Consider the following 57,671-nt stretch of genomic DNA (forward strand, 5'->3'; position numbering starts at 1 on the left):
GAGTAGGACACCGCCGCAATACACTGTGAAAGATAGGGCCCCGGAGAGATCCGGGGCCCTTTCTGCATTTCCGGGGAAAGCACGGCACGGGTCGTCAAAAAGCGCCCCCGGGTGGTGGGTCGGGGGCGCTTTGGGGGTGGGGGTCAGTCGGTGGTGAGGGTTTTCTGCCAGGTGGGGTCGGTGGTGAGGACGGTGAGGCGCTGGGTGGCGCGGGAGACGGCGACGTAGAGGGTGCGCAGGCCGGTCGGGGTCTGCGCGGCCACCTCCTCGGGGGAGACGAGCACGGCGGCGTCGAACTCCAGGCCCTTGGCTTCGAGGACGTCGAGGGTCTGCACACGGTCGGGCACGTCCCAGGTCTCCTTCGGCCAGCCGAGCGGGAGGATGACGCCGATGGTGCCCTCGACCTGGCCGAGCAGGTCCACCACGGCGTCGCGGGCGGCGTGCAGCAGGGCGGGACGGTCGGCGTCCTGGTGCAGCGCGACCATCGCCTCGTAGCCGGTCCGCCGGACGGCGCGGGCCGGTGCCGCGTCGGGCACGGCACGGGCCAGCACCCGGGTGGCTACTGCGGCGATCTCGACCGAGTTGCGGTAGTTCGTCGTCAGCTCGAACGCGTGGTGCGGTCGGCGCGGTGTCCGGGCCCCGCCGCCGCGCCGGTCGCGTCCGCCCCGGTTCCGTGACTGCCCGCGTGACGGCCTGCGTGACGGCCCGGCGCCACCGCCGTCTCCGCCGATGCCGAGCGCCGCGTTCATGGCCTGCCGTGACGCGTCGAGGTCCTCCCAGGCGGACTGGGCGGGGTCCTCCACGACGGTCCAGGTGGCCTGGCGGCCGCGTCGGCCGAGCATCCGCCACTGCATGGGCGAGAGGTCCTGTGCCTCGTCCACGACGACGTGGCCGAAGTCGGTGGCCTCCTCTGCCTCGTCGTCCACCCTACGGGCGCGCTCGGACCGTTCGATGGAGGTGCTCAGCTCCCGGTACTCGGGCTCCCAGTCGGCGACCTCCTCGCCGGTGAGGATGTTGACGCCGTCCACGACGTACGGGTCGTCCTCGCGGACCTTCCCGGCGGCGCGCGGCGGCCGGCCCAGCACCGCGTCGATCTCGTCGAGGAGGGCGACGTCCTGGTAGGACCAGTCGTCTTCGTGGGTGAAGGAGGCGGCGAGCCTGCCGACCTGGTCGGGGGTGAGCTCGCGGCCAGCGGCGGCGCGCAGCCGTTCCGGGTCGCCGAGGGTGCGCAGCACCTGGGCGGGCGTGCGGATCGGCCACCAGGTGGTGAGGAAGTCGCCGAGCTGGTCGCGCGCGTTGGCGATGAACTCGGAGCGTTTGATGCCGGGCGCGTCCACGAGGCCGCCGATCTCCACGAACCTGTCCCAGAGCGTGTCCAGGAGGGTCTCGGCGACCTTGCGGCGGGCGGTGTTGACGCTGCCGGAGACCCGCTGGTGGAGCTGGCGGCGCAGCTTGTCGAGCCGGACCCGGTCCAGCCTGACGACAACGCCCGCGTGCACGACGGTCAGCAGCTCGGGGGCGCCCGGCGGGTGGTCGGCGACGGCCCTGCGCAGCACCGCCGCCATGGATCCGGCACCCTTGATCCGGCTGACCTCGGGGCTGTCGTGCCGGGTGGCGGTGACGCCGGGCACGAGGTCGCCGAGCGAGCGCAGCGCGGCCGAGCCCTCGCCGAGCGACGGCAGGACCCGTTCGATGTAGGCGGTGAACCGCTGGTTGGGCCCGACGATGAGGACACCACGGCCGCCGAAGCGGCGCCGGTGGTGGAAGAGCAGGTAGGCGACCCGGTGCAGGGCGACCGCCGTCTTGCCGGTGCCGGGGCCGCCGCGCACGATGACGGTGCCGTCGGCGGGCGCCCTGATGACGACGTCCTGTTCGCGCTGGATCGTCGCGACGATGTCCCGCATGGCGCCTTCGCGGGTGCGGGCGAGCGAGGCGAGGAACGCGCCGTCCCCGACGACGGTGAGGCCGTCGACGAGGGCGGGCTGGAGGAGGTCGTCCTCGATGTCGATGACGCGGTGGCCGCGCGAGTGCAGGACGCGGCGGCGGACGACGCCGCGCGGGTCCTCGGGCGTCGCCCGGTAGAACGCCTCGGCGGCGGGGGCGCGCCAGTCCACCACGAGGGACTCGTGGTCGCGGGTGCGGACGCCGATCCTGCCGACGTACAGGGGCCCCTTGCGCTCGGCGGCCGGGGCCTCGCCGTTCTGGGCGGCCTCGGTGACGGCCTGGCGGAGGTCGAGCCTGCCGAACACGAGGCCGTCGTCGGCGACGTTGAGCGCCTGGGTGCGCAGCGACGCCTGGTAGACCATGGCGTCGCGGTCGACGAGCGAGCTGCGGGTGCCGGCCTGGGACTGGCGGAAGCCCTCCCTGAGCAGGTGCTCGGCCTCGACCCGCATCTCGTCGAGACGGACGTACGCGGCGTCGACCGTCGTCTGTTCCGCGGCGATCTCCGCGTCCTTGACCTGCCCGGCGGCGGGTCCGGCGGCGGGGCGCCCCACGTTGGTCGGCGACATACCTCTCCCTCTCGACAGAGGAAGAAGCTTATGCGCTCCCGGTGTCGCCGGTGGAGGCCCGTCCCGCGCGTTCGTCCCGTTCCAGGACCGCCTTGACGCCTTCGAGGGTGGCGCGCATGCCGTCCCTGTTGATCCCGGCCCTGCGGGCGGGCGGGGTGCCGGTGAAGATCCGGCCGAGCAGGGAGACGACGCCGGCGGTGCGGTAGCCGCGGCGCAGGTCCTGCCAGTACTCGGTGAGGCGGGTGCCGCCGTCGACGGGTTCGATCCGGTAGCCCCACAGCGCGACCTCCATCCCGAAGGAGGAGACGCGGAAGGCGAACACCTGTCCTGGCAGGTGGGCGGTGACCTCGCAGGTGGTGAACCACACGTAGGGGCCGCGCCGGTTGAACCCGACGAACCTGCTGCCCTCCTCGACGGGTTCGTCGCGGACCCAGACTTTGAAGACCTCGGGCGACCATTCGGTGACCCGGCGCGGGTCGGCCACGGCGGCGAACACCTGGTCCGGCGGCGCGGCGATCAGCACGCTCTCCTCGACGACCCATTCCCGCGGCTCGGCGGCTTCGGCTCCCATGCGCCGATCCTCCCGCACTACGGTGATTCCGTGAACACCGACCACCCGGGAAAAGCGTCGGACGGCGCGGCGGATCCGTGTACCGGGATTACTGACATGCCCTCTGACGGGCTGAAACGGCCGCAGCCGCCCTCGTTCGCCGTGCCGGGGTCCTGGACCTCCTGGACGGACGCGGAGCCGGAGCTGGCCGTCCTGCTGGACGCGGGGGGCCTGGCCACGGTGCGGCGGGCGGCGGAGGCGGCGGCCCGCTGGCACGGGGCGCAGCGCAGGCCGACCGGCGAGCCCTACACCGTGCACCTGTTCGAGGCGCTCGAAGTGATCGTCAGGGGCGCGGGGGAGCGTGATCCGGAGGTGCTCGCCGCGACGCTGCTGCACGACGTCGCCGAGGACACCCCGACGACGGTCGCGGAGATCGAGGCGGAGTTCGGGCCCGTCGTCGCCGAGTACGTGGACTGGCTGACGAAGCCGCCGGTGGTGTCCAAGCGGGACAAGCGGGCGGCGAAGGTGGCTTACCTGCGGCGGCTGAGGGAGGCTCCGGCGCAGGTCGTCGCGGTGAAGCTGGCGGACCGGGCGAGCAACGTCTCGACGCTGGACCGGATGCCGCCCGACTTCCAGCGCCGGTACTACGCGGAGACCGTCACCTATGTGATGCCGCTCGCGGAGGGCGTGCCGTTCTTCGCCGGGTGGTTCGCCGACTGGGCGCGGCGGTTCGCGCATCTGCGGTGACGTCGCCGTCCAGGCCCGCCGCGACCGCCTCGATCCTGGCGAGGAAGGCGGGGACGGCGTCGGCCCAGTCGTAGCGGGCGGCGACGGCGGCGTGCCCGCGCCGGGCCAGGTCGGCGCGGAGCGCGGGGTCGCGGCGCAGCCGCAGCACGGCCCGGACGGCGGCGGCCGCGTCGGGGACGATCAGGCCCGCGCCCGTCTCCTCCAGCAGGTAGCCGGTGGCGGGCTCCGGCCCGGCGACGACGGGCACCCCGTGCGCGAGGTACTCGAGGACGGGCGTGGGGACGGCGGGCAGCGGCCGGGCGGCGCGCAGCGGGCCGAGCGCGGCGGACGCGCCGGAGATGATCCGCAACGCCCTGTCGTTCGGCACGAACCCGTACCAGCGCAGCACGCCTTCGCGCTGGGCGGTCCGCAGCATCGGCCTGACGTCCTCGGCGGCGGCGCCGATCACCTCGGTGGCGATGCCGTGCTCGGCCAGGCCGCGCGCCACGGTGATCAGTTCGGCGGCGCCGCCCGCCCTGGTCAGGTCGCCCAGGTGGACGACGCGGGGGTCGTCGGGCGGGCGCGGCGGGGCGGCCGGGACGGGCGTGAGGGTGGGGAAGGCGTCACCGAGGACCACGGGGACGCCGCGTGGGACGGCCCTGCGTAGGGCGGGGTCGTGCAGGAGGAAGAGGTCGGTGTGCGCCGCCCGTTCGGCCATGGCGCGGCGGGCGTGCCGGAGCGCGGCGAAGCGGTGGGCGCGGCGCGGGACGTCCACGGGGGTGATGCCGGGCCAGGGCGTGGCCCGGTACGCCCGGAACGGCGCGACGTAGGTGACGCGGTGGCCGCCGTCGAGGAGGGCGCGGATCTGCCGGTGCAGAATCCGGGCGTCCTCGGGGTGGTGGCCGACGGTGCAGACGCAGACCCGCATGGGGCCGCCTCCCGAGTGCTCACGATGCCGGAAAGGATGCTTCACCGGGCATCGTGACCAGCGCCGATGTACGCTGCGTGAACGCAGGGAGGCGGCTCGCCGTCGGATGCTCTAGTTTGTGCGGGTGCCGGGGCCCGTCAGTCCAGGTATCCCCAGGTCTTGACGGTGTCCAGGAGCCGGGGGTGGATCTGTTCGGCGGTGGGCAGCGGGCGGGCCGCCTGGACCTTGCCGGACTTGATGTTGGCGCTCCAGTCGCCGAACACGGGCTTGATCGGGCCGTGGTCCTGCGCGCCGTAGTCGAGCATCCCGGACTCCCAGGGCAGGTCGAGGTACTCGCAGATGCGCCTGGTCTCGTGCTCGGGGTCGGCGGTGAGGTCCTCGTACCTGACGGTGACGCCGTCGAGGTGCTGCCTGGCCTCCTCGACGCCGGCGACGTAGTTGTACGTCTCGTCGACGACGTCCTCCACCAGGGCGCCCTTGCGCCGGTTCATGACGGACTCGACGACGGACTGGGGGTGGCGGAGCAGGAAGATGTACCGGGCCTTGGGCCACGCGCTGTTGATGCGGCGCCAGATCAGGGCGTTGGCCGGGGTCTTGTCCACGATGACCGCGGCTTTGCTGCGTTCCATCTCGTGGTGCAGGATCCGGTCCCAGAGCAGGTGTTCGAGCTCCTTGCGGGTGAGGCCGAGCGCCCCCATGACGTCGTCGGTGAACTCACGGCTGGGCTCCACCTTGATCGTGCGCAGGTGCAGCTCGTGCGGCGCGCGGATCTGGGTGTGGCTGTTGAGGATCACCCGCAGCAGCGTCGAGCCGGAGCGCTGGGAGGACATGACGAACACCGGCGAGGGCACGAGGCGCTTGGCGCCGTGCCGCCGCGTGGGGATCTCCACCCGGCGCTTGGGCTTGACGCCCGGTGGGCGCAGGGCCTCGGCGAGGTGTTCGGTACGGCGGCGGATGGCCCGCTTGACTGCGGTGCTGCGCTGTGCTTCCTGCATCCCTCATGTCCCGGGTCGTTGGTGGCTCGCAGGAGACGATAGCGACGAACCGTACCAATCTGGACTAATGTTGCTGAATATTAACTGAGAAACAGGCAACCTCGGCACCATTATGGTGCTCGCCACGCCTGCCTGATGTAGCGAACACCACGGTTGACGATCGCCGGGCGGCTCTTGGCGAGGTCTTTGCGCTCTCCCGGGTCCTTGCTGAGGTCGTACAGCTCGTACGTCCAGCGGCCGTTCGGCGCCGAGTACTCGTGGCCGGGGGCCCAGCCGATCAGCTTCCAGTTGCCGAACCGCACGGCGGCCGAGCACTGCCGGCCCCGCCCCTTCTCCAGCGAGCGGTGGGTCTTGGTGGACCCGGCGTGCAGCCGCAGCCAGTAGAGGTACTCGTGCTTGGGGGCGCCGCCCGTCCCGTTGAGGACCCGGCGCAGCGACAGGCCGTCGTTCTTGGGGGTGCGGGCACCGGCGTAGTCGGCCATCGTGGCCATGAGGTCGTAGTGCGCCATCGGGTGTGTGGTGCGCTTGCGGACCGTCCGGCGCAGCAGCTTCGGCGACCAGACGATGAACGGGACACGGGTGCCGCCCTCGTACAGGTTCCGCTTGATCCCCTTGTAGGGGCCGCTCGCGTTGAAGAACGCGGGCTCCACGCCGTTCTCCTCGTGCGCGCCGTTGTCCCCGGTGAAGACCACGATGGTGTTCTCGTCCAGGTCGTTGCGCTTGAGCGTGTCGATCAGCACGCCGACGTAGGCGTCCAGGCGGGTGATCTGGGAGGCGTGCGTCTTGTTGGCGGGGCTCCAGTCGCGGTTGCGGTACGGCCCGAGATCGCCGATCACCGACGGGGCGTGCGGGAGCGGCAGGGTGAGCATGAGCAGGAACGGGTCGTCCTTGTTCGCCTCGACGAACTCCAGCGCCCTGTCCATGATCAGGTCCGGGCCGTAGAGCGCGCCGTAGTCGTCGAAGTTGCCCGGCAGCGGCACCCGGTTGCGGTTGTTCCACAGGAAGCGCGGGTAGTAGCTCTTGGCCTGGTGGTGGGTCATGTAGCCGAAGAACTCGCCGAAGCCCCGCGCGTTGGGGTGGCTTCCCTCGTCGGCGGAGTTGCGGCCGAACCCCCACTTGCCGAACAGCCCCGTCTTGTACCCGACGGACTGGAGCACGTCGCCGATCGTCCGGGTCCCCGCCGGCAGCGGCAGCTCGCCCTCCTTCGGCGGGTTGCGCCGGACGGGGTTGTGGCCCGCGTGCAGGCCGGTGAGCAGCGACGCCCGGGACGGCGCGCACACGGGCGCCGAGGCGTAGGCGTCGGTGAACAGCAGCCCTTCCTTGGCGAGCTGGTCGATCCGCGGCGTCCTGATCTTCGACTGCCCGTACGCCCCGATCTGGCCCCAGCCCAGGTCGTCGGCGAGGATCACGATGAAGTTCGGCCTGCCCGTGGCGCCGGGGCCGCGCTGGGCGACGTCGTCGGCCCGGACGACCTCGCCGAGCTGGCCGTGCGGTGAGCTGGGCGGCTGGTCGCCCGCCGCGAGCTTCTCCTTGGGGGCCGGTGCGCCTTCGCGCTGGGACGGCCAGGCCGCGCAGGCGGCCGACCCGGCGGCCAGCACGCCCGCGCCGAACAGGAAGCGACGCCTGTTACTCAAGAGATGGCTCCTGGGGAGTGAGGGGGACCGGAGCAGCTTAGCGAGATCAACGGACAGGCGAATTGTTAATCGGTTCCGACAGCTCAAGTTGGCCGCCCGTTCATGTGGTTATGCGAAGGTTCTGGTGACGGTCAGTCACATCGTGACGGAACCTACCCCGGATTGATAGGTGCCATGACGGAGCTAGCTTGGGTCGAGTCACCCCTGCAGTTGCTGTCTGTGCTGGAGGCGCGGTACGCCGGAGTGCTCGGTCCCGCGGCGGTCCGGGTGCGCGACGGCTCCGCGGCGCTCGCCGCGACGGCGGCCGAGGCGACGCGGCTGGGCCTCCCGCCTGGCGTGGAACTGGTCGCCGCCCGTCGCGCCGCGGTGGGCAGGACGGGCTGGGCGCTCGGCGACGCCTTCTCCGGGCAGGCGCAGACGGCGCTGCTCAGGTCGCCCGCACCGCGCAGACTCCTCCTGGTTGATGACGGTTTGGCCACACTGCACCTGCTCGGGCTGCTTTGCGGGCCGTGGCGGCAGCCGCTCGTCCGGGCGCGCGCCCAGGCGGGCCTTCCGCGCCGCGCGCTGGGCGCGGTCGCCGGAGCCCGGCTGCGCGCGCTGGCGGCCGACGGAAGGGTCACCGTGTTCACCGGGCTGCCGGTGCCGTCCGCCGTGATGGCGCGCGCGCACCGGGTGGGCATCAGTGTGGTGCGGCACGACTTCCCGTGGCTGCGCTCGCTGCCCGCCGACCCGCCGCCGGACGAGCGGCTCGTTGTGCTCGGCACCTCGCTCGTCGCGAACGGGCTCATCGACCGCGAGGCGTACGTGCGGTGGCTGCGGGCGCGGGCTTCGGAGGAGCCGTTCGTCTACCACCCGCACCGCAGGGAGAGCGCCGACGTGCTCGACCTGCTGCGCGCCGACCCGCGCGTCAGGGTCCGGGAGTCCGGGCTGCCCGTCGAACTCAGCCTGCGCGGGCTGACATCCTGGCACCGTGTGGTGTCACTGCCCTCGACGGCGCTGTCGTCGCTGCGCGTCCTGCTCGGCGGCGACGGGCCCGTGATCGAGGGCGTCACGGTGCCGTCCGGTTGGTGGACCGACCGTGCCGACGCCTCTCTCCGCACCCATCTCAGCCTTTTCACCGTAGGACCGGAGTTCGCTTGAGACTGCTCGCTGTCGCTGATTCCGACTCCTACCTGAAGTGGGCCGCCGCGCTGCTGCGCGGGCTGCCCGGCGAACACCGCCTCATCGTGGTGCGCACGCCCATCACGCCCTCGCCCGAGCAGCGGGCCGCCGCCGTCAGCGGGAGCGGCGAGGAGGTCCCGCCCGTCGTGTCGGCGCAGGCGTTCCGGACGCTGCTGCGCACGTTCGACCCGGACGCCGTGCTGCTGATGTGCACCGGTCCGGTGGTGCGGGCGCTCGCGCCGTGGGTGTCGCGGGGCCGCCGCCGCGTCCTGGTGTCGGGCCTGCCCGGCATCTCGGTCCCGGCGACGCGCCGGGCCTGGAAGTTCCGGGCCGCCGCCGACCTCTTCATCGTGCACAGCGCCCGCGAGGTCGCCGAGTTCACCGAGATCGGCGAGTCGCTCGGGATCCCCGGCCGGGTCGTGCGGACCACGCTGCCCTTCCTGGAGCCCGCGCGCACGCACCGGGCGGCGCAGGAGGACGTCCCGCGCGACCGTGTGGTGTTCGCGACCCAGGCGAAGGTGCCCGCAGGCAGGGAGCAGCGGGAAGAGGTGCTGCACGCGCTGGCCGCGCTCGCGCTCAGCCGGCCCGACCTGCGTGTTGTGGTGAAGCTGCGGGCGCGGCGCGGTGAGCAGCAGACGCACCGGGAGGCGCTGCACTACGAGGAGCTGTGGGAGGAGCTGCCCTACGACCGGGACCTCCTGGAGTTCGACGCGGGCCCGATGTACGTGCAACTGGCCAGGGCCGCCGGGTTCGTCACGGTCAGCTCGACGGCGGCGCTGGAGGCGATCGCCGCCGACGCGCCGGTGCTCGTGCTCGGCGACTTCGGCGTGTCGGCCAAGATGATCAACCTGGTGTTCGAGGACAGCGGGCTCATCGGGACGCTCGACGAGCTGGCGCGCGGCACGTTCCGGCGGCCGTCCGAGCGGTGGTGCGCGGAGAACTACTTCCACCCCGCCGAACAGAACGACTGGACCTCGGCGCTGGAGGAGCTCGTCGCCAAGGCCGAGACGCTGCCCGCGCCGTACCAGCCGACGCAGAGCAGGTGGGCGCGGACGCGCGGCAGGGCGAGGGTGGAGCTGCCGCCGCCCGCCTACCGGGCGCTGTTGCGCGCGCGGCGCGCGCTGCGCGGCGTCTGAGCGGGGTCGGGCGGCGCGAGGAGTTCGGCGAACAGCTCGCGCCGCTCGGTTGAGGCGCCGTACAGCACCGACGCGAGCAGCTCGGGAGGGAAGCCGCGCAGGGTGGCGGCGGCACGGGCGCGCTGCGCCTCGCGCAGGGCGGGCGTCAGCCTTGACTCGATCTTGATCTGGTTCGCCATGATCGCGCAGTAGTTGCGGATCGCCTTGTAGCGCAGCACGTCGGGTTCGCCGTCGGCGGCGAGGTCGGCGAGCACGGTGTCGAAGGCGTCGAAGTAGTGCAGTTGGCGGGCGTCGCCGATGCGGGTGAGCGCGGTGGGCGCGTCCCGCCGGTAGAAGACGCCGCCCAGCGGGACGACGGCGAACGACGCCGCGCGCCGGTACAGCCGCCAGAACCAGGGCCGGTCCTCGGCGGTGTGCAGCCGGGGGTCGAACTCCAGCAGCGGGCCCAGCGACCTGCGGTAGATCCCGGCCCAGGTGAAGGGGTAGTCCACCATCGACTTGTCGTGCTGCGGCAGGATCGCGGCGCGCGCCGGAAGCCGTTCGCGGGCGCGCGCCTCGGGCGTCGTGCGCAGCAGCCGTTCCGTGCCGCGCGCCTCGACGTGGTCGGTCATGACGAAGTCGCAGTCCAGCGTCTCGATCGCGGCGACGAGGTCGGCGAGGTGGCCGGGCCGGATCCAGTCGTCGCCGTCGAGGAAGGTCACGTAGCGGCCCGCCGCCTCGGCGAGGCCGGTGTTGCGCGCGGTGGACGGGCCGCCGGGCTCCGGCCGGGTGATGACGCGCAGGCCGGGCACGCGGGCACGGCGCAGCAGGTCGCCGGTCGCGTCGGTGGAGCCGTCGTCGACGACGAGGAACTCGTGGCCGGGCCGCGCGTTCGCGGTCAGGGAGGCGAGCAGGTCCGGGACGTAGGGTGCGACATCACGGACCGGGCTGATCAGCGACAGGACGACCATGGCGGGGGCGGCCTCCGGGAGACAGGACCCGGCGCAGGCGCGTACCCGCCGAGGGGACGGGCAGGTCGAGCGCGGCCAGGCCGGCGGCGGGGAAACGGGAGCGCGGGGCGGACGGTCCGGCGAGGTGGCGTAGCGCGTCCTCGCGCAGTTCGGGCAGGTGGCCGGGCCGCAGCGTGTAGGCGAGGGCGCGAAGGGACTCCTGGAGGTCGGCGGCGGGCGGCGGCGCGACGATCCGGCCGCCGCCGGTGAGCCGGGGCACGGTCCGGTCCACGAGCACCGCGGCGACCCGTTCGGCGCCCCCGGCCAGCGCGCCCGCCCCGAGCGCGGCGACGGCGGTGCCGGGGAGCGCGCCGGCGCGGGCGAGCGCGGCGTACGCGGCGAGTTCCGGCCCGGCGTGCCCGACGACGAGCGCGGGCCGCACCGACCACGGGTCGGCCACCACGTGCACGGGCACGCCGAGCCGGCGCGCCTCCCGGACCAGGCCGCGCGGCACCGTCTCGCCCGCGAACCACACACGCGGGCCGTGCCCGCGCCGGCGCGGGCCCCGGACGAGATCGCCGTCGCCGGGCGGCGGGTCGGGGTCCGGTGTGGCGGGGCGGGCGCGGAGCGCGGCGCGCAGCGCGGTGGCGGTGAGCCTGTCCTCGACGGCCTGGGGGAGCGCGGCGCGCCGGGTGAGGGACTCGCCCAGCAGGAGGACGCCGTGGGGCGGGTCTGCCGGAACCCCGAGGAGGGCGGGCAGGGCGGCGAGGGGGATCGGCACGGGCTGTCGGTCGTACTCGTGGAGGAGGACGGGCGAGGCGCCGGGCAGAAGGTCCAGGTGGAGGAGGGAGGTGATCCGGGAGCCGACGCCCACAGGGAGACGGACGGGGGTGGGGCCGTAGGAGGCGAGGTCGGAGACGCAGACGGTGATGCGCGCGCGCGACAGGATCGGGGCGAGCGACCGCAGCCCCGCGATGCCGTCCACGACCAGGTGGAGCGGGCCGGTCAGGGACCAGCGGTCGGTCAGCAGCCGTTCCAGCACGGGCAGGTCGCCGACGCGCGGGGTCCAGCCGTCCGGGCGCAGCGGCCCGAACTCGTCGTCCCAGCGCAGCACCGTGCCGAACCGGGCGGCGATCCCGGGGCCCGGCTCCTCCGCCGCGAGCAGCACCGTCCGCCAGCTCGGCCCGGCCGGGAGGAGGCCGGCGGTCAGGGCGGCGGTGTGCGCGGCGACGGCCAGCCGGGTCGTCGCCGCGCACACCAGGACGGGGCCGGGCACGGGCCGTCAGTCCCGGAACCGGTCGACCTGGCGGAAGGCGCGCAGCGCCATCCTGCGGCGGCGGCTCGCCCTCGGCACCGCGACCTCGACCGCGCGGTTCGGCGGCAGCCCGCCCGGCAGCCCCAGCGACGTCAGCCTGCGCCGTTTGAAGAACCGCTGGACCTCGGGCCAGTGCTCCTTCAGATAGGCGGCGGCCTCCGCGCGCAGTTCAGGCCGGGTGCCCGCCTGCATCGCGTAGGTGACCGCCGCGACGAGCGGCGCGAGCAGCGGCCCGTAGTTCGCGGGCTCGGTGAGGGAGCCGTCCTCGCCGAGCGCGGGCACGGTCGCCTCGACGATCGTCACCGGTATCCGGTTGCTGTTCTCGTAGGGAGCGAGCCTGTCGAGCAGCATCTCGGCCCCGACGGCGGCGGCCGGGACGCCGTAGTAGCGGGTCGCGGTGACGAGCGCCGTCGAGAAGCAGCCGACGATCAGTGCGGGCCGAACCGCCGCGCACCACGCCTCGGCCGGTACGGGTTGGTCGACGACCAGGAGCCGAACGCCGAGCCGCCGCGCCTCGGCCGCCAGGTGTTCGGTCGCCCTGACCGGGCTCGCCGGATGGGGCTTGAAGAGCACGGTCGTGAACCCACGGGCCACGACTCCACGCAGCATCGCCACATGAAGGTCATCTTCCTCCTGCGCGCTGAGGATTTCCAGAGCGGCCAGGTACTGACCGACCATCAAAGGGGTGCCTTCGGGCACTTCGGTACCGTCCGGGGCGGTCAGCGCCCCCCGGACGGCCCCCGTCACCTCGTCCAGGACCTTCCGGAAGGCCGCGTCGGGGATCGTCCGGGACGGCACCCCGTACTCGGCGAGGAGGTGCGGGACGAGTCCCGGCACCAGGTCGAGGTGAAGGAAGGCGTCGATCCGGCTTCCGACGCCGAGAGGCAGGGTGCTCCGGGTGGGGCCGTAGGACATGAGCCCGTCGGAGTAGACGGTGATGGGCGCGCCGAAGAACAGGGCGCACAGGGTGCGGGCGGGGGCGACGGCGATGGACTCGACGACGAGCTCGATGTCGTGTCCGGTCAGCCCCCACCTGTCCCTGAGCCACCGCTCGTACAGCGGCAGCTCGTCCTCGCGCGGCGTCCACCCGGACGGGTGCAGCGGCGCGATCTCCGCGTTCCAGTCGACGAGCGTGTGGAACCGGTGCGCGAGGGTCTCCCAGCCGGGTTGCGCGGTGAGGCCGGGGGTGAGTTCGGGAATCGCCGCGTTGTTGCTGACGACGAGGACGCGGCGGCGGCTCCCGTCGTCGCCCAGGAGACCGGCGTCCAGGGCGGCGGCGAGGGTGAGCGCGCCGAAGGGCGTGGAGGCGAGGAGGATCTGCGTGGTGGTCAAGCGTCGATGCCCAACAGGTCGGCGAACAGGTCGCGGCGGTCGGTACCGAGGCCGGGCAGGACCTCGGCGAGCGTGTCCGGGGGGAAACCCTGGACGGTGCGTCGGGCACGGCGGCGCAGTTCCCTGCGCAGCGCGGGGGTGAGCCGGTGACGTTCGTTCAGATGGTGGGCGATCATGGCGCAGTACGTGCGGACGGCCTTGCGGCGCAGCCGTACGGCGTCCGGGTCGGCGTCCAGCTCGGCGAGCACGAGGTCGAACGCGTCGAAGAAGTGCAGTTGCCGGGCGTCCCCGATCCTGGTGAGCGAGCCGGAGACGGAGCGCCGGTAGAACACCCCGGCCAGGGACACGACGGCGTAGCCGGGCACCTCGCGGTGCAGCCGCCAGATCCACGGCCGGTCCTCGGCGGTGTGCAGGTGCGGGTGGAAGTGGAGCAGGTCGCCGAGCGAGCGCCGGTAGACGCCCGCCCAGGCGTACGGGTAGTCGACCATCGACCTGTCGTGGACGGGCAGGATCGCGTCCCTCGGGTCGAGGACCTCGTCGCGCCTGCCCATCGGGGCCCGGTGCAGGCTGTGCTTGCGCCCGCTGACCTGGACGTGGTCGACCCTGACGAAGTCGCAGCCGAGCCCCTCGACGGCGTCGGCGAGGGCGGTGAAGTAGCCGGGCGCGACCCAGTCGTCGCCGTCCAGGAAGGTGACGTACTTTCCCCGGGCGGCGGCCAGGCCGGTGTTGCGGGCACCGGACAGGCCGAGCGCCTCCGGGTTGGTGAGGACCGTCAGGCCGGCGACCCCGGACTTGGCGAGCAGCCGCGGGGTGTCGTCCCGCGAGCCGTCGTCCACCGCGAGGAACTCGATGTCCGGGGCCGTGTTCCTCCTGAGGGTGAGCAGCATGTCGCCGACGTACGCCTGGACGTCGCGCATCGGGATGACGACCGACAGCCGCGGGGCGGGTGTGCCCATCAGGCGGTGGTCCTCCGCAGGCGTTCGCGCGGCTCGGCCTCGCCCGGGAAGACGCGCTTGACGCCGTCGCCGAGGGCCTGCTCGATCACCCGGATGTCCCGGACGAGGTGCTGGAGGCCGGTCGGCTCCAGCGACGCGGCGTGGTCGGAGCCCCACATCGTCCGGTCGAGGGTGATGTGCCGCTCGACGGCGCACGCGCCGAGCGTGACGGCGGCGAGGCTGATCTGGAGGCCGCGCTCGTGCCCTGAGTAGCCCACCGGCACACCGTAGCGCTCACGGAGCGTGGTGATCGTGCGGAGGTTGGCCTCTTCGGCGGGCAGCGGGTAGGTGGACGTGGCGTGCAGGATGACCAGGTTGTTGGTGCCGAGGATCTCGACGGCCTCGTCGATCTCGGCGATTTCCGACATACCGGTTGAGAGGATCACCGGCTTGCCCGTCGCGGCGAGCGCCCGCAGGAGTTCACGGTCCGTGATGGACGCGGAGGCGACCTTGTGCGTCACCACGTTGTACTCCTCAAGGAACTCCAGCGACGGCACGTCCCAGGGGGACGCGAACCACTGGAGGCCGCGCTTGGCGCAGTACTCGTCGATCTCGGCGTACTCCTCCTTGCCGAACTCGACGCGGTGCTTGTACTCCAGGTACGTCATCTCGCCCCAGGGAGTCGAACGTAGTTTCGACTGCTGGTCGACGGGTACACAGATCTCGGGGGTGCGCTTCTGGAACTTCACCGCGTCACAGCCGGCGTTGGCCGCGACGTCGATGAGCTGGCGGCAGATCTTCATGTCGCCGTTGTGGTTGATGCCGATCTCGCCGATCACGTAGACCGGGTTCCCGTGGCCGACCCGCAGGTCGCCGATGGTGACGGAAGCTGCCATGGCTATTCCTCGCTCTTGTTCTTGTGCCTGAGGACCAGGTCGCAGATCTCGCGGACCGCGCCCCCTCCGCCGGGGCGGGTGAGCACGAGCCTGGCCGCCGCGCGGACGTCCGGATGCGCGGCGGGCACCGCGACCGGCCAGCCCACGAGGGCCAGACAGCCGAGGTCGTTGACGTCGTTGCCCACGTAGGCGACGCGCGCGGGGTCCCATCCGGCGTCGCGCAGCCACTTGTCCAGCACGGCCGCCTTGTCGGCGATGCCGTGCAGGACGGGCACCCCGAGCTTGGCGGCGCGCGCCTTCACCACGGGGTTGGTCTCGGTGGAGAGGATGAGGAACGGCACGCCCGCCTTCTTCAGCAGGGCGACCCCCATCCCGTCCTCGCGGGAGACGGTGACGGTCTCGTGCCCGTCCTGGCCGACTCCGGCCGTGTCGTTGGTGTGCACCCCGTCGAAGTCGGTGACGACGGCGTCCACGTCGAGCGCCTCGGGCCGGTCGGCCAGCGGGGCCAGGGCCCGCGCCACGGCCAGGTCCTCGGGGGTGTCGATCTCCAGCGCGTGGGCGCGCGGCACCGGCTGTGCCGCGATCCTGCCGAAGAACCGGTGCCCGTGCCCGAGGAGCCCGCTCGTCCGCATGACGTAGAAGGCGCCCGTCTCCCGGTAGTGCGGGGCGCGGTCCTGGCGGCGCGGCCGGTAGGCGGCGTCGTGGCCGACCCCGGCCAGCCCGTCCGCGCCTTCGACCCACTGGAACTCGTGCGTCTCCAGCGCGGCGAAGACGGAGTCGGCGGCGCCGTCCAGGACGCGGGAGACGGCCGCGTCGAGGTCGGCGGGGTCGAGGAACGGCGAGGTGCACTGGACGAGCACCGTGATCTCGGGCGGCGCGGGCAGCGCGGCCAGCGCGTGGATCAGCGCGGACTCCGAGGTCGCGCCGTCGCTGGAGAGGTCGTCGGGCCGCTCGATGATCGCGGCGCCCGCCGCGCGGGCGGCCTCGGCGATCTCCCTGTCGTCGGTGGAGACCAGCACGGTGTCCACCGTCCGGGCCGCGCGGGCGGCACGCACCGCCCTGGCGACCAGGGGGACGCCCCCGACCTTTGCCAAGTTCTTACCCGGGACGCCCTTGGAGCCGCCCCGGGCCGGGATCACGCAGACGACCCGTTCGCTGTGGACTCGCACACACTTTCCTCGTCGTTCGCCGCCCGGTGGTCGGGCAGAGGAGTCCGACGTTAGGAGCCGCGTGTGACGGCCCGTGAGAGGCGAGGTGAACGAGGCGAGGACGAGGTGTGGACACTGTGCCGTCGGATGCGTACTTTATGTTCCCTTAACGCGTTGCATGATCGTTCGTTCGGGCTTCTCTCGCCTTAGGTCGAGAGCCCGGCTAATGTGCTTGTGCTCCCTTGTGACAGGAATTCTCGCGTGCCCCACCCCACAGTCAGCGTCATCGTCCCGGTCTACAACTGCCGGGCGAGCCTGGAGCGCTGTGTCGGTTCGGTGCTCGGCCAGACCCTGGGCGACCTCGAACTGATCTGCGTCGACGACGGCTCGACCGACGACAGCCTCGACGTGCTGCGACGCTTCACCGACAGCCGCATGATCGTGCTCACCCAGCCGAACTCCGGCGGCCCCGGCGCCCCGCGCAACGCGGGCCTCGACCGCGCGACCGGCGAGTTTGTGCTCTTCCTCGACGCCGACGACTGGCTCGGGCCCCGCGCCCTTGAGCTCATGGTCGAGATGGCCGAGGAGAACGCCACCGACATCGTCATAGGCAAGTACGTCGGAGTGGGCCGCAAGGTGCCCGTCCGGCTGTTCCGCCAGACGGTCGGCAGCACCACGATCCACGACGACAAGCCCGACCTGTACGCGACACTCGCGCCGCTCAAGCTGTTCCGCCGCTCCCTGATCGGCGACACCCGGTTCCCCGAGGGGCTGCTCTCGCACGAGGACCAGGAGTTCACCGCCCTCGCCTACTTCCGGGCCAAGGGCGTGAGCGTGCTCGCCGACTACGACGCCTACTACTGGGTGGAGCGCGAGGACGGCAGCAGCATCATGCAGCAGGGCGGCGCGCCCGACACCGAGTTCTTCCCGGTGATCGGCAGGGTGATGCGGCTCGTCGAGGAGCACACCGAGCCCGGCCCGGCCCGGGACCGGATGCTGCGGCGGCACTTCCGCGAGGAGGTCTCGGCCCGGTTCGGCGCCGCCTACCTGGCGGCGTCGCCGGAGCGGCGCGCGATCACCGAGGCCGGTGCCCGTGTGCTCGTCGAACGGCACCTCACCCCGGCGATCAGCGCGGCCAGCGCCCCGTTCTTCCGTCAGCTCGCGCACTGCCTCACGGACGGCCGCGAGGACCTGATCCCTGAGATCGTCGCCTTCGGGACGGCCGAGAAGGTGCCGCCATTGAAGGTCGTGGACGGCAGGGTCTACCAGGACACGCCAGGGTTCGGGGAACTCCCGGACGCCTGCTTCGACGTCACCGACCGGCTCCCGTTCCACGCCCAGCTCACCGCCGCCCGCTGGGACGGGCCCCGGCTCGTGCTGGAGGGCGACGTCGAGCTGGCGGGCGGGCGGGCCTCGGACCTCTCGGTGCTGCTGCGGCTGCGCGGCGACGAGCCCGCCGAGCTGGCGTTCCCGGTGGCGTCGGCCGAGCCGTTCCGCGCGGTGCTGGACTTCGCCGGGACGCCCCTGTCGAAGGGCCGCTGGGACATCGTCGTGCGCGCCGCCCTGGACGGGGTGCCGCTGGCGGCCAGGCCCGCGCTGGGCGACCTGGAGACGCCCGACACCCGGTTCGTCCTTGTTGATGACGGCAAGCCCGTCTTGCGCGGCCACCGCACCGACTACGGCAACCTCAGCGTCGACGCCGGATGGCAGTCCAGGACGCCGGAGATCGTCGCGTCCGCGCGGGTCGGCCGGGGCGTTGTGCGGGTCACGGGCACGATGCCCGCCAGCGTCCCGGTGACGGTCAAGGCGAAGCTGCGCGGCTCCGAGGAGGTCGTGGACGCGCCCGCCCGGTTCGACGGCGACGCGTTCACCGCCGACCTGCCGCTCCGGCTCCTGCGCGACGGCACCTGGCAGATCGAGTTCGACGTCGCGGGACTGCGCGGCGCGTTCCTGCCGGACGCGCTGGCCGCCGCCCGGGTCGGGCTGCGCCGCTCCGCCCGGCCCTACCGCACCACGGGCGGCCGCCTCGCCGTCGCCCTCTCGTCCGCGCCGGTGCTCCCCAGGATCCTCGCCAAACTCGGCCTACGCCGCGGCTGGCCCTGAGCGTCCACCAAACACACATATCCTCTGCTGTTGAGATGTCTGCCAGATCCCGGTGGGTCGGGACGGCGGGGCTCGCCGCTGTCCTGCTCTCCGTGGGTCTCGGCGTGTTCGCCTGCCTCCTCGGACCCTCCAACACGGTGCCCCAGAGCGGCGGCGGATGGTCCCTCAAGGCCGATCCGAGCGCGCTGCTCGTTGTTGTGCTCACCTTCGCCATGGTCGGGTTCGGCGCGCTCGGCGTCTGCCTGTGCCTGCTGGCGCTGCGGTGGGGCTGGCGGCCGTCGCTCCGGCTGCTGCTGGCCGGGGGGCTGGGCGCGGCCCTCGTGTACGCGCTGGTGCCGGTGGGGGGCTCCACCGACGTCCAGAGCTACGCCCTCTACGGGCGGATGCTCCTGCTCGGGCATGATCCGTACCAGACCGTCCCGCAACTGCTGATCGACCTGCGCGACCCCGTCGCCAAGTACGCGCCGCAGGCGTGGCGGCGGACGCCCTCGGTCTACGGGCCCGTCTCGAACTGGATCTTCGCGGCGGCGGCCTGGGCGGGCGGCGCGTCGATGTACGCGATCGTCTCGCTGCTCAAGGTCGCCGCGTTCGGCGCGTTCGCCGTGGTGGCGCTCGTGCTGGACCGCATCGCCGGTGACACCACGGCCAGGATCCGCGCGCACCTGCTGTGGACCTGCAACCCGCTCATGCTGTGGGCCTGTGTGGCGGGCGCGCACAACGACGTGTACGGCGCGGCGTTCATGGCGCTGGCCTTCGCCGTCTTCTTCCGGGCGGGCGCGCGCACCCCGGTCTGGGCCGCCGGCATGTACGCGGGCGCGCTGATCGGGCTGGCCGGGGGCGTCAAGGCGCCGTTCTTCGTCGCCGGGCTGGGGCTGGCGTGGGTGGCGCGGCGCTCGTGGCCGACGCTGGCCGGGCTGCTCGGCGGCGTCGTCGCCACCGGGCTCGGCGGCTACCTGCTGGCCGGGCCGCGCGCCTTCGAGATCCTGGCGGACAAGGCGCAGGACGTCTCACCGACCAACCCGTGGCGTTTCCTCCCGCGCTGGGGCGTTGAGCTGACCTACGGGCAGATGAACCAGCTCGGCTATCTCGCGGGCGCGGTGATCCTCGGCGCGCTGCTGTGGAAACTGACGCCCGCGACGACCCGGCAGGGGCAGGCGGCCCGCGTGTCGTTCGCGGTCGGCGCGGCGCTGCTGTTCGTCTCGCCGGTGCAGCACCCCTGGTACGACCCGCTGATCTTTCCGCTGCTCGCGCTCGCCCCGGCCACCCGGATCGACGGCCTGACGCAGCTCCGGCTGGCCGTCGGATCGCTCGGTTTCCTGCCCGGCGTCCCGCAGTTCCGGGGCGACCCGTGGCCGGACCCGATGCCGTTCGTGCGGGACCCGGTGAACAACTGGTGGACGTCGGCGGGGCTCGGGATCCTCGCGGTGGCCGCCGTGATCGTCGTACTCCTCCCGGAACGCCGGGCCACGGAAACGGACTCCCCAGCGGAAACGGGAGTTCCGGCGCTCGCCGGAAAGTGATACTTGTTCCACACGGTGGGATGAGGCGGCGTGGGGAATGGGTCACGGCGTACACTCCGTTGGCTACGAAAGTTACAGCAATTCCCCTGATTCATGAACTGTCACCCAATACTGTGAGAACTCCTGATGATCAGTGTCATCGTGCTCGCCTCGGGCGGCGAGCCGGACCCGGCGGAGACCCTGGCGTCGCTGGCCGGGCAGACCTTCCGTGACTTCGAGGCGCTCGTCGTCGCCGACGGCGCGCCCGCGGCCGGGGATCTGCCCGACGAGCGGTTCCGGCTCCTGGCCGGGCGGGGCCTGAGCCGGGGGGCGGCACGCGACCTGGGGGTGCGCGAGGCCCGGGGGGACTTCCTGTTCTTCGTCGACGAGGGAGACCGGATCCCCGCCGACGCGCTCGACCTGCTGCACACCGCGCTCACCGGATCACGCGCGGACTTCGCCGCCGGCAACATCGGCACGCTCACCGAGAACGGCGGCATCTGGCGGTCCTGGCTGCACCGTGAGGCGTTCGCGGCCCGGCGCCGCGCGACGTCCGTGCGGGCCCTCCCCGCGCTCGTCAACGACAGGATCGTCGGCGGGAAACTGTTCCGCCGCGCCTTCTGGGACGCGCACGGGCTGCGCTTCCCCGAGACCGACCGGCTACCGGACCTCGCCGTCACGGTCAGCGCCTACCAGTTGGCTGATTCCGTCGAGGTGCTGCCGGAGATCGTCGTCGGCCGGAACGCGCCCGTGCAGGCGGGGCCGAGCACCAGCCCGGCCGAGGCCGCCGAGGCGTTCGCCGCCGTCGCCGCCGTGCGCGGCAGGCTCGACGGGCACTGGCGGGCCCGAGAGCGGCGGCTCGTCGAAGGGGCGCTGCTCGACCGCGAACTCAAGGTCTTCCTCGACGCGCTCCCCGACGCCGAACCGCGCGACCGGGCCGCGATCATCGACCTCGCCGCGCAGTTCGCCGAAACCGTCGAACCCCGGATCCTCGACGACCTGGGCGCGCTCACCCGGCTCAAGTGGCACCTGGCGTCCCGGCGGCTGATCACCGAGCTGGTGAAGGTCGTCCGGTACGAGCGGGGCGGCACCAGCCCGTCGATAGTGCGCGACCCGATCCGCCGCTACGTCGTCTACCCGTACTGGAAGGACGACAAGCTCGCCATCCCCGCCAGGATCTACCGGGCGGGGCGTGAGGTGCGGATGCGCAGCCGGATCGAGGACATCTCCTGGACGGACGGCAAGCTCGCCGTCTCCGGGCAGGCGTTCATCACCTCGGTCGGCATGCGGCGGCGCTGGACGTCGGTGAAGGGCGTCACGCTCAAGCAGGGGCGTAGGCGGGTCCGGCTGAAGGCGCGGCAGTCACTGCGCCGTAAGGCGTGGCGCGGCCTTGAGTTCACCCTGGACCCGGCCCGCCTACGGCGTCGCGGCGGCTGGCGCGACGGGGTGTGGGAGGTCCACGCCTGGGTCTTCGCCGACGGGCTGCTTCGCTCGGGCGCGCTCAAGCCGGGATCCGCCGGATCCGGGCTCTTCCCGCCTTACGGGTACGTGGCGGACGACGTCCGGATCGTCCCGGAGATGGTGGAACGGCAGTTGCGGCTGCGCGTCGAGACCGTCCGGGTCAAGATCACCGGGCTGCGCTGGGACGGCGACGTCCTACACGTCGAGGGCAGGGCACCCGAGGCCGGGGAACTGACGCTGGTGCGGGCCGACAAGAAGGTACCGTTCGCCGTCACCGCGTCCGGCGGGGCGTTCACCGCCGCGATCGCGCTCGCCGACCTGCCCGAGATCCGGCAGGACGAGACACGGCTCGACGACACCGTCGCCTGGCAGTTCCACGTGGACGGCGTCCAGGCCGTGCTGGCCGAGGAGACCCAGCAGGAACGGATCCTCTCCGGCACCCGCGAGGCCGTCGCCGGACGCAACCCCTCCGGGTACGCCCAGCTCAGCCTCCGGACCGCCCGGTACCTCGTGGAGGCCGCCGAACTCGCGTCCGACGGCACCCTCACGCTGCGCGGCAGCCACCCCGTGCACGCCGAGGGCACTGTGGTGCTGCGCTCGCGCGGCCGCAAACTGGACATCCCGTTCCCGATGGCCGACGGCCAGACCGTCCTCCCGCTCACCCGGATCACCACGCTCGCCGGGACGCTCCCGCTGCGGGCCGGCAAATGGGACATCCTGTTCCGCGCCGAGGGGGCCCGGCCGCTGGCCGTCCGGCTCGCCGAGGACGCCGTGCTGCCCCCCGCCGTCGAGGTGGCGCTCCGGTCCTACGGGGTGGAGAACCAGGGCGGCAGGCTCGTCCTGGAGGTCGGCAACGACCTGAAACCGGGCGAACAGGGCGCCGCCACCAAGATGCGGCAGGAGGCCCGGCTCAAGGTCAAGGAACAGGGCCTGCGCGACGCCGTCCTGTTCACCTGCTTCAGCGGCCGCCAGTACTCCGACAGCACCCGCGCCATCCACGAGGAACTCGTGCGCCGTGGCAGCACCCTGGAACAGCTCTGGGTCGTCGGCGACGCCCAGGTGGAGCTGCCGCCGACGGCCAAGGCGGTCCGGCTGAACGGCCGCGACTGGCACGAGGCGATCGCGTCGTCGAAGTACATCGTGGCCAACCACCGGATAGGCGACTGGTTCCGGCGGCACCCTGAGCAGACTGTCCTGCAGACGTGGCACGGCACCCCGCTGAAGAAGATCGGGCGGGACGTCAAGGAGGTCCACTTCGCCTACGCGCCCGGCATGCAGAAGGCGCACGCCGCGACCGTCGGCGAGGTCAAGCTGCCCGAGTGGACGCACCTCGTGTCGCCCAACCCGTTCAGCACCAAGATCCTCCAACGCGCTTTCAAGTACGAGGGCGAGATCATCGAGGCGGGCTACCCCCGCAACGACGTCCTGTACTCGCCCGACGCGGCCGCCATCGCGGCGTCCGTCCGGGAGCGGCTGGAGATCCCCGAAGGCAAGAAGGTCGTCCTGTACGCGCCCACCTGGCGCGACGACCAGTTCTACGGGCAGGGCCGCTACAAGGCCGACTGGCAGATCGACCTCGACGTCTTCGGCCGCGAACTCGGCGACGACCACGTGCTCGTCGCGCGGCTCCACCCGAACGTCGTGGACGGCGCGCCGGAGGCCCCCTTCGTCAGGGACGCCTCCCTCTACCCGGACATCGCCGAGCTGTACCTGGCCGCCGACGTCATGGTGAGCGACTACAGCTCGGTGATGTTCGACTTCGCCAACCTGCGCCGCCCGATGCTCTTCTACACCTACGACCTCGCCCACTACCGGGACAAGCTCCGCGGCTTCTACTTCGACTTCGAGTCCGAGGCCCCCGGCCCGCTCCTGGAGACGACCGAGGCGCTCGTCGCCGCGCTCCGCGACATCAACGAGGTCAAGGAGAAGTACCGGGACCCCTACCGGTCCTTCCACGAGCGCTTCTGCGCCCTGGAGGACGGCCACGCCGCCAGCCGCGTGGTGGACGCGGTCTTCGGCCCCGCCTGACGCCCAGCGGGGCCCGGCACGCGCCGGGCCCCGCGATCAGACGGCTACTTGCAGTTCGGGCGGGGGACGGGGCGGCCGAGGAACTGGGCGCGGGCCCGCACGAAGTTGCAGCGGTAGGTGTCGTGGATCTTCTTCGGGCCCAGCTTGCCGACCTTGCGGAGCTGGAGGACGGCCTCGTCGTCCTGGTAGAGCGAGCCGTAGGTGAAGTTCGCGCTACCCGTCCACGTCCACTTGCCGACCTTCTGGCCCAGCTTCCCGGACACCAGGATGTACTTGGAGTGCATCGGGTTCGGGCTGGTGTACTCGCCGAAGTCGTAGACCTTCACGCCCGCGTCGCGCAGCACCGGGATGACCGCGGTGCGGGAGCCGTCGGCCGGGTCGACCGTCAGCATGACCTCGACGGTGCAGCCCTTGCGGGCCAGGCCCGTCAGCGCCGTCAGGACCTCGGCCCGCTTGTTGTTGAAGTTGCCGGTGGTGATCCGGACGTGGCTCTTCCGCGCCTTGCCGTTGTTGGTGTAGAGGCACTTGACCTGGCGCAGCGTCTTGGCGATCGGGTCCGCCGTCCGGCGGGCCTTGGGGAAGAACTGGACGACGGCCTCGGGGCTGGACACCTCGCCGCCGCGCTTGCGCCAGTAGTTCGGCACGGGCTTGCGCGTCCACAGGTCGCCGAAGTACCGGTAGTAGGCGTTGTACGTGCCTGTGGCGTTCGCCAGCACGACGGCGTCGTTCCAGTCGGTGGTGGTGCCGCCGGTCGCGTTGAGGTTCTGTGACGTCTGCACGACGATGTTCCGGGTGCCGCGGACGTTGCTGAACAGCAGGAACTTCGTGTGGTTCAGCTTCTCGCCGATGCACGCCCTGGTCTCCGGGCAGGTGACGACCTTGTCGCCGCCGATCGCGTCCCTGACCCGCTCGAAGCCGGTCGGCGCGTAGTTCGGCGCGTGCCTGCGGGTGGCGCCCTTGTCGGCGATGATCCGGACGTCGACGCCGCGCCGGTCGGCGGCGATGAGCGCGTCCGCGATGCCGTGCGCGTTGCTGAACCGGTAGACGCTGATCCGGATCCTGCTCCCCGGCCGCGCCCCCTGCACGAGCTTCTGGATCCGGTTCTCGATGTTCTTGGCGCCCTTGGGCGTCAACGGGTTGTTGAACACGATGTGCGACTTCACCCCCGCCGCGGACGCCGCCGTCGGCACCCCCGCGACCAGCCCCCCAGCCGCGACAACCGCCACAACCCCAGCCAAAACCCGTCTATGACCCTTGGTCACTCCGAACCTCCCCAGCCCCGTACAGAACACCGCCAAGGGACATTACCGGATCTTCACCCCCCCTTAAGGGAAATCCAGGACGTTAGTCCCATCACCCCCACGCCCCCCAAGATCACCTCCCCACCCACCCCCCAAACCCACCCCGACAACCCCCAATCCCACCCCCCCAAACAAACCAAAACAGGCCCTTCCCCAAGCGGGAAGGGCCTGTGCGGGCTGGCGTTAGTGGTGCGGGCTAGGGGAGGGGTTGGTTGAGGTAGACGCGGCGGACTACGCGTTCGGCGGCGTGGCCGTTGTCCCAGGGGCAGAAGCGGGCGCGGAACTCTACGCGGGACTTGGCGGCGGTGGAGGACCAGGCGGCGTTGGTCAGGAAGGCGTCGGAGAGTTCGTCTTCGGTCTGGGTGAAGAGGCCGGGGGGGTGGTCGGAGAGGTCGAAGTTGACGCCTCGGGTGCGCTTGTAGGTGTCCCAGTCGTTCGCGTAGATGACGATGGGACGGTCCTCCAGGACCGCGTAGTCGAACATGATCGACGAGTAGTCCGTGATGAGCGCGTCCGAGGCGATCATGAGGTCCTCGACGGTCGGGTAGCCCGAGACGTCGATGATCCGGTCCTCGGGCAGGCCGCGCTTCTTCGGCTTGTAGAAGTAGTGCGCGCGCAGCAGCAGGACGTAATCGGGGCCGAGGCGCTTCATGAACTCGACGAGATCGAACTGGGGCACAAAACGCTTCATGTAGTCGCGGTGCGTCGGCGTGTACAGGATCGCCTTGACGCCCGGCTTGATCCCGAGCTCCGCGCGCAGCTTGGCCTTCTCGGCCTCCGTCGCCCGGACGAGCCTGTCGTTGCGCGGGTAGCCGACCTCCAGCATCTCGTAGGAGCAGGGGAAGCCCCTGTCCCACGCCTCACTGGACAGCGGGTTCGACGACACCAGGAAGTCCCAGCGGTCGGCCCGCATGATGAGTTCCTTGAAGTCCATGTCCCCGGCGCTCACCGGGTAGTCCATCTGGTCCAGGCCCATCTTCTTCAGCGGGGTGCCGTGCTGGGTCTGGACGTGGATCTGGCCCCTGCGCTTGACCGGGTCGTCCACAAAGTTCACGTTGTTGACGAAGTACTTGGCGCGGGCCATCAGCCGCGCGTGCGCGCGCGTCCCCGCGACGACGTGGGGGACACCCTCGGGCATGTCCTTGTGCGCGCCGCGCCGGACCACCCACACGCCCTTGACGTGCGGGGCGAGCTCACGCTGCGTCTCGTAGATCGCGGCCGGGTTGCAGGCGTAGCCCCGGTACCAGTAGGCCGCGTAGACGGCGAGGTTCGGGTCGATCGGAAGCCGCAACTGGACCCGGTAGTACAGCCCGTTGGCCTTGCCCTTGGCGAAGGACAGCGCGCGCCGCACCTGCTTGCGGCCCTTGCGGAGCTGCTGCCTTGCCGACAGCCGCCGCTCGTTGACCTGCTTGGACAGCGCGAACGCCCGGTAGTTGTTCTTCTCGATCAGCTTGTACTTGGCCGCGAGCGGGGCGTCCTCGGGCAGCGCGTGGCCGCGCGGCCGGAACTTCGTGTAGATCCGCGACATCTCGCTGAAGAACCGGGCGCGGTCCTCGGGCAGGACGCGGTCGCCGCGGCCGAGGATGATCAGCAGGTGCCACATGGTCCGGTCGAACATGAGCGGCCGGTACTGATCGGTCTCGGGGTGCTTGTCCATGAACGCGAAGATGCGCTCGTACTGCTTGAAGGCGTCGAAGTGCTTCTTGCCGCCGGTCCTGGTGATCGCGCCGCGCCGCCGCTGCCGGTAGATGTAGACGACGTCGTCGAGCAGGCTCAGCTTGTCGGCGGCCATGAGGATCGGGTACGTGACGTTGATGTCCTCGTAGTACCCGCCGCTGAACTTGAGGCCGAGGTCGAGCAGGAACTCGCGCCGGATCGCCTTGTTCCAGGCCGTCATCATGAGCTGCAGGACGCTGGGGCGGTCCTTGAGCGCGAAGACGTCGGGGGCCGGGGGCTCGCGGAACAGCTTGTTGATGACGCTGCGCTGGACCTTGCCGTGCCAGTAGGCGCGCGCGTAGTCGAAGATCAGGACGTCCGGCTTCGTCTCGTGCAGCCTGTCGTAGACGGAGGCCATGGCGCCGTCGGCCGCGTAGTCGTCGCTGTCGAAGAACCAGACGTACTCGCCGGTGGCCAGGGACAGGCCGACGTTGCGGGCCTCGCCGAGGCCGACGTTCTCCTCCAGGTGGACGACCCGGACCCGCGGATCGCGCAGGGCGTACTCGTCGAGGATGGCGCCGCAGCCGTCCGGGGACTTGTCATCGATGGCGATCACTTCGAGCCCGGGGCAGCCCGGGGAGAGGATCGAGTCGAGGCACTGGCGGAGGTAACCCTGGACCCCGTGCACGGGCACGATGACGCTCAGGAACACGCTGCTCATTCCAGATGAATCCGTTTCCAGCAATGGAGGCTTGGCCGGGCGGCAGGGCCTGCCGCGAGTCTACCGAGGCGCCGACCGTGCCCCGGGGACCACGATCACGCGTGCGGCATCCGATGACTCTACAGACTTCCGGTGCCCGTCAAGTGCCGTTCATGCCGCAGATGGTCACCTGTGATACGCGTGGTGTGGATCACTTTCGGCTGAATGCCCAGCTTGCCCTGGGTTCTAGGGCCCAGCGAAACATGTTCCGCACCGGCGAAGTGCACAGTGCCGTCCCCAGGACGACCGCAAAAACGACGGTTCCGGCCAGGCCCCAGCCGTTCCGCAGCCACGGCAGGTGGTCCCACCCCTGGAACTGCGCGTACTTGATCACAAAACCGTGCAGGAGGTAGGCGGAGACCGTCGCCGCGCCGAACCCGGTGAACCAGTGGCGGCCGCGCGGGACGACGGCCAGGAACGCCGCCACCAGGACGAGCGCCGTGACCATCATGGCGAGCCGCATCGCCGTCCCACCGAGGTTGCCGACGCCCAGCTCGTGGTGCGAGTCGCGCCAGTAGAACCAGCGGTAGTCGACCCTGTCCCTGACCCAGAAGGCGCCCGCGAGCCCCGCGGCCAGCACCACCGCGCCGACCGGACGCGCCCGGCGCGCGCGCAGCACGGCGAAGTGCGCGGGCCGCAGGCTGAGCCCCAGGACGTAGAAGGGGGCGAGGCCGAAGACGCGGTGCATCTCCAGGTCGTCGGGGAGCGGCGCGGTGTAGGCGAGCAGCGAGAGCGCCACCGCGACGGCCAGCGGCCAGCGGATCTGCCGCCACACCGGCGTCGAGAGGCGCCACAGGAACAGGGCGAGCAGGAACCACGTCAGGTAGATCGGGTCGAGAAGGCTGATTTCCAGGTGCGGCTTGTGGTTGAAGTGCCACTCCCACAGCGAATAGGCGACCTCAAAGAGCACGTAGGGGATACCGACGTTCGTGAGCAGCCGCCGCGCCTTGTGACCGTTGAGGGAGAACGTCCGCGAGAAGTAGCCGGTGACCAGGATGAACAGCGGCATGTGGAACATGTGCAGGAACGTGTACAGACCCTCAGCGGCGGGCACCTTCGCGCGCAGCCCCACGATCGTGTGCCCGATGACGACGAGCAGGATCGCGAGGTACTTGGCGTTGTCGAAGAAGGCGTCGCGCGCCCTGGCCGGGGCGGCGGTCGACGCCGGGGCCGGTGCCGGAACGGTGATCTGGGACAACGTGGACGATCCTCAGTAGAGCCCGCCGAGAAGCCGGATCAGCAACGTAGCAGGCCCCGGTGACGGAGTGTGTGAGGATCGTCACCCGGTTCAGGTCTTGGCGCAGATGTTGTCGTTGGCCTTGATCTCGCCGTCGAGCTTCTTCGGCAGCTTCGCCTTGGGCGTGAGGCCCGTCCAGCCGGGGCCCAGCACGAGGTGGACGGTGCCGGGCGCGACCTTCGGCGACGGCACCGGCTTGGCGCCCGACACCTGCTTGGCGAGCGTGTTGGCGGCCGCCTCGGCGCCCTCGCCGTACAGGATCTGGGTCTCGGTCGGCATGTTCTTGGGATTGCCGACCGACAGGACCTGGAACTCCTTGGCCGTCAGCGCCTCGCCGGTGCGGGCCGCCGCGCCCTCGATGCCGCTGCCGTTGAGGACCTTGACCTGAACCTGGGAGGCCGGGACGGTCTCCTTCTTGTTCATGTCCTCGATCTCGTTGTCGTTGGCGATCTGCGAGAAGAAGGTGTTCGCGTCGGGCTGGGCCAGCGCGACCCGGTTCGGGTCGGGCGCGTACGCGGCGTACGGGACGGTGACGAACCGGATCTTGTTGACCTTGACGTCCTTCAGCTTGGTGCCGAGGTCCATCATCGCGTCGAGCGTGAACCCCTCGTCCACCTCGACGGTCTTGGTGGCCGAGCGCAGCAGCGCGTTCAGCTTCACCGGGTTGGCCAGCACGCCCTGGCTGAGCGCCTTCTTGGCGACGGACCCCAGGAACTGCTGCTGGCGCTTGACGCGGCTCAGGTCGGATCCGTCTCCGAGGCCGTGCCGCGCGCGCACGTACGCCAGCGCCGTCTCGCCCTTGACGAGGTGCTTGCCCTTCGTCAGCTTGAGCTTGCTGGCCCTGTCGTTGACGTCGTTCGGCAGGCAGATCTCGACGCCGCCGATCGCGTTGACGACGCCCTTGAAGCCCGCGAAGTCCACCACGGCCACGTGGTCGATGTGGATGTTGGTGATCGACTGGATCGTCTTCCAGGTGCACGGCGCGCCGCCGATGCTGAACGCGGAGTTGATCATGCCGGTCTGCGGCGCGGACGTGCCGCCGTCCAGCGTGGTGCAGCTGGGGATCTCGACCATGAGGTCGCGCGGGAAGCTGATGCCGGTGACGGCGCCGCCGCCCGGCGAGAAGTGCATGAGGATCGTGACGTCGGCGCGCGGCACCTCGTTGACGAGGCTCTTGCCGTACTTCTCGTTGTCCTTGCCCTGCCGGGAGTCCGAGCCCAGCAGCAGGATGTTGACCGCCTCGTTGAGCTTCGGCACCTGGTTGGCGACGTCGTCGGGGATCGCGACGCGGTCGATGCGGCCGTCCAGGTAGCGGACGTAGCCGTAGGCCGAGATGCTGCCGAGGACGAGCGCGCCCGACAGCGCCACCGACGCCCAGCCCAGCGCCTTCCATCCCTTGGAGACGCCCTTGCTCTCAAGGGTCTCGGGCTCCGGCGCCTGCGTGTCGTCGGCGTAGTCGAGATAGAGGGGGCTGTTCATGGCTCCACGAGAGTAGGTCACGGGAGGCGGCGTACGTTGGCGTACGGCGTCTCCGGTCCGGCTACTGCGGTCACGTGCTCCGTTTTGATCCGGCGCGGCAAGAGATCATCGTCGAGGTCGCGACAAAGTATGACCGATGCGCCGGCACGGAGGGGGGCGAGCAGTCCCGAAACGAGACTTCCGGCGTCCGTGAACGGGGTCGTCACCAGAACCCGATCATCGGTGTGAAGCGGGTGTTCATTGAGGAATGTGACGATTTCGGTATCTAGCTGTGATGCGGTGAATGTGGTGTTCGTCACAGTGAGCCGGGGGCCCTCGGACGCGTACGGAGCGAAACGGTCTCCGTACGCTCTGACCTCCACGGCATAATCCGTCACCCACGCGGGCGCGTCCTTCAGCGGGGCGCCCAGCGCGTCCAGGGAGAGGCCCACGACCTCGTCGGGCCACTCCGGGGCGCCGCGCGGATCGTCCGTCACCCAGAGGCCCTCCTCCGCCCGGACGGCGGCACGGCCGAGGACGACCTCCTGGCCCGCCCACCAGGCCGCGAAGATCCACACCGCGGTCTGCCAGTGCAGCGGAAGGTCGATGACGACCTTGCCTCCAGGCTGCGCGTCGAGCCCGGCCACCAGGAGGTTCGCCGTCTTGGCCGTCCAGTTGTCGAACGTCCTGCGGGAGAACTCCACGCGTTCGCCCCTGGCGTCGTCATAGAACGTCACCAGAGGGCGCTGGGCCGAGCCGCGCATGAGATCCATGGCGGAAGGGTACCGGCGGAGGCCCACGTGCCACGGCCTCACGGCGCGCACACGGGGCAGGCGTTAGCCTGCTGCACCGTGACACCACCAGCGGCACCGCCGACTCTGCTGGCGCGGCTGACGGTCGCCCCCGCCCTGCTCGCCGTCGCCTGGCTCGTCGTCGGACTCCCCCTGCTGCTCGCGGGCTCCTTCACCATCGGGCCCGCGCTCCTGCTGTTCCCGCCCGTCGCGGCGCTGCTCCTGGCCGTCTGCTGGCGCGGCAGCGTGCGCGTCCCGGCCTCGCCGGTCGTGTCACGGTTCGCGTGGTGGCCGCTCACCGGGGTGCTGCTGGTGACGGCGGTCTTCCTGGCCGTCCAGTGGGAGTTCGCCTCCGAGCAGATCATCGTGCGGCGCGACCCGGCCACCTACGCCCAGTTCACCGCGTGGCTGAACACCCACGGCAGCCTGCCGATCTCGCCGTCCCTGTGGGCGTTCGGCGGGCCCGACCCCGCGCTGCGCTTCGACAGCCCCGGCTTCTACGCCGACGCCGACGGCACGATCGTGCCGCAGTTCATGGCAGGGCTGCCGCTGCTGCTCGCGTTCGGCGGCTGGATCGGCGGCCTGCCCGCGCTGCTGGCGATGCCGCCGCTGCTCGGCGCGGGCGCGGTGCTCACCTTCGGCGGGCTCACCGCGCGGCTCGTCGGGCCGCTGTGGGCGCCGGTCGGCGCGGCGGCGTTCGCGCTGTGCTGGCCCGTCATGTTCGTCTCCCGCTCGACCTACAGCGAGGCGGCGGCGCTCGTGCTGCTGCTCGGCGGGCTGTGCCTGCTGCACGACGTGCGCGACGTCCCCGACGGACGGGGCCGCGCGTTCCTGGGCGGGCTCGCCCTCGGGCTTGTGGTGCTGGTGCGGATCGACGGGCTCCGCGACATCCTGCCCGTCGTCGTCTTCGCCGGTGTGCTCTTCGCGCGGAGGCGGGACGCGGGGGTGCCGCTCGCGGCGGGACTCCTGCTCGGGGCCGGGGGCGGGCTCCTTGAGGGGTACCTGTTGTCGGGGCCCTATCTGTCGTACCTGCGCGGGTCGTTGGTGCCGCTGCTGGCCGTCACCGGGGCGACGGTGCTGGGCACGGTGCTGATGGCGGTGCTGTGGCGGTGGAAGCCGGAGTCGTTCCGGCGCGGCGGGGACTGGATGGCGCGGGGGCGGCTGCCGGACGTCGCGGCGGTGCTGACCGTGCTGCTGATGGTGGCGTTCGCGGTGCGGCCTTACGTGCAGACGGTGCGGCGGGTTCCGGCGAACGCCGAGGATCGGTTCAATTCGGACTACATCGCTTTTCTTCAGAAATCGGTGGGTCTGCCGGTTGATGGGACGCGGCAGTACACCGAACTGTCCCTGCACTGGGTGTCGTGGTACGTCGGGGTGCCTGCGCTGATCCTCGCGACGTTCGGGGCTGCGTTGCTGCTACGGCGGATCCTGCGGCGGGAGTCGCCGGAGTGGGTGCTGCCCTACGCCGTCATCGCGTTGACGACGGTGGCGACGCTGCTGCGTCCGGGGATCACGCCGGACCATCCGTGGGCGTCGCGGCGGCTCGTCTCGATCGTCATCCCGGGCGTCATCCTGTTCGCCGTCTGGCTGCTGGCGTGGGCGACGCGGCGGGTCCGGCGGACGGGCTACGGCAGGGCCGTCACGTTCCTGTTCGCGCTGACGGGCTCGGTGGCGCTCGCCGTGCCGGTCGCGCTGTCGTCGGCGGGTCTGGTGTTCAAGCCGGTGGACCAGGGCGAGGCGGCGGCCGTCCGGGCGCTGTGCCGCCAGTTCGGCGAGGGCGCCACCGTGCTCATCGTGGAACGCGTCACGGCCGACCGGTTCTCGCCGGTCATCCGCAACACCTGCAACATCCCGACCGCCCGTGTCGACGGCGCCACCCCGACCGACGTCCAGCGCGTCGCCGACCGCATCCTGTCCATCGGCCGCCGCCCCGTCGTCCTGGGCGCCGCCGCCTCCGACGTCGCCCCCTACGGCACCCCCATCCAGGTCGTCGACCTCCACACCCGCCAGGACGGCCACGCCCTACAATCCCGCCCCCGCTCCACCTGGTCCCTCACCATCCCCGCCTGGATGTCCCAGATCCCCCCGAAGTAACCGCCCGCCCTCGGCGCCCTCACAGCCGCACCCTCGGCCTAGGATGAACAAGCCATGACCTCGCCGAAGCCGGATCGTGACGATCCGTGGGTTCTGCACTTCACACCGCTGGAGAACCTCGCCGGAATCGTGGCGTCGGGACTCCTCGCCGACAATTTCCGTCCGCCCGGCGTCCAGGAGTGCGGCATGCCGAGCATCAAGGGCAACCGCCGCCGTCGCGCGGTCCCCCTGGCTCCACACGGCGTCGTCGCGGACTACGTGCCGTTCTACTTCGCTGAAAAGTCACCGATGCTCAACAGCATCGTGAAGGGCGGAGTCCCGACCTATCAGGGGACCGAGTCCGAGTTGATCTATCTCGTCAGCCGCGTGTCGAAGATCGAGGAGCACGGTCGCCGGTGGCTGGCGACCGATCGGAACGCCGTCCTCCGCACCGCCAGATTCGTAGACGACCGGTCACGGCTGCCCCACCACATCGACTGGGACGTGATGGAGGCCCGCTACTGGTACAACACGGCGGACGATGGTTCCCGTAAGGAGCGCCGTATGGCCGAACTCCTGGTGCATGAGCACGTCCCGTGGGAGGCGTTCGTCTGCCTTGCCGCCTGCTGCGGACGCCGGGCGGATGAAGTCGAGCGGATCGCGGCGGCGTCGGGGCACCGGCCTAGCGTCTATGTCAGAACCCATTGGTACTTTGGGGTTCCACGCGACTGTGAGTGCGGCGGCGGATAGAGATGCGAGGGGAAGGGGGTCCTGATGATCACGGAGAAGTCGGGGAACCTCCTTCTGGACGACGCGGACGCGCTGGTCAACACCGTCAACACCGTTGGGGTGATGGGCAAGGGCCTGGCGCTCCAGTTCAAGCGGGCCTACCCGGACAACTTCGAGGCGTACCGCGCAGCCTGCGCCCGTGGCTCAGTCGTACCCGGAAAGATCTTCAGCACCCGTCTCGTCGATGGTCGCTGGATTCTCAACTTCCCGACCAAGCGTCACTGGCGGGAGCGGTCAAGACTCGCGGACATCGAGTCGGGGCTTGTGGCGCTCGCGAAGGTGATTGACGAACTGGGCTTGCGTAGCGTCGCGATACCGCCGCTCGGGTGCGGTAACGGCGGCCTCGAATGGTCGGTGGTGCGGGCTCTGATCATGGATCGGTTGGGCGGAACGGACTGCGAGATCAGGCTGTACGGCCTGGGCACCCCTGATCCACGGGACATGCCGGTCGATCCGAGGCCGCCCCGCATGAACCTTCGGCGGAGTCGGCTTCTGCACGCTGTGCGCGCCTATGCGACGGCGTCGCTGTTCGCGGGGGTCGCGATCGACACCGCGACGTCGCTTGTCGAGGTGCACAAGACGGTCTACCTGCTTCAAGCAGCCGGGCTGGATCTGGGTTACCGGTTCGAGCGCGGCAAGTACGGTCCCGTCTCGTTTGACCTCAATCGTGAGCTCGCCGGACTCGAAGGCCATTATCTTGTCGGCTACGGCGATGGAACGGGCGGCGCGCGGGCCGACCTTGAGCTGCTGCCTGCGGGGTTGGAGGCGTGCGCGTCTGGCGACCCCGAGTTCGACCGGGCCTGGGGGGCGGTCGCTGAGGCGATCTCCGGATATGAGTACCCCGATGGGATGGAGCTACTCGGCACCGTCCACTTCGTGGCCGCCGAGGCCGCGACGTTCGACGTGGACGAGGTCGCTCGCCTCGTCGCCTCCTGGAATCAGCGCAAACGTGCCCTGTTCTCCCGGGCCGACATCGGCCAGGCGCTCGCCCACCTTCGGACGACTGCGGTGCTGACCGGCTGACGGCACGTCACGCCTCGCGGGCGCGCGCCAGGCCATCGGGACGCGGAGTCCGGCGGGTCGGGTTTTGGTCGGTGGGGTCAGGCGGTGTTGCCCTTGCAGATGTTGTCGCTGGCCTTGACTTCGTCGTCGACCTTGGGGATGGAGGCGGGGGCGGAGCCCAGGCCCGTGTAGTCGGCGCCCAGGTAGAGGTGGACTTCGCCTGCGGGGAGGGTCGCGTCCAGTTGGGGGGTGGTGTCGGGGAGGAGTTTGGCGAGTTGGGCGGCGGCGGCCTCGCCGCCGGTGCCGTAGGCGATGACGGTCTGGGCCAGGGTGCCGTTCTTGTAGGTGCCGGTGGCGCCCAGTGACGCCTGGTACTTCTTCGCGCCGAGGTCGGTGACGGCGCGGCCCGCGAGTCCCTGGCGGTTCGTGCCGTTGTAGACCTTCACCGTGATGTCGGCGGGCTTGACCGGCTTGGCGGCCGCGACGGGCTCGGTGGTGACGCCGTCGTCCTCCTGGTCGGCGGGCTGCGTCTTCGGCTTGCCCGACTTCGGCTGCTTGGCGATGTGGTTGTCCCGGCGGATCGCGTCGAACAGCTCCTGCGCCTTGGCGTCCTGCCAGAAGACGACGCCCGCCAGCGCCGGGTTCGACGCGCGCTCGGCCTCGGTCGCGTACCGCCACGGCACCGTGACAAAACGGATGCTCTTGGGGTTGATGCCCTTGACCTTGTTGGCCAGATCCAGGATCTCGGTGGAGTTGAAGCCCTCGTCGGTCTTCAACGACTTGGTCGCCGCGTTGATGAACTTCGGCAGCTTGATCGGGTCGGTGAGGATGCCGCCCTTGGTGACCTTCTGCACGATCGAGCTCATGAACTGCTGCTGCCGCTTGATCCGGCCGAGGTCGGTGCCGTCGCCGAGCTGGTAGCGAGTGCGGACCCAGCCGAGCGCCTGCTTGCCGTTGATGACCTGGCGGCCCGCCTTGGGGATGACGAGCTGCGCTTTCGGGTCGGTGAACGCCTTCGGCGAGCAGATCTCCACGCCGCCGATCGCGTTGACGATGTCGCGGAAGCCGGTGAAGTCCACCTTGACGAAGTGGTCGACGCGGATCTGGGTGAGGCTCTCGATCGTCGCCCAGGTGCAGTACGGGCCCGCGTAGGCGAACGCCGAGTTGATCTTGTCGGTGCGGGCGCCGACCGTCCCGCCGTCCTTGTCCTTGCACTCGGGGATCGGCACCCAGGAGTCACGCGGGAAGCTGACGGCGACGGCCTTCTCCCCGCCCGCCGACAGGTGCAGCAGGATCGCGGTGTCGGACCGTTCCCCTTCGACGCTGCTCCCGTACTTGCCGTTCTTGCCGCCGCGCGTGTCGGAGCCGAGGACGAGGATGTTCACCGAGCTGTTCAGCTTCTCCGGCCGCTTCTCGTCCTTGAGGTTGCCGGTGTCCTTGAGCTGCTCGATGTTGCCCGCGAGGAACTTGTAGTAGAAGCCGTACGCCGTCAGGCTCGTGAGCACGACGCACGCGGCGAGGCCGATGGAGACCCACTGGGCGATCTTCCAGCCCTTGCCCTGCTTCCCGGCAGCCTGGTACTCCCCGCTGATCTCCGGTGTCTCCAGGAAGTCGAGGTCGTAGTCGATTCCGCCGCGCATGGCCCCTGCTCGTGATCCTGAAATTTCGCCAAGGTTGTCAGCAGTATGGCGGATCTGTCGCTTCTTGTTTGAATCGTTGTCGATCGTTCACCGGTGTCCCGGTCCGCCGCCGTGGTCTGCGGCTTCTCGGTAGGGTGGGCGCCGTGAGTCCCGAGCAGCCGCCCGTCCAGGTCACCGTCGTCCTGCCCTGCTACAACGAGCAGGACCACGTCGCGGACGAGGTGGAACGCATCGCCAAGAGCCTCGACGCGAGCGGCTACACCTACGAGCTGCTCGCCTTCGACGACTGCTCGACCGACGAGACGCTGGCCCGGCTCCGCGAGGTCGAGCCGCGGTTCCCGCACCTGCGCGTCATCCCGTTCCACCACAACAGCGGGTCCGGCACGATCCGCCGGATCGGCAGCCAGCAGGCCCGCGGCGACGTCGTGGTGTGGACCGACGCCGACATGACCTACCCCAACGAGCGGATCCCCGAGCTCGTGCAGATCCTCGACGAGGATCGCACGGTGGACCAGGTCGTCGGCGCGCGGCGCACCGAGGAGGGCTCGCACAAGCTGCTGCGCGTCCCCGCCAAGTGGGCGATCCGCAAGATCGCCGAGCGGCTGTCGGGGTCGAAGATCCCGGACCTGAACTCCGGGCTGCGCGCGTTCCGCCGCGACGTCGCCAGGCCCTACCTGCGGCTGCTGCCGCCCGGCTTCTCCTGTGTCACCACGATCACACTGGCGTTCCTGTGTAACCAGCACGGGGTGCGGTACCTGCCCATCGACTACTACAAGCGCGCGGGCAAGTCGAAGTTCCACTTCACCAAGGACGCCTACCGGTACATCCTCCAGGTGCTCCGGATGATCATGTACTTCAACCCGCTCAAGGTGCTCATGCCGCTGGCGCTGTGGCTGCTCGGCCTGGCGGTGGTGAAGGCCGTGGTGGACCAGTTCACGCACAACCTGCTGTACCTGTCGAACAACACGATGCTGATGTTCATGAGCGGGCTGCTGACGGCGTCGCTGGCGCTGCTCGCCGATCTGATCGTGCGGTCCCGGGGCGACGTGTGAGGATCGCCCTCGTCGGGCCCGCGTTCCCCTACAAGGGCGGCGGGGCACGGCACACCACCGAGCTGGCGCACCGGCTCGCGGCGGCGGGGCACGAGGTCGTCCTCGAATCGTGGAAGGCGCAGTATCCGGGGTTCCTGTATCCGGGGCGGCAGACGATCGACGTCCCCGAGGGTGAGCTCTTTCCTTCGACGTCCCGGAGGCTGTCGTGGCGGCGTCCGGACGGGTGGTACGCGGCCGGTAGGAGGCTGCGTTCCTACGATCTTGTCGTGTTGGCCGTGCTTTCGTCCGTGCAGGTACCCGCGTACCTGGGGATCCTGCGGGGGCTCGGGGACAAGGGGAAGGCCGTGGCGCTCTGCCACAACGTGCTTCCCCATGAGCCGAAGCCTTACGACCGGCCGTTGATGCGGGCCCTGCTGCGCCGGGTCGGGAGGGTGCTCACGCACACGTCCGAGCAGGCCGTTCTCGCCGAGGCGCTGACGGACGCGCCCGTGCGCGTCGCGGAGCTGCCGATGCACCTGCCCGCCGGGCGCCCCGAGGGCGGGGCCGGGGGAGCGGGGCTGCTGTTCTTCGGGATCGTGCGGCCCTACAAGGGGCTCGACGTGCTCCTGCGCGCGCTTCCCGAGGGGGTGCGGCTGACCGTGGCGGGGGAGTTCTGGTCCGGGCTCGAAGAAGCGGGCGCGCTCATCGCCGAACGCGGCATCACCGACCAGGTGGATCTGCGGCCCGGCTACCTCGCCGCCGAGGAGATCCCCGGCCTGTTCGCCCGCGCCGACGCCCTCGTGCTGCCCTACCGTTCGGCGACGGCCTCACAGAACGTCCTCATGGCCTTCGAACACGGGCTGCCGGTGATCGCGACCCGCGTCGGCGGGTTCCCGGCGCAGATCCGCGACGGCGTGGACGGCGTCCTGGCCGAGCCGGACGACCCCGACTCGCTGCGCGCGGCCGTCACGAGGCTCCAGGCCGACCGTGCCGGGTTCCGGGCCAGGGTCGAGCGTCCGGACCCCGAACCCGTCTGGCGCGGCTACCTGGACGCGCTGACGGCGCCGTAGCCGCCTGCCGTCACGGGGACCCCTCCAGGGGGCGGTGATCGTCGCCGGGGACGAGGCCGCGCGTTTCGTTCGCGGGCGCGGGCTGGAGGCGTCCGACGCCCGCCCACAGGAGGTCGGCGGCGGTCAGGACGGCGCGGGAGGCGAGCGCCACGACGAGGGACTCGGCCTGGCCCGTCACCGGGGCGAGCGCGAGCACGAGCGCGGCCTCCCGGGCGCCCAGGCCGCCCGGAGCGAAGATCACGAGGAAGCCGATGACGTACGCGAGCGCGTAGGCGCCGCCCGCGAGCGCCGGGGATCCGGACGGAAGCAGCAGCCACAGGTGGACGGAGAAGCAGGCCCACCCCAGGAGCGTCCAGGAGACGGCGGCGCCCATCGTCCGGGTGGGCACCGGCTTGTCCAGCAGTGGCCTGCGCGCGGCCCGGAGCACGAGGTTCAGGGCCCACGTGACGATCCGGGGGTGCAGGCAGCCCAGCAGGACGGGAGTCAGGGTGAGCGCCCACCAGTACGTCCTTACCGCGTCAGCCGAGGTGAGCGGGAGGAGGGCGGCGGCCGTGAGGCACCCGGTGGCGACGGTCGTGGCCATCGCCAGCAGCGTCGCCGCCCCCGACGCCGTCCGGGCGACCCCGTACCCACGGGCCAGCTCCACCTGCCCGACCAGGGCCCAGACGGAGCCGGGCACGTACTTGCCGAGTTGGCCGAGGAACATGATTCTGGTGGTGGCGCGCACGGGGAGGGGGGCGCCGCATCCGGTGAGCAGGGCGCGCCAGCCGAGCATCCAGCATCCGAGGCCGGCCAGGCCCGCGATGAGGGAGCCGGCCAGGCCGGGGGGCGACATCCGGGACAAGGCATCGGTGATCGCCGCCCACTGGGACACGACGCCGTAAAGGCAGCAGCCCAGTGCGGTGAGCACGAAGATCGACTTGAGCCGGCGGGAGTTCACTCGGCCACCCTATGGGGGAGAAAGTTGCCAGTAGGCTCTGTGATCTGCTCCGGACGGCCGGGTCAGATGGTGTCAGAAAGGTGTGGCGTGGAAGCGATACTCCTGGTCGGGGGCAAGGGAACGAGGCTGCGGCCGTTGACGATCTCCACCCCGAAGCCACTGCTGCCGACCGCGGGCGTGCCCTTCCTGGCGCACCAGTTGGCCAGGGCGAGCGCGGCGGGCATCACCCGCATCGTCTTCGCCACCTCCTACCGGTCGGAGATGTTCGAGGCGGCTTTTGGGAACGAGGCTTACGGGCTGGAACTCGTCTATGTGGACGAGGCGCGTCCGTTGGGCACGGGCGGCGCGATCCGGAACGCGGGCCAGGCGCTGGTGAGCAAGCCGGACGATCCGGTCCTCGTGCTCAACGGCGACATCCTGTCCGGCCACTCCATCCCCGACCAGGTGCAGACCCACCTGGACTCCGAGGCGGCCGTCACCCTTCACCTCACCGAGGTGGACGACCCTTCGCGGTTCGGGTGTGTGCCGACGTCGCCCGACGGCAGGGTCACCGCCTTCCTGGAGAAGACGAACAACCCCGTCACCAACCGGATCAACGCGGGCTCCTACGTGTTCCGCCGCGAGGTGATCGACACGATCCCCTTCAACGAGGTCGTCTCGGTGGAGCGGGAGACGTTCCCCGGCCTGATCGCGGCGGGCGAGACGGTCATGGGCTTTGTGGACGCGCACTACTGGCTCGACGTCGGCACGCCCTCGGCGTTCGTGCGCGGCTCCTGCGACCTCGTCACGGGCCTGCTGGAGTCGCCGGCGCTGCCGGGCAAGCCGGGCCCCATGCTGGCCCTGGAGGGCGCGAACGTGTCGCCGCGGGCCGTCGTCACGGCGGGCACCGTGGTCGGCTGCGACGCGACGATCGAGGCGGGTTCGACGGTCAGCGGGAGCGTCCTGTTCGACGAGGCGGTCGTGGCCAAGGGCGCGTGGGTGCGCAACTCGGTGCTGGGCCGGGGCGCACGGGTGGCGTCCGGCGCGATGCTGGACGGCGCGATCCTCGGTGACGGCGCCGTCGTCGGCCCCGGCAACGAGCTCGGCGACGGGCTGCGGCTGTGGCCGGGCATCGAGCTGCCGCCGACGGCCGTCCGGTTCTCCAGCGACGTGTAGTGCCGACCCGCGTCTGGGAGGCGCCGTGGCCGGTGCGGCCGCGGCGCACCCTCGCGGTGTACCGGCGGGGTCCGCACGACCCCGCCTATCGGGTGACCCCTGACGGCACCGTCTGGCGCGCCTCCCGCACGCCGGAAGGGCCGGGCGCGTTGGCGGTGTCCGCGTCGGGCGGGCGGGTGGAGGCGGAGGCGTGGGGTCCGGGCGCGGAGTGGCTGTTGGAGTCGCTGCCCGCGCTGCTGGGCGCGGAGGACGAGCCGGAGAGGCTCGTTCCGGTGGACGACGTGGTGAAGGACGCGGCCCGTAGGTTCCCGTTCCGGATAGCGCGGTCGGGCCTGGTGTTCGAGGCGCTCGTCCCGGCCGTCCTGGAGCAGAAGGTGCCGGGCGCCGAGGCGTGGCGGGCCTGGGGGTACCTGCTGCGGCGGTTCGGCGAGCCCGCGCCGGGCGTGCCGGAGCTGCGGGTGCCGCCGCCGCCGGAGGTGTGGGCGCGGATCCCGTCGTGGGAGTGGCACAGGGCGGGCGCGGAGGCCGTCCGTGGGCGGACCATCATCGGTGCCGCGCGGGCCCGGCTGGAACGCGAGCCGGGAGAGGGGCCCGTGGGGCGCGCTGAGGGCGCCGCGGCGCGGTTGGGGGCGCTGCCGGGGGTCGGGCCCTGGACGGTCGCGGAGGTCCGCCAGCGGGCGCTGGGCGACCCGGACGCGGTGTCGGTGGGCGACTACAACCTTCCGGGGATCGTCGGCTGGGCGTTCCTGGGCCGCAAGGTGGACGACGCGACGATGTTGGAGCTGCTGGAGCCGTACCGGGGGCAGCGCTACCGCGTCACGACGTTGCTGCAGCTCGCGGGGCATACGCCGCCGAAGCGCGGACCCCGCCTGAGCGTTCGGGATTACCGGGGCTTTTAGCGGGGTTCTTTACGTTCATATGACTTTCGTCTGTTGTGGGGGGTCTGCCCTGTTCCCACTATGACGCTTGGCATAGAGTGCGCTCATGGAGAGCGCAGTGAGTGAATCCGGGCTGCGCCGCGCCCTGGCGCGCGCCCGCGACGGCAAGACCCTCGACCGGGCCGAGGCCGCGGTCCTGCTCCACGCGCGAGGAGAGCACCTCGACCAACTGCTCGCCCACGCCGCCCGCACCCGCGACGCCGGTCTGCGCGACGCCGGACGCCCCGGCGTCATCACCTACAGCCGCAAGGTGTTCATCCCGCTGACGCGGCTCTGCCGCGACCGCTGTGGCTACTGTACGTTCGCCACCGCCCCGCACAAGCTCCCGGCGCCGTTCCTCAGCCCCGACGAGGTGCTCGACATCGCCCGTCAGGGCGCGGCGCTCGGCTGCAAGGAGGCACTCTTCACGCTCGGCGACCGGCCCGAGGACCGCTGGCACCAGGCCCGCGAATGGCTGGACGAGCAAGGCTACGACGACACCCTCTCCTACGTGCGCGCGATGGCCATCCGCGTGCTTGAGGAGACGGGCCTGCTACCGCACCTCAACCCCGGTGTCCTGTCCTGGCGCGACTTCCAGCGGCTCAAGCCCGTCGCGCCGTCCATGGGGATGATGCTGGAGACCACCGCGACCCGCCTGTTCACCGAGAAGGGCGGGCCGCACTACGGCTCGCCCGACAAGGACCCGGCCGTCCGGCTGCGGGTGCTGGAAGACGCGGGGCGCTGCAACGTCCCCTTCACCACCGGCATCCTCATCGGCATCGGCGAGACCATCGAGGAACGCGCCGACGCGCTGTTCGCGATCCGCAGGACCATGCGCGAGTACGGCGCGATCCAGGAGGTCATCGTCCAGAACTTCCGCGCCAAGCCGGACACCGCCATGCGCGGCACGCCGGACGCGGAACTCGCCGAACTCGCCGCGACGATCGCCGTCGCCCGGCTCGTCCTCGGGCCCAAGGCGCGCATCCAGGCCCCGCCCAACCTCGTGGACGACGAGTACGCGCTGATGCTGCGGGCCGGGATCGACGACTGGGGCGGGGTGTCCCCGCTGACGCCCGACCACGTCAACCCCGAGCGTCCGTGGCCGCAGATAGACGAACTCGCTTCCCGGACGGCCTCGGCGGGGTTCACCCTGCGGGAGCGGCTCACGATCTATCCGGAGTACGTGAAGAAGGGAGAGCCGTGGCTGGACCCGCGCCTCGTGGAGCACGTCCGGGCGCTCTCCACACCTGACGGGCTCGCCGCGGAGGACGCGGTGGTGGAAGGCCGTCCCTGGCAGGAGCCGGACGGAGGGTTCGCCTCCCCGCTCGGGCGGACGGACCTGCACGTCGCCATCGACAGCGAAGGGCGCACGTCCGACAGGCGCGACGACTTCGACGAGGTGTACGGCGACTGGGACGCGCTGCGCGACAGGGTGCGCGCCCCCGAGCGGTTCGACGCCGACGTCAAGGCAGCGCTGGCGGCGGCCGAACGGGACCCGGCGGGGCTGTCGGACGAGCACGCGCTCGCCCTGCTGCACGCCGACGGGCCCGAACTCACCGCGCTCGCCCGGATCGCCGACGACCTGCGGCGCGAGGTGAACGGCGACGACGTCACCTACGTGGTGACCCGGAACATCAACTTCACCAACGTCTGCTACACGGGATGCCGCTTCTGCGCGTTCGCTCAGCGGCGCACCGACGCGGACGCCTACAGCCTCTCCCTGTCGCAGGTCGGCGACCGCGTCGACCAGGCGTGGGAGGCGGGGGCCACAGAGATCTGCATGCAGGGCGGCATCCACCCCGACCTTCCGGGAACCGCGTACTTCGACCTCGCCCGTGAGGTGAAGAAGCGGCAGCCCGACATCCACCTGCACTCCTACAGCCCGATGGAGGTCGTCAACGGCGTCGCCCGCACCGGGCTGTCCCTGCGCGAGTGGCTCATCGCCGCCAAGGAGGCGGGGGTGGACTCGCTGCCCGGCACCGCCGCCGAGATCCTCGACGACGACGTCCGCTGGGTGCTGACCAAGGGCAAGCTCCCGACGTCGGCGTGGGTCGACGTGGTGAGGACCGCCCACTCGGTGGGGCTGCCCACCACGTCCACGATGATGTACGGGCATGTGGACACGCCCGCGCACTGGGTCGGGCACCTGAGGCTGCTCCGCTCCCTCCAGGAGGAGACGGGCGGATTCACCGAGTTCGTGCTGCTGCCCTTCGTGCACCACAACGCGCCGATCTACCTGGCGGGCATCGCGCGGCCGGGGCCGACGGTGCGGGAGAACCGCGCCGTCCACGCGCTGGCCCGGATCCTCCTGCACGGCGCCATCGACAACATCCAGACGAGCTGGGTGAAGCTTTCGGACGACCTGTGCACCGAGGTCCTCCAGGGCGGCGTGAACGACCTGGGCGGCACCCTCATGGAGGAGACGATCTCCCGTATGGCGGGCTCCGGGAACGGGTCGTTCAAGACGATCTCGTCCCTGGAGTCCATCGCCGCGCGCGCGGGCCGTCCCGCCGTCCAGCGCACCACGACCTACGGACGTCCCACCTCCGAACGTCTGGCGGCCGCTCGCAAGACCGACGGCGTAGGCCACTTCTTGCCCCTCGCCACGGCCTGACCCGTCCCGTCCGTCCCGTCCGCCCCGAGTGCCGCGCGCGCTCGGGGCGGCTCGGTGGGTCGTTCGTGGCGGAGTGGGGGGATGTGCGACGGTTGGGGCTGGTGGGGGAAGATCATAGGCATGGGTGGAAAACGGGGGGTGCGGCGGGGGAGTGTGCTCGTCGCGTATCTGTTCACTGTGGTGATGGCGGGGACGACGCTGCCGACGCCGCTGTACGCGATCTACGCGGGGCGGCTGGACCTGTCGCCGTTGATGGTGACGGTGATCTACGCGGTTTACGCGGTGGGGGTGCTGGGAACGCTCCAGGTGTTCGGGCGGGTGTCCGACCATGTGGGGCGGCGGGCGGTGTTGGTGGGGGCCGTGGGGTTCTCGGCGGTGTCGGCGCTGGTGTTCATGGAGTTCTCGGGGCTTGCGGGACTGTTCGTGGGACGGGTGGTGTCAGGGGTGTCAGCGGGGTTGATGACGGGTGCGGCCACGGCCTATCTGGCTGAGCTGGAAGCGCCGTTGGGGGATCGGGGCAAGGCCGGTTTGATGGCCACGCTCGCGAACATGGGCGGGCTCGGGCTCGGGCCGCTGATCGCGGGGGTTCTCGCCGACCATGTGGCACGGCCGCTCTTCACGCCGTTCCTGGTGGGGATGCTGCTGCTCGCCCCGGTCGGGCTGGTCTTCGCGTGGCGGCTACCGGAGACGGTGGCACGGCGCGACGGTCTCCGCGCGGGGGTGAGCTTCCAGCGGGCGTCGGTGCCCGCCGCGATCCGGGCGCCCTTCCTCGCCGCCTCGATAGCGGCGCTGGCGTCGTTCTCGCTGCTCGGCTTCGTCACCGCGCTGGCCGGGCAGGTGCTCGCCGAGGGGCTGGGCAACCACAGCCATCAGACGGCGGGCCTGCTGGCCGCGCTGATGTTCGGCGCGGCGGCCGTCGCGCAGGTCGCGGCGGGGAGGTTCCCGCCGAAGACCGCGATCCTGGCGGGCCTGGCGGTGTTCCCCGTGGGGGCCGCGGTGATGGTCGCGGCGGTGGCGGCGGCGTCGCTGCCGCTGCTGGTGGTCGGCGCGCTCGTCGGCGGGCTCGGCGTGGGCCTGGCGTTCCGCGCGGGGCTGACGCTCATGACGCTGGTCGCGCCGGAGGACCGCAGGGGCGAGGTGATCTCGGCGTTCTTCCTCGTGGCCTACGTGGGGCTGACGATCCCCGTGGTGGCCTCCGGCGTCCTGGTGACCCTCACGTCGCTGCTGGACACCACGATCGTCCTCGCGGTCTTCCTGACGGTGCTGGCCGCCGTCTCCGCCGCCGTCATCACCCGCATCCCGGGCCCGCGCCCCTTACCGGCGGCGGCTAGCGGATCTCGACGAACGCGTCGGGCAGGCGCGGGGGGCGGTCTCTGGGCTCGGCGGCGGCGTGGCCGACGGCGATGGCGCCCATCGGGTCCCACGCGTCGGGCAGACCGAGGGTCGCGCGGACCACCGGACGGCAGAACATCGTGCTGGAGACCCAGCAGGAGGCCAGGTTCTCGGCTGTGAGGCCCACGAGGAGGTTCTGCACGGCCGCGCCCGTCGAGACGAGGAACATCTCCCGCTCGGCGGCGTTGCGGCGCGCGTCGGGGTAGTCGTGCAGGCCCGCCGACGTGTCCAGGCACGGGACGATCAGGTAGGGCGCGCGGCGCAGGACGTCGCCACGGCGCAGGCGCCTGGTGACGGACTCCTCGGTGAAGCCGTCCGCCTCCAGGTCGGCCCGCCAGGCGTCGCGCATGGCGTCGAGCAGGCCCAGCCGTGACTCGGGCGACTCCAGCAGCACGAACCGCCACGGCGTCGTGTGGTGCGGGGCGGGAGCCGTCAGGGCTGCCGAGAGCGCGCGGCGGACCGCCTCGCCGTCCACCGGCCGCGCGGTGAACTCGCGGATGGTGCGGCGGGCGTGCAGGAGTTCGGCGCCGCCCCAGCGGAAGAGGTCCTCGGCCGGGTCGCGCACGAGGGCGCGGGCGCCGGGGCCGTCCGCTTCCGTCACCAGATGGGCCAGGCCCCGGATGACGGCCACCGGGACGCCGTCGAGCTTGCCCTTGGCCAGCTCCGCGGCGGCCGCCAGCTCGTCGGCGACGGCGGTGACGGTCGCCTCCAGGAGGTTGCCGTGGGTGTCGGTGCGGCCCCTGAAGTCGTCCAGCGGGTCCAGGCCCGCCGCGCCGATCGCGACGTCCGTCTGACCGGCCCGCCACGGCCGTCCGAACGTGTCGGAGACGAGCACCGCCACGCGGGCCGGGAGCGCGGCCCGCAGCGCGCGCGCTGACGCGTCGGGATCCTCCGGCAGGAGCAGGACGGTGCCGGGCGCCGTGTTGGAGGCGTCCACCCCGGCGGCGGCCATGACGAGCCCCTGCCTTGTCTCCACGATGCGGGTGCGGCCCTTGCGGGCCACCACGCGCACCGTCTCGGAGTCGATGGCCTTCTCCCTGTCGTCGGCCTGGAGCACGCGCCCCTCGGCCTTGCTGACGACCTTGGAGGTGACGACGAGGATGTCGCCGTCCCGCAGGTCGGGCGCCGCGGCGGTGATGAGCGCCGCGAGGTCGTCGCCCGGCCTGATCTCGGGCAGGCCCGCGATCCCGCTTATCTCGATGCTCACGCCGTCTCCTTACCCGGGTCCGCCGTGAGCTCTAGGGCGAGGTCCACAGCCGCCTGGGCGAGTGCGCGCGTCGCCTCCGGGTCGGACATGAGGAGCGGTCGCGCGCGCACGGCGATGTCCTCAAGGCCGGGGGAGGCGAAGTGCGGGCCGTCCTCGGTGGCCACGAGCCAGCCGTTCAGCAGGGCCGGGCCGTAGAAGCCCGCGACGGCCGCCGCCGACGTCTCGACGCCGATCGCGGTCAGGCAGGCGTCGGCCATGCCGCGCACGGGTAGGCCGCCGATGATGGGCGACACGCCCACGACGGTCTTGGCCTTGAGCGCGTCCCTGATGCCGGGGACGGCGAGGATGGTTCCGATGCTCACCACGGGGTTGGAAGGCGGGAACAGCACGAAGTCCGCCTCGGCGATCGCCGCGAGGACGCCGGGCGCGGGCTTCGCCTCGTCCGCGCCCACCGGCGTGATGGCCAGCGCGGGCACCGACGCCCGCAGCCGCACCCACCACTCCTGGAAGTGCACGGCGCGGCGGCCCCGCTCGTCCTCGACGACGACGTGGGTCTCGACGCGGTCGTCCGTCATCGGCAGGAGGCGGACGCCGGGCTTCCACCGGTCGCACAGCGCCTCGGTGACCTGGGAGAGCGGGTACCCGGCGTCGATCATCTGGGTGCGCACGATGTGCGTGGCGAAGTCGCGGTCGCCCAGGCCGAACCACTGGGGTTCGACGCCGTACGCGGCGAGCTCCTCCTTGACCTTGAAGGACTCGTCGGCGCGGCCCCAGCCCTGCTCCTCGTTGATGCCACCGCCCAGCGTGTACATCACGGTGTCCAGATCGGGACAGACCTTGAGCCCGAACAGATGGATATCGTCACCGGTGTTGCCGATGACCGTCACCTCGGCGTCCGGAACCGCCGCCTTGAGCCCGCGCAGGAAGCGCGCGCCGCCTATCCCCCCGGCCAGAACCACGATTTTCACGGTTCAAGTCTTCCATCCCTGCGATACGCTACGCGCCCTGGGATGAGCCGCCCAAATACCCCATTATGGAGTGATCCAGTGAACACCGAAGCCTTGCAGCGGCTGCGCGAACCCGCCGCCTTTGTGCTGCTGGGAGCCGCCGCCCTCCAGCTTCTGGCCGGGCTGATCTCGCTGTTCTCGGGGAGTTTCACCGCGAACGCCTATTACGAGACCGGAAGCTTCGGCCTGTTCGCCGGGATTGGACTCTCCGCGCTCGGCGTCCTCACGGTGATCTTCGCCACGTACGGGACCCCGTCGCCGCAGGCCAAGAACATCGTCACGGGCGCCCTCGCCGTCCTCGCCCTGGGCGCCGCGCTCGGCCTGCTGTGCCTGTTCGCCGGGCTGCTCGCCGACTCCCGCTTCATCAGCGGGGGCTCCAAGGCCGCCGCGTTCTTCTGGGGCCTGAGCAAGCTCGCCGTGACGGGCGCCGCCGCCTACTACGCCTTCCTGAACTTCAGGACCTTCCAGCCGGCCCGTCCGGCGCCCGTCCCGGGGCAGGTCTACGGGCAGCAGCCTTACGGCGAACCGTACGGTCAGCAGGCGCAGTACGGCCAGCAGCCGCAGCAGTACGGCCAGCCCCAGTACGGCGTGCAGGACCCGTACGCGCAGCAGCCCACGGCGCAGCCCGCGCAGGACCCCTACGGCCAGCAGCCGCAGCAGTACGGGCAGCCCGCCGCGCCGCAGTACGGCCAGCCGCAGGACCCGTACGGGCAGCAGCAGTACGGCCAGCCCGCGCAGCCGGGCCAGCCCGCGCCGGGCCAGCAGCCGCAGCCCGACCAGGGCCAGTGGACCCGGCAGTTCGGCGAGGATCCGTCCGCGCAGCCCCAGCAGAATGACCAGAACTGGTATCGCGGGGATCAAGGTCCGCAATAATCGGCCCCAGGAGCGCGGAGCTTCGCCCGGATAACCCATAGTTCACCCCACCTGTGGCCCCTGCCGCTTGACGCACGAGGGACTACACACGTGTAATTTCGAGTGTGTAGTTCTGACCGGGGGGCTCTACGGGGGCGGCTAGGAGGGTGCGCATGGGCGAGATCGTGATCCCGCTTGCGCACGGCGCAGACGAAGGTGAGGAGTCGGGCTGGCAGGAGCGCGCCCTGTGCGCTCAGACCGATCCGGAAGCGTTCTTTCCGGAGAAGGGCGGCTCGACCCGCGAGGCCAAGAAGGTGTGCCGGGCTTGCGAGGTCCGCGCGGAGTGTCTGGAGTACGCGCTCCAGCACGACGAGCGGTTCGGGATCTGGGGCGGCCTGTCGGAACGGGAGCGGCGCAAGCTCAAGCGCGCCGCCGTCTGAGACCGGCGCCGGACGGGGCGGCGACGACACGTCCCGGCGCTGACCGAGACCGGGCGGTCACAGTAGAGTGGGCAGCCGCGTGGACCACGGGTCCGCGCGGCTGTTCTCATTTCTTCCCCGCCTCCTCCCTTTTGTGAGCATTCGTGGCGTCTGGACTCGACAGGCACGTGGTCACCGCCGTGCTGGTCTCGCACGACGGCGCCCGCTGGCTGCCGGAGACGTTGAAGGCGCTGCTGGCCCAGACGCGCCGCATCCAGCGCCTCGTCATCGCCGACACCGGGAGCACCGACACCGGGCCCGCGATCGTCGCCGGGGTCGTCGGGCCGGGGAACCTGCTGACGCTCGATCGTGATGTGCCGTTCGCCACTGCCGTCGCGCGCGCGCTGGAGACGCCCGCCGCCAACATGCAGGTGGCCGTTGAGGAACCCGTCGAGTGGGTGTGGATCCTGCACGACGACTCCGCCCCCGCGCCCGACGCGCTGGAGAACCTCCTCCTGCACGCCGACCGCGACCCCAACGTCGGGCTCGCCGGACCGAAGCTGCGCGACTGGGACGACCGCCGCCTCCTCCTGGAGCTCGGTGTGGCCCTCGACGGGCAGGGCCGCCGCTACACCGGGGTGGACCGCGGCGAGTTCGACCAGGGCCAGCACGACGGCGTCCACGACGTGCTCGGCGTCAGCACCGCGGGCCTGCTCATCCGGCGCGACGTGTGGCGCCAGACCGGCGGGCTCGAACCCCGCTTCGGGCTGTTCCGCGACGACGTCGACCTCGGCTGGCGCGTCCACGCCGCCGGGCACCGGGTCATCGCGGTCAGCGACGCCATCGTCTACCACGCCGAGGCCGCCGCGCGCGGGGTGCGGGACACGCCCGTCGCGGCGCGGCGGCTGGACCGGCGGAACGCGCTGTGGGTGCTGCTGGCCAACCTTCCGACGCGCGCGGCCCTCGTCTCCTTCGGACGGCTTCTGTTCGGGTCCCTCCTGAGGGTGTTCCTCCTGCTGCTGGCCAAGAAGCCGATGGCGCTGCGGGACGAACTCGACGCCCTGCGGGACGTGCTTGCCGCGCCCGGTACGTTGCGGCGTCTCCGGGCGGGCCGGGCGAATGGAAGAGCGCGCGTCTACCGGTCGGTGCGGAGGTTCCAGCCGCACTGGGTGACGGTGCGCAGGCTCGGGGAGCGCCTCGGGGCCGTCATCGCGCCCACCGAGTACGGGCTGGACGAGCTGGAAGCCGAAGAGGAGAAGATTCCGCTTGCGGAGCGGGGCTTCGGGATCGTGCGCAGGGTGCTGGCGCATCCCAGCGCGATCGTCCTTCTGGTGCTGACCAGCGTGGCGTTCCTGGCCGAGCGGTCCTTCCTGGCGCACGGGCGGCTGGGAGGCGGGGCGCTCGTACCGGTGTGGGAGAGCACCGCCCAGATGTGGTCGGCTTACGCGTCCGGGTGGCACCAGGTCGGCCTTGGGTCGGCTGACGCTTCACCGCCTTACCTGGCCGTGCTGGCCGGGCTGTCCGTGCTGACGCTGGGGAAGCCGTGGCTGGCGGTGACGGCGATCCTCGTCGGGTGTGTGCCGTTGGCCGGGCTGACGGCTTATCTGGCGGCCAAGCGGCTCATCCCCACGAGCCTGCCCGCGGGGCCCCGGACGGCCCGGCTCATCCGGCGGAGCAGGGTTCCGGCGAGCGCCATCCGGGTGTGGGCGGCCGTCGCCTACGCGCTGCTGCCCGTGGCGAGCGGTGCCGTGTCGTCCGGGCGGTTCGGGACGTGCGTCGTGTACGTGCTGCTGCCTTTGATCGGACTGCTCGCCGCGCGGGTGCTGCGGGAGCCGCGCGGGAAGGTGGACGCGCGCCAGGCCCGGCGTGCCGCGTGGGGGCTCGCGCTGCTGCTTACGGTAGCGATGGCTTTTGTGCCCTTGACGTGGCTGCTTCTGCTCGTGTTGGGCGGGCTCTCCTACCTGGGGTCGAAGGCCGCGAGCGGAATCGACCTCGTCATCGGGCTGGCGGTGCCGCCGCTGCTCCTGCTGCCGACGACGCTGCAACTGCTGCGGCACCCGTCGCGGTTCCTGCTCGAAGCGGGGCTGCACCGGCCCGAACTCGTGGACACGAGCCTTTCCGTGCGGTCGATCCTGACGCTCGACCCTGGCGGGCCCGGCACGGATCTCGGGTGGGCGGCGGCCGGGCTTCTGACGCTCGCGGTGGCGGCGCTGCCTTTGCGGAGTCGGCGGACCGCCGTGATGGGCGGCTGGATGCTCATCCTGTTCGGGTTCCTCGCCGCGATCGCCGTGTCGGCCGTCATCGTCACCGAGACGCCGGGACAGGGCGCGCCCGGATGGCCCGGCGTGCCGCTGGCGTTCGCCGCCGGAGGGCTCATCCTGGCCGCCTGCGCGGGGCTCCAGCGGTCGGTGGAGCTGGTGTCCACCGGGACGTGGAAGTACCGGTTCGGGGCGGCCGGGGCGGTGCTCATCGCCGTCTCGACGCCCGCGCTGGCCGGGATCGCCTGGATCGGGACCGGCGTGAAGGGGCCCGTCAAGGCGGCGTCGGACGAGGCGCTGCCGCCGTTCGTCACCGCCGTCAACGCCGAGACCCGGGCGCGGACCCTCGCGCTCGCGCCCGACGGGAAGGGCGGGGTCTCCTACGCGCTGCTCCGGGGCGCGTCACCCGCGCTCGGAGACGAGGAGTTCCGGCCAGGCGACAAGGCACGGCGCCACCTAGACCGGGTGGTGGCCGACCTCGCCTCCGGCCGGGACGCCTCGGCCGTCAACCGGCTCGGCGTCCAGTTCCTCTACCTGAACCGGGACCCTCGGACGTCCCGCGACGAGGTGCTCCTGCAACGGCTGGACGGGGTGCCGGGGCTCGTCCGGCTGAGCCGCAGCGGCGACTTCGCCGTGTGGCGGCTCGCCGACCCCGGGGCCCGGCTCATGCTGCTGGAGGCCGACGGGGTGACCCCGCTGCCGTCGCACGAGGTGACCGCGCGGGTGGAGTTGCCCGCCGGAGAACCCGGACGCAGGGTGCTGCTCGCCGAGCCCGCCGGAGGCTGGACCGCCACCCTCGCCGGTGCCCCGGCGAAGGAGCTGACGGTGGACGGCTGGGCCGCCGCCTGGGAGGTGCCCGCCACGGGTGGAACCTTCACCCTCACCCGAGGCGACCGGCTCTGGACCACCTGGACCGCCGTCCAGGCCCTCGCCCTGATCATCGTCATCGTCCTGGCCCTGCCCGGCGGCGAGACCCCCGTCCGCCGCGACCGCCCGCGCCGCCTGGGCCGCCGCCGCGCCACCCGCCCCACCCCGGCTCCCACCACCCCCGAGCCCACCCCCGTTCCCGAACCCGCCACCGCCAGGGGAGCCACCCCGTGACCGACGACGACCTCTCCAATCCCTGGTGGGAACAGCCCCGAACCCCAACGGCCCCGCCACCCGCGAGCGCCGCCGACGACGCCCCACAGCACGCCGACGAGTGGCCGACCGACGACCGTCCCGCAGCCGACTCGGGCACGGACGACGACCCGCTGGACACGCGCGCCCAGAACCACGGCACCACGTCGGGCGACTGGTCGAAGGACAGCGGCCAGCCGGGCATCACGTTGGACGACCGGACGGGCACCACATCGGACGACCGGCCGACAAGCGGCCGCCCCGCAGCCGATTCGGGCACGGCCGACGACCCGCTGAGCGCGGGCACACGGGGCTACGGCCTGCCCGGCTCCGCCGCGTCGGAGAGCGGTGCGTGGGGCGAGGGCCCACTGGGCTCGGGGGCGCGGAGGTCTCGTGCGGGCGGTTCGTCGCTTGACGACGGCGCGCTGGGTGGCGGTGCGCGGAGGTACGGGGCGGAGTCGTCGGGGGCGGTGGACGATGACGGGTCGGGCTTGGACGCGCGGGGCTCGGGTGCCGTGAGCGCGGGCGGGCTGGGCGGCTGGTCGGGGGACGACCGTCGGACGGGTGGCGCGTCGGACGCGTGGGGCGCGGGGTGGCTTGAAGGAGGGGGTGAGGAGGGCCTTGGGCGGAGTGGGCGGTTCGCGGGTGGGGTTTGGGCTGGGTCGGTGCTGGACGCGGGTGGGGACGAGGAGAGTGAGGCTTCGAAGGCCGGGCGTGACGCTGTGGGGCGGGCTGATGACGTGGAGGGGGCTGCTGGGGCGGGCGTGGCTGCTGGGGTTGGGGTTGGGGCGGAGGGTGAGGTGGCTCGGGTCGGGGTGGGGCCTTGGCGGCGGGGTGGGGGCGACGGAGACGGGGCGGGGGTGCCTCGGGCTCGGCGGAGGGAGGGGCGCGCGGTCGGGGGGGACTCGTGGGGGAAGCGGGTGGACCGGGTGGTGGGGGTTGTGCTTGAGGTGGCTACGGCTGTCGCCGGGAACCGGTACGGGGTGGCGGCGTTGATCCTGGTCGGGGTGGCGGCGTTGGCGGGGGCGGCGGCTCTGTCGCGGCCCGGCGCGGTGGCGGGGCATCAGGGGGAGGCCGTGGTCGTGGAGGCGGCGTTGCTGGCGTGTCCGGCGGCGGAGCAGGGGGCGAGGTTCGGGGCGGCCTCGGCCGGCAAGGGCGAGGGCGGGGCCAGCGTCAGCGCGCTGGACGGCAAGGCGGACGGCAAGCCCCTCGCCGCGTTCGAGCAGACCGGGGTCTGGACGGGGACCCTGAAGAAGGGCACCGCGGTCGCCGTCAGGGCACAGGGCGGGGCGGCGGCCGGGCTGGAGGCGGCGCACACCGTCGTCGGCAAGCGCGGCGTCGAGTCGGCGCCCTGCACCGCGCCGGGCACCGAGCACTGGTTCGTGACGCCCGGCCCCGGTGACGGCCCCCTGGACCTGCACGTGACGAACGTCGACGACGCCCCCGCCTCGGTCGACCTTGAGGCGATCTCCGACGACGGCTCACTCGACACGACCGACGGCAAGGCGCTGGAGATCCCGCCGCGCTCGACCCGGGTGATCGGGATCGGCGAGACGCTCGACGGGCTCGGCCCGATCGCGTCCGACGCGCGGGTGATGGCGCTGCGCGTCACCGCGACGAGCGGGCGCGTCGCCGCCGCCGTCCACGCCGACGCGGGCCGCCGCGGCCTCGACTGGGCGACGGCCGCCGCGCCCCCCGCCCGCCACGTGATCGTGCCGGGCGTGCCCGGCGGCAGCGGCACCCGGACGCTCTTCGTCGGCACGCCCTCGCGCGACGACGCCAGGGTGGAGATCCGGGTGATCACCGCCGACGGCGTGTTCGCCCCCGAGGGCCAGGGCCTGCTCGACGTGCCCGCCGGAACCGTGATCCCCGTCGATCTTGAGGCGGCGCTCGGCGGCAAGCCCGCCGCCGTCGAGTTGCGCTCGACCAAGCCGCTCGTCGCCGGGCTCGCCGCGGGCGGCTACGACCTGGGCCTCGGCGCGTCGGCGGTGCCCCTGGACGGCGGCACGACGGCCGTGGGGGCGCTCCCGGCCGCCGGGGCCACCCGGGTCAAGGCGGCGGCCCGCGAGACGGCCTCGGTCGTCCTCACGGCCCCGGAGCGGGACGCGGTCGTCGAGATCACCCCGCTGGTGCCGGGCCAGGGCGCCCCGGCGGAGGTCAGGATCCCGGCGGGTCGCACGGTCGAGGTCCCGTTCACCGCGACGGCGGTCCGGATCGTCCCGAAGGCGGGTTCCGGTCCGGTCTATGGGGCCCGCGTCCTCACCGTGAAGGCGGGCCAGCGCCGCGACCACCGCACCGTCCGCACGCTCGTCCCGGCCCCGCTGGAGATCCGTCTCCCGCCGGTCTCCGACAGCCTCACCTCAGTGATCCCGTAGGCGGCTGTCAGCCCTCTTCGGGGTCCTCGACGTCCTCGGGATCGAGGCCGAGCAGGATCGCGACCTCGTCGACGACGACCTCGTGGATGAGCCGCACCAGCTCGCGCTCGCCCTTGCCGTCCTTGCCCGCGCGGGCCTCCAGCGGGCGGCGGAACACCACGACGCGCGGCACCCCCGCGACGGTCCTGGTGACGGCGAGGGGCACCCGGGCCGCGCCGGGCACCGCCTCGGGGATGTCCTCGACGGCGAACTCGACGCCGGACAGCTCGGACCGCCAGGGCGCCACGATCCGCTGGACCTCCTCGCGGACGAGGTCGTCGAACTTCTCGGCGCGGGTGAGGGAGATCGGCACCTCGGGCGGGGCCAGCGGGCCGCGCAGCCCTCGGCCGTGGCGGTCACGGCGCCTGACTCTCCTCACGCGGGCAGTCTACGCGTGGAGCGGGAGGGCCCCGGAGGGAACGGGGGCAACGGGGGTAACGGCCAACCGATTTGTTGCTGTATTAGATGAAACGCGAGACACGATCACGCGGATACTGGCGATGCGGGCCGGAAAGGCGTACGTTCAGCCAACGTGAGCCCTGTCCGCATCTGCTCCCGCACCGCGTGCAAAGCGTCTGCAGTCTTCACGCTCACGTACGTCTACCGCGACTCCACCGCGGTCCTGGGTCCGCTTGCCGCGTACGTCGAGCCGCACTGCTACGACCTGTGCGCCGAACACGCCGACCGGCTGACCGCGCCCATGGGCTGGGAGCTGCTGCGGCTGCCCGCCGAAGAGGCGTCCGACCAGCCCACCAGCGACGACCTTGAGGCCCTCGCCGACGCCGTCCGTGAGGCGGCCCGGCCGACGGGTCCGGGAGCCGAGCCGGTGGGGCAGGGCACCGAGGTGGGCCGCAGGGGCCATCTCCGGGTCCTGCGCTCCGACCAGCCGCGACCGTAAGAAACGACCGCGTAACAGCGTCCCCCCTTCACCCCGGTAGGCTCGAAGTCCAAGACCGACGAGCCGGAGGGACACCCGACGTGGGCGATCTCGCCAAGATCTTCAAGGCCTACGACGTGCGCGGCGTCGTACCCGATGACTTCGACGAGGAGATCGCCGAAGCCACCGGGGCGGCCTTCATACGGGTCACCGGCGCCACCCGGATCGTCACCGCCCACGACATGCGCGCCTCCTCCGTCCCCCTGGCCGCCGCCTTCGCGCGCGGCGCGACGTCCCAGGGCGCGGACGTGGTCGAGGCGGGCCTCGGCTCGACGGACCTCCTGTACTACGCGAGCGGCAGCCTGGACCTGCCCGGCGTCATGTTCACCGCCAGCCACAACCCGGCCCGGTACAACGGCATGAAGATGTGCCTTGCCGGAGCCCGTCCGGTAGGCCAGGACACCGGCCTGCGCGACATCCGTGATCTCGTCGCGGCGGGTGTCCCGCCCTACGACGGCCCCGTCGGCAAGGTGGAGCGGCGCGACCTGCTCGCCGGGTACGCCGCGCACCTGAAGACCCTGGTGAAGCTGGACGGCATCCGTCCGCTCAAGGTCGTCGTGGACGCCGGGAACGGCATGGGCGGGCACACCGTCCCCGCCGTGTTCGAGGGGTTGCCCCTGGACGTCGTCCCGCTGTACTTCGAGCTCGACGGCACGTTCCCCAACCACGAGGCGAACCCGATCGAGCCGGAGAACCTGCGTGACCTCCAGGCCGCCGTGGTGGCGCACAAGGCAGATCTCGGCCTTGCCTTCGACGGCGACGCCGACCGCTGCTTCGCCGTGGACGAGCGCGGCGAGATCGTCTCGCCGTCCGCGATCACCGCGCTGGTGGCCGAGCGGGAGCTGGCCAAGTATCCGGGCGCGCGCGTCGTGCACAACCTGATCTGTTCGGCGGCCGTGCCGGAGATCATCGCCGAGAACGGCGGGGTGCCGGTGCGCACCCGCGTCGGGCACTCGTTCATCAAGAAGACCATGGCCGACGTCGGCGCGGTCTTCGGCGGCGAGCACTCGGCCCACTTCTACTTCCGCGACTTCTGGTTCGCCGACTCAGGGATGCTCGCCGCCCTGCACGTGCTGGCGGCGTTGGGCGAGCAGGACGGCGCGCTGTCGTCGCTGCTGGCGTCCTACGACCGGTATGTCGCCTCGGGGGAGATCAACAGCGAGGTCGCCGACCAGGCGGCCGCCGTGGCGCGGGTCGGGGCCGTCTTCGCCGGACGCGCGGGCGTCACCGTGGACGAGCTGGACGGGACGACGTTCACGGGCGACGGCTGGTGGTTCAACCTGCGCGCGTCCAACACAGAACCGCTGCTTCGACTCAACGCCGAGGCGGGAGACGAGCGGACCATGGCGGCGATCCGGGACGAAGTCCTCGCGATCGTCCGCACCGAGGAGGCGAAGTGAAGATCGACGCGTGGCTCCTGGAGATCCTCGCCTGCCCGAACTGCAGGGGCGCGCTGCGCGCCGAGGACGGAGAGCTCGTCTGTGAGGGCGAGTGCGGCAACGTCTACCCGGTGACCGCCGAGGGCGTGCCGGTCCTGCTCGTCGACGAGGCGAGGGCCCCCCGGGCATGACCCACGCGGCGGGCGCGCTCGACGACCCGGACGCGCTGGAGGCGGGCGACCGGAGCGGCATGCTCCGTCTCGTCGCCTCCGGCGCCGCCCACCTGCGCCAGGCGGCCGGGCTCACCGCGGAGGCGGGCCTGGCCGAGGCGCTGCACGGCGCGGGACGGCCCAGGTCCGTCGTGGTCGCGGGTCCGGGCGCGGCGGGGCAGGTCGTCGCGGCGGTGTGCGGGACGGGCTGTCCGGTGCCGGTGCTCGCGGTGGACGGCAAGGCGCTGCCCGGTTGGATCGGCGCGACCGACCTGCTCTTCGCGCTCGGTGACGAGTCCTTCGACCTCGCGGCGCAGGCGGTGCGGCGCGGCACGGCCGTCGTCGGGATCGGCCACGCGGACGCCCGGCTGCGCTCCCTCGCGGTGCAGAACCGGCTGCTGTACGTGCCGCTGCCACCCCCGGCCGGGCCCGTGCGCGCGCTTCTGTGGGCGCAGGTGGTGCCCATCCTGCTCGTCCTACGCGGCCTCAATATCGTCGCGCTGCCAGACGACGCGCTGGAGGCCGCCGCCGTACGGCTGGAAGAGGTGGCGCACAGGTGCCGTCCGTCGGGTGAACCTTTTGTGAACCCGGCCAAGCAGCTCGCCCTGGACCTCGCGGGCGCGCTGCCGATGCCGTGGGGCGGCACGCCGCTGGAGCGGGCGGCGGCCGAGCGGCTCGCGGCGCAGCTCGGCGACAACGCGAAGGTGCCGGTCGCGAGGCCGCTGCCCGGCTCCCTGGACGCCGCCCCGCCCGACGCC

43 protein-coding genes and 1 pseudogene (1 of these 44 running past the window's edge) are annotated in these 57,671 nt (G+C 71.8%); 23 read left to right on the plus strand and 21 right to left on the minus strand.

From position 1 onward, the window contains the following. Positions 1 to 143: 143 nt before the first annotated feature. The gene (locus tag LO762_RS18415) at positions 144 to 2,510 is read right to left on the minus strand and encodes an AAA family ATPase (protein WP_230616724.1); all 2,367 of its coding nucleotides are present in this window, start codon (positions 2,508 to 2,510) and stop codon (positions 144 to 146) included. Positions 2,511 to 2,538: 28 nt separating this feature from the next. After that, positions 2,539 to 3,081 carry an SRPBCC family protein gene (locus tag LO762_RS18420; RefSeq protein WP_230616725.1) on the minus strand — a complete coding sequence of 181 codons (543 nt, stop codon included), beginning with the start codon at positions 3,079 to 3,081 and terminating at the stop codon, positions 2,539 to 2,541. A 96-nt stretch (positions 3,082 to 3,177) separates the two neighbouring features. Here LO762_RS18420 and LO762_RS18425 point away from each other — a divergent pair, with 96 nt between their 5' ends. Beyond that, positions 3,178 to 3,807, plus strand: a complete 630-nt coding sequence (locus tag LO762_RS18425) for an HD domain-containing protein (protein WP_230616726.1) — start codon at positions 3,178 to 3,180, stop codon at positions 3,805 to 3,807. Here LO762_RS18425 and LO762_RS18430 read toward each other — a convergent pair. From LO762_RS18430 to LO762_RS18440, 3 genes are all read right to left on the minus strand, one after another. Further along, positions 3,719 to 4,714: a glycosyltransferase gene (locus tag LO762_RS18430; RefSeq protein ID WP_230616727.1), complete on the minus strand. Its 996-nt coding sequence runs from the start codon at positions 4,712 to 4,714 to the stop codon at positions 3,719 to 3,721. The two genes, LO762_RS18425 and LO762_RS18430, sit on opposite strands and share 89 nt — an antisense overlap. 137 nt (positions 4,715 to 4,851) lie before the next feature. Beyond that, positions 4,852 to 5,709, minus strand: a complete 858-nt coding sequence (locus LO762_RS18435; RefSeq protein WP_230616728.1) for a sulfotransferase — start codon at positions 5,707 to 5,709, stop codon at positions 4,852 to 4,854. A gap of 110 nt (positions 5,710 to 5,819) precedes the next feature. Further along, positions 5,820 to 7,343 carry an arylsulfatase gene (locus LO762_RS18440; protein WP_230616729.1) on the minus strand — a complete coding sequence of 508 codons (1,524 nt, stop codon included), beginning with the start codon at positions 7,341 to 7,343 and terminating at the stop codon, positions 5,820 to 5,822. 174 nt (positions 7,344 to 7,517) lie between these two features. On the opposite strand from LO762_RS18440, the gene LO762_RS18445 reads away from it, so the two are divergent. Together LO762_RS18445 and LO762_RS18450 are read left to right on the plus strand one after the other, a co-directional pair. After that, positions 7,518 to 8,483 carry a hypothetical protein gene (locus LO762_RS18445; protein WP_230616730.1) on the plus strand — a complete coding sequence of 322 codons (966 nt, stop codon included), beginning with the start codon at positions 7,518 to 7,520 and terminating at the stop codon, positions 8,481 to 8,483. Further along, the gene (locus tag LO762_RS18450; RefSeq protein WP_230616731.1) at positions 8,480 to 9,640 is read left to right on the plus strand and encodes a DUF6716 putative glycosyltransferase; all 1,161 of its coding nucleotides are present in this window, start codon (positions 8,480 to 8,482) and stop codon (positions 9,638 to 9,640) included. The genes LO762_RS18445 and LO762_RS18450 overlap by 4 nt, the downstream gene beginning before the upstream one ends. Here the strand turns inward: LO762_RS18450 and LO762_RS18455 are convergent. From LO762_RS18455 to LO762_RS18480, 6 genes are read right to left on the minus strand one after another with little or no spacing between them, the layout of a single operon-like run. After that, a complete protein-coding gene (locus LO762_RS18455; RefSeq protein ID WP_230616732.1) occupies positions 9,595 to 10,590 on the minus strand; it encodes a glycosyltransferase family 2 protein in 996 nt (331 codons plus the stop codon). The genes LO762_RS18450 and LO762_RS18455 overlap by 46 nt on opposite strands. Then, entirely contained in the window at positions 10,556 to 11,845 is a 1,290-nt protein-coding gene (locus LO762_RS18460; RefSeq protein ID WP_230616733.1) for a hypothetical protein, read from the minus strand. Before LO762_RS18460 ends, LO762_RS18455 begins: the two co-directional genes overlap by 35 nt. A gap of 6 nt (positions 11,846 to 11,851) precedes the next feature. After that, positions 11,852 to 13,216 carry an alpha-2,8-polysialyltransferase family protein gene (locus tag LO762_RS18465; protein ID WP_230616734.1) on the minus strand — a complete coding sequence of 455 codons (1,365 nt, stop codon included), beginning with the start codon at positions 13,214 to 13,216 and terminating at the stop codon, positions 11,852 to 11,854. Beyond that, on the minus strand, positions 13,213 to 14,172 hold the full coding sequence (locus LO762_RS18470; RefSeq protein WP_230616735.1) for a glycosyltransferase family 2 protein: 960 nt from the start codon (positions 14,170 to 14,172) through the stop codon (positions 13,213 to 13,215). Before LO762_RS18470 ends, LO762_RS18465 begins: the two co-directional genes overlap by 4 nt. Further along, positions 14,172 to 15,047, minus strand: a complete 876-nt coding sequence (locus tag LO762_RS18475) for an N-acetylneuraminate synthase family protein (protein ID WP_230616736.1) — start codon at positions 15,045 to 15,047, stop codon at positions 14,172 to 14,174. The genes LO762_RS18470 and LO762_RS18475 overlap by 1 nt, the downstream gene beginning before the upstream one ends. Positions 15,048 to 15,049: 2 nt before the next feature. Continuing rightward, a complete protein-coding gene (locus LO762_RS18480) occupies positions 15,050 to 16,216 on the minus strand; it encodes an acylneuraminate cytidylyltransferase (protein WP_230616737.1) in 1,167 nt (388 codons plus the stop codon). Between the two features lie 240 nt (positions 16,217 to 16,456). Between LO762_RS18480 and LO762_RS18485 the strand changes: the two genes are divergently transcribed. From LO762_RS18485 to LO762_RS18495, 3 genes are all read left to right on the plus strand, one after another. After that, positions 16,457 to 18,298, plus strand: a complete 1,842-nt coding sequence (locus LO762_RS18485; RefSeq protein ID WP_230616738.1) for a glycosyltransferase family 2 protein — start codon at positions 16,457 to 16,459, stop codon at positions 18,296 to 18,298. Positions 18,299 to 18,333: 35 nt separating this feature from the next. Continuing rightward, a complete protein-coding gene (locus tag LO762_RS18490) occupies positions 18,334 to 19,818 on the plus strand; it encodes a hypothetical protein (RefSeq protein WP_230616739.1) in 1,485 nt (494 codons plus the stop codon). Positions 19,819 to 19,944: 126 nt separating this feature from the next. After that, positions 19,945 to 23,286: a bifunctional glycosyltransferase family 2 protein/CDP-glycerol:glycerophosphate glycerophosphotransferase gene (locus LO762_RS18495; protein ID WP_230616740.1), complete on the plus strand. Its 3,342-nt coding sequence runs from the start codon at positions 19,945 to 19,947 to the stop codon at positions 23,284 to 23,286. 44 nt (positions 23,287 to 23,330) lie between these two features. Here the strand turns inward: LO762_RS18495 and LO762_RS18500 are convergent, their stop codons facing one another. From LO762_RS18500 to LO762_RS18520, 5 genes are all read right to left on the minus strand, one after another. Continuing rightward, positions 23,331 to 24,512: a phosphatidylserine/phosphatidylglycerophosphate/cardiolipin synthase family protein gene (locus LO762_RS18500; protein ID WP_230616741.1), complete on the minus strand. Its 1,182-nt coding sequence runs from the start codon at positions 24,510 to 24,512 to the stop codon at positions 23,331 to 23,333. Between the two features lie 271 nt (positions 24,513 to 24,783). Beyond that, on the minus strand, positions 24,784 to 26,964 hold the full coding sequence (locus tag LO762_RS18505) for a bifunctional glycosyltransferase family 2 protein/CDP-glycerol:glycerophosphate glycerophosphotransferase (RefSeq protein ID WP_230616742.1): 2,181 nt from the start codon (positions 26,962 to 26,964) through the stop codon (positions 24,784 to 24,786). A 190-nt stretch (positions 26,965 to 27,154) separates the two neighbouring features. Continuing rightward, positions 27,155 to 28,201 carry an acyltransferase family protein gene (locus LO762_RS18510; RefSeq protein WP_230616743.1) on the minus strand — a complete coding sequence of 349 codons (1,047 nt, stop codon included), beginning with the start codon at positions 28,199 to 28,201 and terminating at the stop codon, positions 27,155 to 27,157. 90 nt (positions 28,202 to 28,291) lie between these two features. Beyond that, on the minus strand, positions 28,292 to 29,719 hold the full coding sequence (locus LO762_RS18515) for an LCP family protein (RefSeq protein ID WP_230616744.1): 1,428 nt from the start codon (positions 29,717 to 29,719) through the stop codon (positions 28,292 to 28,294). Positions 29,720 to 29,736: 17 nt separating this feature from the next. Then, entirely contained in the window at positions 29,737 to 30,471 is a 735-nt protein-coding gene (locus LO762_RS18520; protein ID WP_230616745.1) for a TIGR03089 family protein, read from the minus strand. 78 nt (positions 30,472 to 30,549) lie between these two features. Here LO762_RS18520 and LO762_RS18525 point away from each other — a divergent pair, with 78 nt between their 5' ends. From LO762_RS18525 to LO762_RS18535, 3 genes are read left to right on the plus strand one after another with little or no spacing between them, the layout of a single operon-like run. Then, positions 30,550 to 32,583 carry a hypothetical protein gene (locus LO762_RS18525; RefSeq protein WP_230616746.1) on the plus strand — a complete coding sequence of 678 codons (2,034 nt, stop codon included), beginning with the start codon at positions 30,550 to 30,552 and terminating at the stop codon, positions 32,581 to 32,583. Positions 32,584 to 32,637: 54 nt separating this feature from the next. Beyond that, positions 32,638 to 33,312, plus strand: coding sequence for a DUF4433 domain-containing protein (locus LO762_RS18530; RefSeq protein ID WP_230616747.1), 675 nt, complete (start codon positions 32,638 to 32,640; stop codon positions 33,310 to 33,312). A 24-nt stretch (positions 33,313 to 33,336) separates the two neighbouring features. After that, the gene (locus LO762_RS18535) at positions 33,337 to 34,374 is read left to right on the plus strand and encodes a macro domain-containing protein (protein WP_230616748.1); all 1,038 of its coding nucleotides are present in this window, start codon (positions 33,337 to 33,339) and stop codon (positions 34,372 to 34,374) included. A 77-nt stretch (positions 34,375 to 34,451) separates the two neighbouring features. Here the strand turns inward: LO762_RS18535 and LO762_RS18540 are convergent, their stop codons facing one another. Next, on the minus strand, positions 34,452 to 35,993 hold the full coding sequence (locus LO762_RS18540) for an LCP family protein (protein WP_230616749.1): 1,542 nt from the start codon (positions 35,991 to 35,993) through the stop codon (positions 34,452 to 34,454). 143 nt (positions 35,994 to 36,136) lie between these two features. Here LO762_RS18540 and LO762_RS18545 point away from each other — a divergent pair, with 143 nt between their 5' ends. Continuing rightward, complete coding sequence (locus tag LO762_RS18545; RefSeq protein ID WP_230616750.1) at positions 36,137 to 37,045, plus strand: glycosyltransferase family 2 protein; 909 nt, start codon at positions 36,137 to 36,139, stop codon at positions 37,043 to 37,045. After that, on the plus strand, positions 37,042 to 38,094 hold the full coding sequence (locus LO762_RS18550; RefSeq protein WP_230616751.1) for a glycosyltransferase family 4 protein: 1,053 nt from the start codon (positions 37,042 to 37,044) through the stop codon (positions 38,092 to 38,094). Before LO762_RS18545 ends, LO762_RS18550 begins: the two co-directional genes overlap by 4 nt. Positions 38,095 to 38,104: 10 nt before the next feature. On the opposite strand, the gene LO762_RS18555 is transcribed toward LO762_RS18550, so the two are convergent. Then, positions 38,105 to 39,034 carry a lysylphosphatidylglycerol synthase transmembrane domain-containing protein gene (locus tag LO762_RS18555; protein ID WP_230616752.1) on the minus strand — a complete coding sequence of 310 codons (930 nt, stop codon included), beginning with the start codon at positions 39,032 to 39,034 and terminating at the stop codon, positions 38,105 to 38,107. A gap of 87 nt (positions 39,035 to 39,121) precedes the next feature. Between LO762_RS18555 and LO762_RS18560 the strand changes: the two genes are divergently transcribed. The 4 genes and pseudogenes from LO762_RS18560 to LO762_RS18575 all read left to right on the plus strand — a co-directional run. Beyond that, complete coding sequence (locus LO762_RS18560) at positions 39,122 to 40,189, plus strand: sugar phosphate nucleotidyltransferase (RefSeq protein WP_230616753.1); 1,068 nt, start codon at positions 39,122 to 39,124, stop codon at positions 40,187 to 40,189. Continuing rightward, complete coding sequence (locus tag LO762_RS18565; protein WP_230616754.1) at positions 40,189 to 41,088, plus strand: DNA-3-methyladenine glycosylase; 900 nt, start codon at positions 40,189 to 40,191, stop codon at positions 41,086 to 41,088. The genes LO762_RS18560 and LO762_RS18565 overlap by 1 nt, the downstream gene beginning before the upstream one ends. Positions 41,089 to 41,173: 85 nt before the next feature. Beyond that, entirely contained in the window at positions 41,174 to 43,720 is a 2,547-nt protein-coding gene (locus LO762_RS18570) for a bifunctional FO biosynthesis protein CofGH (protein WP_230616755.1), read from the plus strand. A 183-nt stretch (positions 43,721 to 43,903) separates the two neighbouring features. Further along, a pseudogene (locus LO762_RS18575) lies at positions 43,904 to 44,998 on the plus strand (MFS transporter); the annotation flags it as partial. Between the two features lie 49 nt (positions 44,999 to 45,047). Here the strand turns inward: LO762_RS18575 and LO762_RS18580 are convergent. Both LO762_RS18580 and cofD read right to left on the minus strand, forming a co-directional pair. After that, the gene (locus tag LO762_RS18580) at positions 45,048 to 46,319 is read right to left on the minus strand and encodes a coenzyme F420-0:L-glutamate ligase (protein ID WP_230616756.1); all 1,272 of its coding nucleotides are present in this window, start codon (positions 46,317 to 46,319) and stop codon (positions 45,048 to 45,050) included. Then, positions 46,316 to 47,287, minus strand: a complete 972-nt coding sequence (gene cofD / locus LO762_RS18585; protein ID WP_230616757.1) for a 2-phospho-L-lactate transferase — start codon at positions 47,285 to 47,287, stop codon at positions 46,316 to 46,318. Before cofD ends, LO762_RS18580 begins: the two co-directional genes overlap by 4 nt. A gap of 78 nt (positions 47,288 to 47,365) precedes the next feature. Between cofD and LO762_RS33105 the strand changes: the two genes are divergently transcribed. From LO762_RS33105 to LO762_RS33560, 4 genes are all read left to right on the plus strand, one after another. Continuing rightward, on the plus strand, positions 47,366 to 48,199 hold the full coding sequence (locus LO762_RS33105; RefSeq protein WP_304523667.1) for a hypothetical protein: 834 nt from the start codon (positions 47,366 to 47,368) through the stop codon (positions 48,197 to 48,199). Positions 48,200 to 48,351: 152 nt separating this feature from the next. After that, positions 48,352 to 48,618: a WhiB family transcriptional regulator gene (locus LO762_RS18595; RefSeq protein ID WP_230616758.1), complete on the plus strand. Its 267-nt coding sequence runs from the start codon at positions 48,352 to 48,354 to the stop codon at positions 48,616 to 48,618. Positions 48,619 to 48,761: 143 nt separating this feature from the next. After that, positions 48,762 to 51,956, plus strand: a complete 3,195-nt coding sequence (locus LO762_RS18600) for a glycosyltransferase family 2 protein (protein WP_230616759.1) — start codon at positions 48,762 to 48,764, stop codon at positions 51,954 to 51,956. Then, complete coding sequence (locus tag LO762_RS33560; protein ID WP_308104147.1) at positions 51,953 to 54,349, plus strand: DUF5719 family protein; 2,397 nt, start codon at positions 51,953 to 51,955, stop codon at positions 54,347 to 54,349. Before LO762_RS18600 ends, LO762_RS33560 begins: the two co-directional genes overlap by 4 nt. Positions 54,350 to 54,356: 7 nt before the next feature. Here LO762_RS33560 and LO762_RS18615 read toward each other — a convergent pair whose 3' ends face one another. Then, positions 54,357 to 54,767 carry a metallopeptidase family protein gene (locus LO762_RS18615; RefSeq protein WP_230616760.1) on the minus strand — a complete coding sequence of 137 codons (411 nt, stop codon included), beginning with the start codon at positions 54,765 to 54,767 and terminating at the stop codon, positions 54,357 to 54,359. A gap of 153 nt (positions 54,768 to 54,920) precedes the next feature. Between LO762_RS18615 and LO762_RS18620 the strand changes: the two genes are divergently transcribed. From LO762_RS18620 to LO762_RS18635, 4 genes are all read left to right on the plus strand, one after another. Further along, positions 54,921 to 55,286, plus strand: coding sequence for a DUF3499 domain-containing protein (locus LO762_RS18620; protein WP_230616761.1), 366 nt, complete (start codon positions 54,921 to 54,923; stop codon positions 55,284 to 55,286). Between the two features lie 80 nt (positions 55,287 to 55,366). Next, positions 55,367 to 56,725, plus strand: a complete 1,359-nt coding sequence (locus LO762_RS18625) for a phosphomannomutase/phosphoglucomutase (RefSeq protein WP_230616762.1) — start codon at positions 55,367 to 55,369, stop codon at positions 56,723 to 56,725. Then, on the plus strand, positions 56,722 to 56,895 hold the full coding sequence (locus LO762_RS18630; RefSeq protein WP_230616763.1) for a Trm112 family protein: 174 nt from the start codon (positions 56,722 to 56,724) through the stop codon (positions 56,893 to 56,895). The genes LO762_RS18625 and LO762_RS18630 overlap by 4 nt, the downstream gene beginning before the upstream one ends. Then, on the plus strand, positions 56,892 to 57,671 hold the 5' portion of the coding sequence (locus LO762_RS18635) for an SIS domain-containing protein (protein ID WP_230616764.1). 270 nt of this gene lie beyond the right edge of the window; 780 of the gene's 1,050 nt are visible here — the first part of the coding sequence; its start codon is at positions 56,892 to 56,894; its stop codon lies off the right edge, out of view. Before LO762_RS18630 ends, LO762_RS18635 begins: the two co-directional genes overlap by 4 nt.

Origin of the sequence: Actinocorallia sp. API 0066, from assembly GCF_020991275.1 — a bacterium.
Taxonomy (GTDB): domain Bacteria; phylum Actinomycetota; class Actinomycetes; order Streptosporangiales; family Streptosporangiaceae; genus Actinocorallia.

Excerpts from the sequence above, each read along its gene's own strand:
- LO762_RS18415 (WP_230616724.1), bottom strand. The coding sequence starts at position 2,510 with ATGTCGCCGACCAACGTGGGGCGCCCCGCCGCCGGACCCGCCGCCGGG.
- LO762_RS18420 (WP_230616725.1), bottom strand. The coding sequence starts at position 3,081 with ATGGGAGCCGAAGCCGCCGAGCCGCGGGAATGGGTCGTCGAGGAGAGC.
- LO762_RS18425 (WP_230616726.1), top strand. The coding sequence starts at position 3,178 with ATGCCCTCTGACGGGCTGAAACGGCCGCAGCCGCCCTCGTTCGCCGTG.
- LO762_RS18430 (WP_230616727.1), bottom strand. The coding sequence starts at position 4,714 with ATGCGGGTCTGCGTCTGCACCGTCGGCCACCACCCCGAGGACGCCCGG.
- LO762_RS18435 (WP_230616728.1), bottom strand. The coding sequence starts at position 5,709 with ATGCAGGAAGCACAGCGCAGCACCGCAGTCAAGCGGGCCATCCGCCGC.
- LO762_RS18445 (WP_230616730.1), top strand. The coding sequence starts at position 7,518 with ATGACGGAGCTAGCTTGGGTCGAGTCACCCCTGCAGTTGCTGTCTGTG.
- LO762_RS18455 (WP_230616732.1), bottom strand. The coding sequence starts at position 10,590 with ATGGTCGTCCTGTCGCTGATCAGCCCGGTCCGTGATGTCGCACCCTAC.
- LO762_RS18470 (WP_230616735.1), bottom strand. The coding sequence starts at position 14,172 with ATGGGCACACCCGCCCCGCGGCTGTCGGTCGTCATCCCGATGCGCGAC.
- LO762_RS18475 (WP_230616736.1), bottom strand. The coding sequence starts at position 15,047 with ATGGCAGCTTCCGTCACCATCGGCGACCTGCGGGTCGGCCACGGGAAC.
- LO762_RS18490 (WP_230616739.1), top strand. The coding sequence starts at position 18,334 with ATGTCTGCCAGATCCCGGTGGGTCGGGACGGCGGGGCTCGCCGCTGTC.
- LO762_RS18495 (WP_230616740.1), top strand. The coding sequence starts at position 19,945 with ATGATCAGTGTCATCGTGCTCGCCTCGGGCGGCGAGCCGGACCCGGCG.
- LO762_RS18505 (WP_230616742.1), bottom strand. The coding sequence starts at position 26,964 with ATGAGCAGCGTGTTCCTGAGCGTCATCGTGCCCGTGCACGGGGTCCAG.
- LO762_RS18515 (WP_230616744.1), bottom strand. The coding sequence starts at position 29,719 with ATGAACAGCCCCCTCTATCTCGACTACGCCGACGACACGCAGGCGCCG.
- LO762_RS18520 (WP_230616745.1), bottom strand. The coding sequence starts at position 30,471 with ATGGATCTCATGCGCGGCTCGGCCCAGCGCCCTCTGGTGACGTTCTAT.
- LO762_RS18530 (WP_230616747.1), top strand. The coding sequence starts at position 32,638 with ATGACCTCGCCGAAGCCGGATCGTGACGATCCGTGGGTTCTGCACTTC.
- LO762_RS18535 (WP_230616748.1), top strand. The coding sequence starts at position 33,337 with ATGATCACGGAGAAGTCGGGGAACCTCCTTCTGGACGACGCGGACGCG.
- LO762_RS18540 (WP_230616749.1), bottom strand. The coding sequence starts at position 35,993 with ATGCGCGGCGGAATCGACTACGACCTCGACTTCCTGGAGACACCGGAG.
- LO762_RS18570 (WP_230616755.1), top strand. The coding sequence starts at position 41,174 with ATGGAGAGCGCAGTGAGTGAATCCGGGCTGCGCCGCGCCCTGGCGCGC.
- LO762_RS18595 (WP_230616758.1), top strand. The coding sequence starts at position 48,352 with ATGGGCGAGATCGTGATCCCGCTTGCGCACGGCGCAGACGAAGGTGAG.